The sequence below is a fragment of the Brevibacillus fortis genome (genome assembly GCF_003013395.1).
GTDB lineage: Bacteria > Bacillota > Bacilli > Brevibacillales > Brevibacillaceae > Brevibacillus > Brevibacillus fortis.
Genome location: NZ_PXZM01000036.1, coordinates 55,452 through 113,122, shown reverse-complemented (window position 1 = coordinate 113,122; position 57,671 = coordinate 55,452). Strand labels below are relative to the sequence as shown.

Genomic DNA, 57,671 nt, shown 5'->3' with positions numbered 1-57,671 from the left:
GTCATTCCTGTTGTAGCATATTTAGCCGAACATGAAAAGTCTGTCCGAATATCAGAACTACCCTTGACTGTTCGCTGCGATTCTTTCTACCTTTTGACGTGCGAATATAGTCGCTAAAGCAATAAGGATACCGGCAATTCCGAATTCGAGCCAGATTCCTCCCCATTCTAGCAGCAAAGCACCTACAACCGGACCTGCCGCCATCCCCGTATAGCGGATGAAATTGTACACACCAATGGCCGTTGCACGCTCAGCTTCAAATACTTCCGACAGCAAGATCGTGTGTGCAGACAGTCCTACTCCCAAGGTTAAGGCAAACAGCGTACTTGTCACCACCAGAAGGAGAAAAGAAGCATCAGCCGCAGCCATAAAAAGAAAAATCGCCAATGCATTTGAACCGGTCGTCACCAGTAATGTTGTACGTGCTCCCCATTGATTTTGCAAAAGAGCAGACAGCTTACTACTGATAATAAAGACAGCTGACACGAGCAAGAATACCAATCCGATTTTTTCAGCGGAGATTTGGTATTGGTTCGTCAATTGGACAGGGAGAAACAGCAAAAAACAATAATAGGCGTACATTTGGCTAAAGCCGATCAAAATGACGGATGCACCAACCGGGTGGAGCAAAATATTACGGAAAGACCCTAACGAAAAGCCGCCCGATGAGGCTGCTTGATTCCTCTTCGTTTCGGGTAACAGTGTTGCATTTATGACGACGAGAAAGACCGCGCAGATCGCTAAAAACAAAAAGACCGCAGAATGTCCGCCGAAACCGCCCATCCAGCCACCTAACAGTGGACCAATTGCCGGACTAAGCGCTAGTAGCATTTGATAGGTGCCCATCGCATTTGAACGATTATTCCCTGTAAATAAGTCTCCAATGATCGTTGCTGCTACAATCGGAATGGCAGCAAAGCCCGCCCCTTGCAATGCCCGGAAAAATAATAGCCCATAAATAGAATCGACCAGATAGCATCCAATCGAAGCGAACGCATATAAGATCAGGGCAGGTATCATCACACGTTTTCGACCCAATCGGTCGATAAATGGACCGTAAATTATTTGCATAATCGCGAGCATGATGGTAAAGATCGAAACGGTCCAGTTAATCATGGTTGCACTCGTCTGAAACTCTTGTTGCATGGCTGGTAAAATAGGCATGAACAAATTTTGAGAGAACATACCTAGCATAAGCGTTATTCCAAGCAGATACAGTACTTTTTTTGGACTCATGATTGCTCTCCTTTTTTATCTTGTTATTATTGTGTCCAAGGAAACTATTTTCGCAAAAAAAATGAAGGCAAGATGGTATGTTTCCCCTATTCCTCTGTTGCTTCTCTTATGACATCCTCCAAAAATGCCATTTCGGCAGGAGTATACCGATCCAAAAATCGGTACATGTCATTCTCTAGCTGTTGATGGTAACGTTCGTGAATCTCGTTTACCATTTCTCCTACTGATGTCAGCCGAAAAAAAACTTCCTTCTGATTGTCTTCGAGTTGGTAGCGCTCGAGTAATCCTTTTTTCATCAGCTTGACTGTTATTTTGGATATCGCACTTTTTGTTACCCCAATTTGCTGTGCAATCGTCGTAACGTTCACTCGATCTTTCTCCCCTACCTCTTGAAGGACGTGGAGTTCTGTTATGGATAACCTTCCAACTTTATCGTAATCAGACACACTGCTTCTGATCTCGCGCAATAGCAGTTCTTCACGTAGCTTGCTGCGCTCCTCCTGTTTATGTAGAAAGGTGATCCATCGATTCCAAATCTTCTTTTTAGGGTCCAATGCAGCATCAGCTCCTTGTCTATTTCAATTTAGTTTCCAAGGAAACAAAATAACTTTATCATGAGATTACATTTTGCGCAAGAAAAAACCGCAGCCCTGCATGCGCAAGCTGCGTTCCGAGTCCAGTCTCTATCCATTTAGATTGCCCAATTCCTTGTCCGCACTAAAATGAGCACGAGCAGCCTCAAACACTTCACTTTCCGATCCGGCCGAGATTTTGAAGCTCGATACCACTTTCTTGCCGCATCGTACTTGAACATTATACTGTGAATCACCATCATACGTTGACTCGAAATGGTAATCCTCACCATTGACCTGAATGGTTCGTTCCATGGTTACACCTCCCACCTTAGTGTGACCAAGCAACAGCGCAATCATCCAATATTTTATTGCAAAGAAATCGTCTTTAGCTAGCTGCTACCGTCCCCCCCAACAACCAGTTTCTGCGCACGATCCGGATTGGGGTCATACACAAGGAAAAGCTCGACATTTGGATGAAGATGATGGGGCACGACGCTGGTTCGTCAGCGCCGTGCCCCTTTTCTACAAATCAGCAATGCGATGTGCTTTTTTTCGAGCCAACCTCTTTTCACGAATCCCCTCAAAGGTCGCATATAGAACAGGAACCAAAACGAGAGTAACCAGGGTATGAAAAATCAAACCTGCAATCACCCCAGTAGCAAGCGGCGCCTCTAGCTCCGCTCCTTCTGCAACAGCGAGACCCATTGGCAACATACCGAGAATCGCTGTCAGCTTGGTCATAATCACCGGACGAACACGGTCTCGTGTTCCTTGTACAATTGCCTCTTCTAACCCCATCCCCCGAGAGCGGAGCAGATTGATTCTGTCAATTAACAGAATCGCATTGGAGACAACGATTCCGACCAGCATGATAAGCCCAATCATCGCCATCTCACCAAAGGTTCGCTGCGTGACCACGAATCCGAGAATGACTCCCACCAAGGCCATAGGTAACGACAGCATGATAATAAACGGCTGAGATAACCTCCCAAATTGTGCCACCATAATCACATAGATGAGGGAGACGACCGATACCAAGACGATGATTCCCTGGGTAAAGGTGTTACTCTGTTCCTTCAAATCACCAGCAATCTCGATCTTGTATCCAGCGGGCACTACCACAGTGCCCAGCTTCTCATTTATTTGTCTGCCCGCCGTTCCAATGTCTGTGCCCAACAGTTCTGCTGACACCGTGATGATTTGTTCTCCTTTTTCATGCTTGATTGTAATAGGAGATTTGCTGAAATGAAAATCAACCAGTTCATATAACGGCACCTGTGAGCCTGTTTCTGTTCGGATCATAATCTGTTGGAGTTGATCAGGATGCGTCGTCCATGTTTCTGGAAATCTGGCGACAATAGAAGTTTCAATACTATTTTGACTGATTGTGGAAAGTGGCTGCTCCCCAAGTAACATGCTGATTTGGCTGTACAATGAATCAGAGTCAACCTGCAATTGAGACATTGCCTCCTGATTCGGTGTCAGGGTTACCTTTTCCTTCCCTCTTTCAAAGTCATTCCGAATATTGATGACACCGGGGATGCTACCCAGCATTTCTTCTACTTTTGCGGAAACTGACCGGGACACCTCCAAATCTTCGCCCGCGACCTGCAACTCGATGGGCGCCGACTTACCTGAGAATCCAAATGTCATACTCGTCCGTTCCACTCCATCAATGGCATTCAAACGACCGTTTACTTCTTGCATAAATTCTTCTTTCTCTTGCGTTCGTTGCGACTTGGTGACCAACGTGATATTTAACTCCACTGTCTCTTTCTTTGCCGTAAAAAATACTTGATTCACATCGGACAACTCTCTTAACGCTTTTTCCGCTTCAACCGCCGCTGTTCGCGCCTGTTCCAAGCTGGTGCCGTCGGGCATCGTTAACGTCGCAAAAATTTGATTCTCATTGGCATTCAAGCCATTTCCTATTTTAATGAATGGAAAGAGACTCAGGGCCCCTACAAACACTGCAAGAGCCACCAACAAGGTGAGAATCCGATGACGAAGTGTAATCAGCAGCAGTCGCTGAAAGAGAGAAACAATTCGATTCTTCCCTTCTTTCTCGCCATGGGTCTGCAACTGCTTATCATGTTGGAGAAAACGCTCAGAGAAAATCGGAACAAACAGAAAAGCTGCAATCGTTGACGCAATAATGGTCGAGGTAACGGTAAATGCGATGGTATGAAGAATGGGCTTCAGCCACTGTTCAAAATCCGCTACTACAAGCGGTAAAAACACAATGATCAAGGTTAGTTGGGAAGCGAAAACAGGTGCAATCACTTCTTTTGAGCCCTGAACAATGGCCTGTTTCAATGGCATTCCCTTTTCTCTCAGATGATAAATACTCTCCAGAACAACGATCGCAGCATCCACAATCAATCCGATTGACAAGCTCAGTGAAATCAAAACCACCATGTCAATGTTATAGCCAGCAGCTTTCAGAGCAATGAAAGTCATCAGGATGGAGAGAGGCAGAGTCGTTGCAATGACCATTGTCACACGCCAATTTCGCAGGAATATCCAGAGAACGAGGATTGCCAGTATTCCGCCAATCACAACATCCCGACTCAAATTGGTGAGCGCTTTTTTAATAAAGGAGACGGATTCAAACATGACTCTCAGCTCGTAGTTTCCGCCCGCTTCATCATTGATTTGCCTCACAACTTCCTCGACTTTTTTCTGTGTGGTGATCAGATCACTTCCTGAAGCGCGTTTTACGCTTATTTGCACAAAGAGGTTTCCTTCGGTCATGGAAATAGCGTCCTTCACGCTTCCACGCAGATCACTCACCGTTGCCAGTTGTTCAAGAGCAACCTTGCCCTTGGGTGTTTTGATCAACACGTTGTTGAACTCTTCGATGCTTTTGAAGCTGTTATCCATCATCACAACGGTGTCGAACCCGGGATTCTCCAATATCCCCACTGCTTTTTTCCAGTTGGCACCATTCAGCTGACCAACAACCTCCGCTGCAGTCGTTCGATAGGCGGTTAGCCGCTCAGGACGAAATGTGATCGCAACCTTATTTTCAAAACCGTCCTCAGATACGACCACTTCCTTCACACCCGGGACGGATTCTATTCGATCCTTAATGGTCGTCTTCAGCAAGGTAAGCATGGTCTGTGTATCGGCACCCACCATTGCGTAGTCGATTAAGTCCTCATCACCTAGATTCGTTTGCGTGACTGTTACGGTATCCACTACTTTGGGAAATTCGTTGCGCAGCCGATTCACAATATTTTGTGTCTCTTGCTTGACCTTTTCACCTTCCCCATCCTCTGCAAGGATCGAGATGCCAGAAAATCCCGTCCCTGTTTTCGATGAGAAGTTTTTTACGCCAGCCACAGATTTCAATTCCTGCTCTATTTTTTTCGTAACCTTTTCCACCATCTCTTCAGGCGGCAGCGCTCCTCCTGAAATATTCACTTCAATCCAAGGCAAATTCGTTTTAGGTACGAGCTCCACGTGGAAGGAAAAGAGAGCACCGATTCCTGTAAGCACAATGAGGAATGTGCATAAATAGAGGATCACTTTTCGTTTCAGCAAAAAGAGAATGACCTTGTCCATCGGTTACTCCCCTTTCACCGTAACGACTTCTCCTTCGGCATAGTACGTTATGCCGGAGATTAAGATTTGATTGCCTGACTGAAGGCCTGATAGAATCTCGACCTTATTTCCAAAAATTTGCCCCACTTCCACGTCGCGTCTCTTGATTACACCATTCTCGACAACCATGACGAAGCGCTGTGTTTCCTTAATCCCAACGCTTTGGACGGGAACGAGCATTCCATTCACTTTGCGTGACATCTCTACAGTTGCGACCATCCCCTCTATCAACACGTTGTCTTTATTGGAAACAGCTATCTCTACAAGATACTTTCCCGTTTCCGCGTTAAGAACGGGGGAGACAAATGTAATGGTCCCTGTACTTTTGCCCTTTCCCTCCACTGCCATAGGCACCGTGTCCCCTTGCTTGTAGTTTTCCATCACATCCAATGGGACATCGACCTTCAGCTTCACTTCCGAGCTATCAACCAGGTGAATGATACTTTCACCTGGCTGGGCAAGACTTCCTGCCTTTTGGGTCACATCAATGACTGTACCGCTAAACGGTGCGACGAGTTGCGTTTCTTGAAGGGTTTTCTTTGCGAGCTCTACTTGACTGGCCGCTTGTTTCAAATCGGCATCTGCACTGGCAATCTCGTTGACTTCCGCACCCTTTAGCAACTTATCCAACGTAATTCGCGCCTCTTGTAGCGAAATCTCGATTTGCTCTTTTTCCGACTGCGCACTGTCCAGCTCACTCTGTGAAATAGCGCCGCCCTTAAACAGCTCCTGGGCTGTCTCCCATTTCCGTTGCGCATCCTTCAAACGCTTTTCCTGGCTGTCGACTGCCAAGCGTTGTTTGCTGATGAGATCGGTGCTTGCTCCTTGCAACGTTTTTGAACGCATAGCAGATGCACTTTGAACCTGGCTTTGTGCCGCTTCCAGCCCTTTTTGAAAATAGTTCGTATTTAATGAACTTAATACCTGGCCCTGTGTCACCTTTGCCCCTTTTGTTACGTTCATTCGTTCAATCGTACCAGAAGCCCCAAAGGCTAAATGGCTCTCCTGCTTATATTCAACGAAAGCAGTAAGTGGTATCGGCAGGGAATCTGTCTGTTTTACGGTGTGCACCTGCACGATCTTTTGCTTTGTTTGCTCCGCTTCCTGTTTCGTTTCCACTCCACATCCCGTGATAAACATCAGTACAACGGTCAAAACGACATAGTACATACTCTTCACGTAGAGTCCTCCAGCAGTTTTGTCATTGTCTTTTTGAGTGAAACTGACATCATATTCTCTCTCTAGTTATCGTGACCTTGCTCAAGCAGACTTGTCTGTTGCAACCGCCTGTTCTTCTTTTTTCTTAAAGTATTGACTCACTTGCTTGTTCAGATGAGCGATCAAGGCGATCACGAAAATGACGGCACCTGAGACCAACACGAGATACGGCCAATGAACGGCCTCCAGTAAAATACCGTACAACCAGATCCCCAACGGTACGGCCACTCCGGTAAACGTGCCGACCACGCCAAACATGCTAGCGCGCAAATGCTCAGGGGTGTTCAATTGAACAAACGTAAAGAGCGGAATGTTCCCCATGGAGTTGAGGATAGCTGTGACCAATAAAATCGCGACAAACACGCCAGTAATGATCCAAGATGCGTTACTCGTTTCCGGAACAAAAATCGGAAATACCCACGTTAGCAAGAGTAGCCCTTGCAATTGAATCAAAAGGAAGATTTTATTCTCGACGTATTTGCTCACCTTTTTCATAGAGACAATGGCCGCTCCTACAATAATCCCGATAAACCAGGAGGCCTGAATAAAGGAGAATTGCTCCATGGATACTTGTTCGACTCGATAGGCAATATGCAGCAACCCCACATACATGAGGGGAGGGAAAATAAAGTTGAGCACAAGGAAAATCAGGAACAAGTACTTGGTGACAACCTGTTCTCGGATATATTGGAATACTTCCTTGATTGTTTCTGTATAGCTTTGTGTTGTCTCCTGTACTGCCTCGGACTTGCGGAAACGGAGGAACATCTGCATGATCCCTGCTCCGATAAAAGAAAGACCATCAATCAGCAAAATCATTTCCATTCCCAGTGCCCGATAGGCAATTGCCCCTACTAATGGACCCGCTACATTGAGAATGGCACTAATTGCTTGGTAAATAGAGTTCATGCTTCCTACCCTGTCCTCGTCTACCAGTTCAGGAATGGACGCTTGCAAAGCGAGATACGTAAAAGCCTGAATCGTACTGATCGTGAAGCCGTATCCGACAAAAAGCCATAGATTTGTGGGGAACTGGAGGAAAAACAGTAAAAACAAAAGAACCAGCGCCCCGCTTAATATCTCTGTGACAACCATGATCGTCTTCTTGTTGTGTCTGTCAATATAGGCGCCTGCAAAAATATTAATCAGCACCCCTGGCAAATACGTAAAGCCCAACACAGTCGCAAATGCGGCAGAAGAACCCGTCACATCCGCAATGTACAGGGCAAGAGCAAATTTGTATACACCACTACCTAATTCTGTGATGAAGCGAGTAATAGAAAAAATAAATATATTTAATCGGTACGATTGGTTGCCCATCTTAACCTCCTGAATAGTAATCCTTCTAGGTGACGACTTATTTCGGCGGATGATCCCGCCATACCCCTAGGACAATTGGCCCCGGAATAGAGCGGAATCCATCTGCCGATTTCCAATACGATTCCTAGGCGATTCTTAGCGTATGACTAGAGGCGATCCTATCAATTTTTTCGCTTCCTCCTCTAGTATCACTCGCAGCTTCCTTTCATCCGCTCGATACGGCAAAGCCATAAAAATAGTCATTTTGCCCGTGGATGTATAAGAAGCCTCAAAGAGAACACGCTTCTTTCCTTTTATAAACAGATGATCGTATTCACTTGGTTGACTCTTGTTCTGTTCGCCCAGGAAGTTGCAAATCATAGGTGTCATCTGCAAGGATCGCATGAGCGTTTGATTGGAAAGAGGATATTTTTCTGTAACGTCAGGATTTTGCGCGATATTGGTAAAGTGTATATTCCTCTCTTTTGTGACATCTAGACGAGCCTTCACATACGTTTCCAACTGATCAAGACTCCAAGACGGATCAATATGAAGCGGAATATGATCAATGCACTCGCCAAGCACATCGAAGAAATGGTTCCCCATAAAGGATCTGCCAAAGTTCATGAGGAAGATCGGGGCCTTTTGGACCCCATAACTTCTTTTGCAAAATCTGGCTAATAGTGCAATCGGAATCCGCGCATTTTCTGTCTCCTGTGTGTTGTCCATATCCAGTTCGCAGGTAACAATCGTGTATCCGTCCATAGCGGATGACGATGGAAGCTGTGTTTCAATAGACAAAAGACTATTCTCAAATGCGTGAAGGTCAAATTCCTCCATGAGCTGCTGATCTTCGATTCCGACTGGACCTTTGGTAATTTGCCCGACGAAATCCCAATACGTATTCCGATCATTTTCCGAGAGGTCTGTGCCATTTTCCAGCGCTTCGTAATACAGGTTGATATCATTCTGCAGAACTTCACTGCTAATCAAATCAAAAATGAGATGAGATGCCGGGAAGATTAACGAGTACTCTTTCTCGCTCTCTTTCAGCAAGATCACTTTGTATGACAAAGAACCGATCGGATCATCCTGCTTGTAAAAATATTCGCTCAGTAAAAGCTGGCGCACCTCGTCTTTTCTGTCATCCGAATCGTTCGATACATCAACCACAGGGAGCACAATCTCACTAGGGCAAGGATATTCTTTCCAATATGGCTCTTCTTGCTCAAAAGCCAACGTGCATCGCAGTAAATGATGCCGCTCCAGAACGCCCAGAAAGGCCTTTTCCAGCAGCTTTGTTTCGATCATCTGCTCAAAGCGAATCACGGTTCCTGAAATGTCCTTTTCCTGTACATGATAGCGCTGTGAAGGTGACAGAGGCTGTTTGATAAAACTCTGCTGATTGACGATTGCCTCCGAATAACGAAGGAGCTTCTGATCGAGGTCGTTGACGAGGCGCTCCTGCCAAGGCAAAGATTCCTTCTCATCAAGCGTAGCCTCCGGGTACTGATGCTTCTCCTTTTCCCCTGCTTTTTGCAAGAGATCCCGATAATGAATCGCGTGCGGTTGAATCGTAGGATCGCAAGACATTCGCAAAAGGGACAGGATTTCTTGGTGTTTGTCCCGAGCATTTCCCTCCACGTACAGAACAGCCCGGTTCTTATTTCCAAAAGGCACCTCTACATAATTGCTCCGCACTTGAAAATGGGCATAGATCAATGTTTCCAGCTCTTTTTTATCTTTCGCTTTTGTGGTACGAATCCGGTTTACTGTATCCAAATATCCTGCTAGCCCTCTGACAGTATCGTATTGGAAGATGGTTTGAATCTTCACTTCTATTCCTTCCTTATGAAGCCGTGCTACCAGTTGTATCGCTTTAATAGAATGTCCGCCCAGATCATAAAAATGGTCATCCACACTGATTTCCTCTAGGTCGAGCACTTCTTTCCAGATTTCTGCAAGTATGATCTCCTTCTCTGTAACAGGGGGATTTAGTTGCTTACCTGCCTCCCTGATCATGACAGGCTCAGGTAATGCTTTTCGATCTATTTTGCCATTGGGTGTTATAGGCATTTTCTCAAGGATGTGGATATACGTTGGTACCATATAGGCAGGAAGAGTGGTCAAAAGCTCCTGACGCAAATCTCTGTTCCATTCAGGCTGCTCCCAGACCAGATAAGCAATCAGACTGGTATCTCCTCCCTGCACTTTTTTTGCCAACACGACAGCTTCCTTCACTCCTGCCTGGGATAGGATCACATTTTCAACCTCATCAAGTTCGATACGAAAACCACGTATCTTGACCTGGTTGTCCATTCGCCCCAAATATTCCAGACTACCATCTGCAAGCCATTTCACCATATCTCCCGTCTTGTAGAGCCTCGAACCTGCAATAAACGGATCTGCCACAAATTTCTCGCTCGTCAATTCCTCACGATTGATGTAGCCATCAGCGACACCAATGCCCGCGACAGCCAACTCACCAGGAATTCCCTGGGGTTGCAAATGGCCATGCACATCCAGCACGTACGCTTTTGTGTTGGCAATGGGCTTTCCGATTGGCACTTGCTGCGGCAGCCTCTCTTGCCCCTCATACGTCCAAGTCGTTGCACAAATAGTTGTTTCGGTTGGACCGTATGCGTTGATGTATCGACAATGAGCGCTCCATTTATGGACGAGCTCCCAGTTTGCTGCGGAACCTGCAGTAATTAACGTTTGCAACGTCGGAAAATTTTCTGGCTCCAAATACGTCACAAAGGTAGGCGGAAGCGTCGCGACTGTTACTTCATGCCGTTGCAGATACTGGCTAAAAGCCTCGGGATCAAGAACGACATCCTTTGAAACAATGACCAATCTCGCCCCAGTCAATACCCCCATCGTAAACTCCCAAACAGAGGCATCAAATGAGATACTGGCAAATTGCAACACTTTGTCCTTTTGTGTAATACCGAGATCGTTGATGAAAAACTGCTGGAGGTTGGCGATTCCGACGTGGTGCAGCCTGACCCCCTTTGGCTTCCCCGTTGACCCGGATGTATAAATGACGTAGGCCAGGTCATTGCAACGATGTAGGGTCTGTACATCAGAGGTAACGCCTTTGTATAAGCTCATATCATCAAGATTCATCAACGTTGATGCAGGGAGAATACGCTCTGCATACGCTACAGTTGGATTATGGACCAAAACAATGTTGGCTCCACTATCTTCGATCATATAGCTGATCCGTTCACTCGGATGGTCGGTGCTAATCGGGAGAAAGGCACCGCCCGCTTTTAAAACGGACAAGATCGCAAGGCTGTAAGCAGTAGAGCGCTCCACCATTACAGCAACAATGCTCCCTGGTTTTACCCCTTTTTCACGCAACACGTGGGCCAGCGCATCGGATTTGTCATCTAATTCCTGATACGTGTAGGTGCCTTCTTGATCGACCAAGGCAATTTGATGCGGTTCCTTTTTAACCTGTTCCTTAAATAGCTGGTCAATGGTTAGCGTTTGATCAACCAGCATATCCGTGTCATTCCATTGTTGCAAAATGAGAGCCTGCTCCTCGTCCGTGACCATTTGCATTTTGGCAATCGGCTGGTCGGGATTGTGGATGACACTTTGAATCAACTGATTCAAATGCGCTCGCACTTTTTGCAGATAAGCATCGCTATAAGCAAGTGCATTATAGATAAAGTGAATTTCTAATTCCTTTCCGGGAATGATGCATAAGTTGAAGTCGTAGCTGGTTTGCTCATATCCTTGGACATCAGTAATTCCGAATAAACCGCCTTTTCCATCTTCGTCGAATGTATCCTCCGTCAATGGATAGTTTTCAAAGACCATGAGATGCTGAATCAGGTTTTGTTTTAATGCGGTTTCGGACTGAATATCCGCTAGAGACAAGTATTGGTAGCTGCTTGTGGCTGTGAAAAACTGTTGTACCTGCCGAAGCAATTCTGAAAATGTCTGTTTGCTTTCACTTCGAATCCGCATCGGGATCGTATTGACGAACAATCCGACCATTTCTTCGACGCCAACGAGCTCAGAGGGGCGTCCCGAAACAACTGATCCGAAGACAACATCATTGGCATAATTGTATCGTTGCAGCAACAAGCCCCAGAGGGAATGAAAGACGATGCTAAGTGTCACATCATTTGATCTTGCTATCTGCTCCAAATTAGCAGTCGTTTCCCGATCAATGCGAAACACGATCGATTCTCGTTGGTACCCCTTACCGGTTGAAATATATTCAACCGGTAAAGGAGATTGCTGATCAAATCCATCCAGACTATCTCGCCAGAACGATAGTCCCTCTTGTTTGTTTTGCTTGCCAAGCCAGGTGACATAACTACTGAAGGAATACGGTGGAGCCAGTTCAGCCTTCTTATTTTGAAGATAAGAGTGATAGATATGGAAAAAGTCTTTTGCGACAATCCCCAGGCACCAGCCATCCATAATAATATGGTGGAAACTCCACACCATCTTGTATTTGGATTCACTCAATTTAATAACGGTAATGCGAAACAGCAGGTCTTTCTCCAGATCAAATCTCTTGCGCCGATCCTTTACAAGAAATTGCTCCAAAAATGCTGTTTGTTCATCCTGAGTCTGGTCAGAGATGTCCTCGATCTGAATAGCTGCTTCTCTTTGCTTCAATACGATTTGAAGGGGCTTTTTACTTTCTTTATAGTGAAAGACTGTTCGCAGGATATCGAATCTTTCGACGAGGTCACGAAAGCTCTGATCAAGGTGATCAAGCTGCAACGACTCCTCCATCGTAATCACCGTTTGCTCGAAGTGAACCTCTGATTCAGGATGAAGGATAAAGTGATACAGCATCCCTTCTTGCATAGGTGTCAAACGGTATATATTTTTTATCTGAACACCATTCAAACCTCATCACCATCTATCATTGAATTTTGTCACCCAGCAGTTGGGAAAGATGATCTAATTCCTCAATGGACAGCTCATCGTATGTGAAATCTGTTGGGCTTTGCTCGACTGACTCTTTCGATATGCAATGCGTAATGATTTCGACGATCTTTTCTCGGTAAGCATCCACGAGGCTCTGAATGGTTCCTTCTTCAAACTCTTCACGATGATACGTAAAAGTAAGGGTCAGCTTGTGATTCACCACCATTCCATTTACATCAAGCGCAAAGGATCGAATGGAGGTGGGACTGATTTCTCGGCCCGGAGAAAGGGAGGAAGTCGTCATGCTCCCTGATTCTAAATCTGTATCGAACTGTCCCAAGTAGTTGAAACTGATCTCGGGCTTTATCTGGAACGTTAACGGAACATCGGTTTGTCTCGCAGTCACATACTGTAAAATGCTGTATCCAACACCTTTGTTCGGTACACGTCGCAAGCTGTCTTTCACCATTTTGATCTGGTAGCCAAGCGATTCCGATCGGCTCATATCAAGTACGAATGGATACTGGGCTGTAAACCATCCGACCGTGCGTGAAATATCCACGCCCTTCACGATCTCTTCTCTGCCATGTCCCTCCAGATTGACAAGCACATGTTCTAACCCCGCCCACTCTTTTACCGTCAAGCCCAACGCCGTAAGCAACAAATCGTTCACTTCCGTGTTATAAGCTTGGTGGCTCTGCTTCAGCAGCTTTTCTGTGTTGGCTTCATCAAGTTCGATGGTGACATCGGTTGTATCTTGCATCAGCGGTGCTTCAATCGTCTCCGCCTTTACCAGAGGAGAGAACGGCGTTTCCTCTACCTGCTTCCAATATCCGATTTCCTGTTGAATCTCGCTTCCCTGCGCATATTTTTGCAATTCTTCTGACCATGTTTGATAGGAATCGGTTTTCATAGGCAAAGCAGGCTCTTCTTGCTGCAGCAAGGAGTCATACAACGTATGGAAATCTTCTAGAAGAATCCGCCATGAGACACCATCGACTACGAGATGATGAATCACGATTAACAAGTGATCTCCTGCTTCTGTTCGGAAAAGGCCGAGATTTACCAACGCAGTATCCGACAAATGGATTCCTTCCTGTATGAGCTGCGCAGCCTGCTCCATATCCTCTACGGATTGAGCCGGGAACTCTCTGATCGAAATGGGAACCAGGCACTCGTCCAATTCCCGATGATCTTGGACAATGTCGGACTCATTCATTTGGAATTTCATTCGTAAAACATCGTGATGCTCAATCAGCTTCCTAAATGCTTGTTGAACCAGCTCTGGATCGAAGCCAGCTTCTCTGAACAAGATGACAGATTGATTGTAATGATGTGGGTTCTGATGCTTTTGTTCAAAGAAGTTCATCTGAATGGGTGTCAACGCTACTGCTCCCACAACAGGCCCCTGTTCAATCTGTCTGGTCAGCGTCTGGAGATATCTTGCCGCACTACGAATGCGTGGGTTTTGGAACAAGTCTCTCAAACGAAGCTCGTACCCATGACTCCTCAATCTCGCTATCATCTGAAGAGCTTTAATGGAGTCTCCCCCAAGCTCAAAGAAGTTGTGTGTCACACTCACTTGCGCAAGCCCCAGCACATCCTTCCAGATGGAGACCATGATTTGCTCCTGTTCATCTGACGGCTCGACGATGTGTTCCTCCACCAAGTTAGAGCGATCAGGAAGGGGAAGATTTTTCCGATCCACTTTTCCAACAGCCGTAATCGGCATAGCCTCTAGTCGAACAAAGAAAGACGGGATCATGTAATCTGGCAAATCTTTGGCGAGCAGATCCCTCCACTCGTCAGCCGCAAGCTCATGCTCTGTCACAATATACGCGCATAAGTACTTGCTTCCATTTTCTTCTTCTCTAGCAATAACGGTTGCTTCTTTTACCTGTTCTAGCGAAAGTAGCTTGCTTTCAATTTCTCCTGGCTCGATTCGATAACCCCTGATTTTGATCTGGAAGTCCTTTCTGCCCAGGAAGTGGATGTTTCCATCCGGTAAATAGACAGCCAAATCTCCTGTCTTATACATTTTTTCATAGCCGGGTTCCGCGTATGGATTATCGACAAAGCTCTGCCTCGTTAGCTGCTCGTTATGCAAATAACCTAATCCAAGCGGCATGCCTGAGATGAAGATTTCTCCAGGTACACCTATCGGCACTCGTTTTCCGTACGCATCGAGAAGAAGAATTCTCGTGTTGAAAATCGGTTTTCCAATCGGGATGCGATCTTCTTCTCCCGTAATTTGATAGGCAATGCATCCGATACTTGCTTCTGTCGGTCCATACAAATTCGTCGGGGATACATACTGGAATATTTTCAGGAATTTGGAAACTGCAGACGGAACGATTTCCTCCCCGCCGATAATGATCTTTTTGAGCGATTGTAATTTCCCCTGCAGTTCGAGATTTTCAGCTAACTGATTTACGATCACGTTAAAGACAGATGGCACGAAATCAGTTAAGGTAATCTGTTCGTCTTCAATGATTCCAGCCATGTAATCAGCCGAGACAGTCATCCCTGTAGTAGGCAAGACCGTTTTTCCACCATTGGTCAGAGGCCAGAAGAATTGCCAAATCGCACTATCATATACATGGTTGGTGGTCTGAAGCACAGATTGCGCTGCGTCTTGTCCAAAGTAATCATCCATCCAGAGAAAGCGGTTTACGATCCCTCTATGCGGTACAACGACTCCTTTTGGTTTGCCTGTTGAGCCAGAAGTAAAAATGACATAGATGGGGTCTTCCGACGATACGGACAGATTTGGATTTTCCACTTCCATTGTCAGCTGCCCCAGATCAATCGCGACCAATTTCGCTCCCAAATCCGTTTCCGTAAAGGAATTTCCGGATTCTACGAATACGAACTCGCTACCCAGCTCGGCAATAACAGACTGGAGTCGATCGACAGGCCACTGAATGTCCAGTGGTGAAAACGCTGCTCCTGTCTTCATTACACCCAATAACGATATGACCAATTCCAGACTTCTTTCCATAAGAACAGGTACATACTTGCCTTTTCCTATACCGCGTTTCAGCAGATCAGAAGCGACTGCGTTGGCTTTCTCGTTTAATTCTTGGTAAGTGATTGTCGAGCCTTGATAGGAAACAGCAGTTCGATTTGGATAAAGTCTGGCTGATTCCTCAATGGCAACATGTATCGGCTGTACTACAGGATACTCTCGCTTCGTATCATTGCTGAGCATCTCCAAAAACTGCACTTCTTCAGGAGACATGAGGTCAATCTCGCCCACAAGCATATCCATGTCAACAGATACCTGCCGAAGGACGTTGGTAAAATGCTTGATAAAACGCTCCATTGTCTCAGAATTAAAGAGACTGGTGCTATATTCGCACTCTACAAAAAAGCTTTCATTTCTCGTCTCGACATTCATCACGATGTCTAGCTTGGATATTTTCGTTTGGAATGGATAAAGACTTACCTCTACCCTGTTCCAGTCAAAGGCCGTATCTGACACATTGTCATAGGCGAACATGGTGTCAAACAACGGATTCCGGCTTGGGTCACGTCGCAGCTGAAGCTTTTCTACCAGGTCTTCCAATGGATAATCCTGATGTTCAAACGCCAGTAGTGACTTCTCACTAAGCTCTTGGACAAACTCGCGGAACGTTTTGGTGCCTGCTGGATAGTTTCGCAGAGCCAACGTATTCACAAACATTCCCACTACATTTTGAACATCAGTGTGGTTTCGTCCTGCGACTGGGATCCCTACGACAATGTCCTCTTGCCCGGTATATTTGGACAGCAAAACGTTGTACGCAGCCAATAGAATCGAAAAGACCGTTACGTTTGCTTCTCTCGCCAAGTCGTGCAATTTGCGGGATACATCCTCCTCGATCTCGCTTTCGACCGTACCCCCTTCAAAACTTTGAAACTGCGGTCGCTGATAGTCTGTAGGCAAATTCATGACAGGTAGTTCCCCGCTGAATTCATCTAACCAGAACTTCTCCTGCTTATGCGACTGTCCCGTCGTCTTGATCTGTTTCAACCAAGTAGCATAATCCTTGAACTGAATGTTGAGTGGTTCTGGATTTCGCCCGTTATACAATTGGTTTAACTCATCAATGACAATGCTCACCGATGTTCCATCTGCTATGATGTGGTGCATGTCAATCAGGAGTAAATGCTTGTCCTCCACCAGTTTTACCAGCTTGACGCGCAATAACGGAGCCTGGCTCAGTTCGAATGGTTGAATGAACGTCCGTATGAGATTTTCTATACTTTCCGGACTGTCCTCTACTTTCGCATGATCGATGGCAAAACGGACAGAGTCATGGACAAATTGTTTAGGCTCACCATTTACGTAGCCGAAGGACGTACGAAACGCCTCATGCCTTTGGATAAGGGACTGGAATGCTTTTTCCAATGCCGCAGAATCTAGCTGCCCGGAAAGAATCAGAGCGCCTGCCATGTTATAGGCGACACTCGTTTCATCGAGTGATTGAACAGTAAAAATCCTTTTTTGCGAAGGAGACAGCTCATAATGCTCTTGTTTTCCAACCGCCTGAATCAAAGGCTTTTCGGCCTGTGTCGCATCAGAAATGACGTGGGCAAAGCTTCTGACGGTAGGATTTTGGAAAACGGCTCGCAGCGGAATTTCTACCTGCCATTCCTTGTTCACTTTGGCAAGAAGAATCGCAGCATGCAGAGAATGTCCACCGATTTCAAAGAATCGATCCAAAACGCCGACTCGTTCGATACGCAAGACATCTTGCCATATTCCTGCAAGTTTTCTTTCATTTTCTGTCGCAGGCGCTACGTATTCCTCGGATACCAGCTTAGACAGATCAGGTTCAGGCAGAGTATTCCGATCGATTTTGCCGTTTGGCGTCACAGGCAACTCTGCCAATTGAATGATAAAGGTTGGAACCATGAATTCAGGCAGAGAATCGGCTAGAAACGCCTTGATTTCGGTTGCACTTACTTCCTCATCCGTTGTGTAATAAGCGCACAATACAACGGAGTCATCTCCTTTTGTCTTCGGGAGCACAATGGCATTGCGAACCTTCTCATGTCGTAACAGTTGATTTTCTACTTCGCCCAGCTCTACACGGTATCCACGAATCTTCAATTGGTAGTCTGAACGACCAACAAACTCCATATTTCCATCTGCCATCCAGCGAACAATATCGCCGGTCTTATACATGGTCTCACCAGGACGGAAAGGGTTTTGGATGAAGCGCTCACGGGTTAATTCCTCTCGGTTCAGATACCCCCGAGCAACACCTGCTCCCCCGATATATAGTTCACCGTACACGCCCACCGGCAGTGGCCGCAATTGGGAATCCAACACATAAAATTCTGTGTTTTGCAGCGGTTTTCCGATCGGAACATTTCCGGTTGTCATTTCGGTATCGCCAGCTATTTCGAAGTAGCTGGAATCAATAGCAGCCTCAGTGACTCCATAGCTATTGATGATTTTAATCTGCCCGAAACGCTCGACCAAGCGGACAAACGCTTCGCTTTGGCATGTATCCGAACCAAGAATCAGCAGTTTCAGATGATGGAGCGGCAATCCATTTTGATAAATGTACTCCATAAAAGGAAGAACAAGAGCAGGTGTCGATTCAAACAAAGAAATTTCATACCGGGTCAACCACTGATAAAGGGCCGGAAGATCAATCCTTACATCACTCGGGCATATCACCAAATGTCCACCATGCAGCAAGGACCTGCATAAATCACCTGCAAACACGTCAAAGGAGAAACTTGCCATCTGCAAGAGATTGACATTGATATGTTCAAGGTCGTACTCATACCGCCATGTATTCGCTACACTCACCAGATTGCGATGCTCGATCATGACTCCCTTGGGTTTGCCAGTTGTGCCCGATGTATAAATGATATAAGCAAGATCTGTCGGTCCGGACACGGCTACGAGTTTGGACGAATCCTCGCTGTAACTGGTATCTGCATCCAGATCGATAATGGAGCCGCTGAAGTCTATGCCGTCCTGGCCATTTTGATTGACCAGCATGACCTTTGCCTGACTGTCTTCCAGCATGAACGAAATGCGGTCCTTCGGATACTGGGGATCAATCGGTACATATGCTCCACCCGCCTTCATAACTGCCAGAACAGCCACGACCATGTTAATCGAGCGTTCTGCCAAAATGGCAACCGCGCTGTTTGGTATTACACCCTGATCACGAAGAACCCGGGCCAGACGGTTTGCTTTCGCATTGAGTTCCTGATAGCTGATCTGCTCTTCCCCGTATGAGACTGCGACTTGCTCTGCATGGCGGTTTGCTTCTGCTTCAAACCATTCAGAGAACGTTGGATAGAGAGGAGCTGGTATTTGCTTCCGCGCTTGATTAAAGTCGGCGACAACCTGCTTGACGTCTTCGCTGGACAGGTACTCCAAATCAGCCAGGCACATCTCATTCGATTGAAGAATGGAGTGAAGAATCATGGTAAAGTGATTTGCCATCCGCTCAACAGTATCGCGTTTAAACAGATGAGTGCTGTAATCAAATTGGCAAGTGAGCGTCGTCCCGTCATCATGCACATCAAGACTGAGATCAAATAGGGACACACCTTTTGGATATTCATACGTAGTGACTTTGAAATCATCTGAGGCCACATCGTCAAAGGATTCATAATGGTAATCAAACATGGTATCGAATATAGGATTCCGGCTTAAATCTTTGTTGAGCTGAAGAGAATCAACCAGTTTTTCAAACGGGTACTCCTGGTTCTCAAATGCAAGGATGGCTTGATTTTTCACTTCTTTCAAGAAATCCTTAAAGGTCTTGCTCCCTGTTGGATAGTTACGGATAGCCAATGTATTTACAAACATGCCGACCATTCGTTCCAAATCAGGGTGTTGTCTTCCCGCCACAGCAGAACCGACAATCAGCTCCTCCTGCCCCGTGTATCGGTAAAGAAGTACATTGTAGGCAGCAAGCAATACCATGTACAAGGTCGTGTCAGTTTCCCTGGCAATTTGGAGTAACTGCTTCCTGACTTCCTCTCCGATCCCCATCGTCAAGCGGTCACCTTCAAAGGATTGAACCGGTGGTCTTTGATAATCAATGGGAAGCTTCAATACCAGAAGTTCACCTTGACCAAATTGCGTGAGCCAGTACTCCTTTTGAGCGAGAAGCTGTTCTGACTGCTCCCTCTCTTGCTCCCATGCCACAAAGTCTTTATACGTCACGCCGAGCTCTGGCAGTGATTCTCCTCTATACGCATGAAGCAGCTCCCGGATAAACAAAGAGACCGAATAGCCGTCCGAAATAATGTGATGCATATCCACAGCCACAATGAAGCGCTTGGCTGAGACTTGGAAAATTTTCGCCCGAATAAGCGGTGCTTTGCTGAGATCAAACGGCTGGATAAAGGTGCGAATCGCCTCATTTACATCCTCTTCGGCCAGTTGCTCGACCTCAATATCCAATGGCAGATCGTCATGTAATACTTGCACGACTTCATTATCCCTGATGACAAAGTTGGTCCTGAAAGACTCGTGCCTTTGTACAACCTGTTGCAAAGCTTGAATCAGACGATCAAGTTCCAGTTCCCCATCCAATTGTAAGTAACCAGACAGGTTATAGGCGGTTCCTCCATCCAAACCTTGGAGGATATACATTCTTTTCTGCGCGGAAGAAGACATATAGTATGGCTGCATCTCGCATGTGCGAATGGGAGCAAAAGCTTCATGTTTTGACGAGTCTACATATTTGGCTAATTCACGTATCGTCTGCGATTGAAAAATTTGATGCAAAGGAATTTGTACATGGCATTCCTTGTAGATTCGGCTGAGCATGACAGTCGCTTGTAAGGAGTTCCCGCCTTGTTCGAAAAAATTGTCATCCAGATACATCGGGGAGCTTCCCAAAACTTCCTGCCAAATGACTCTGATTCGCTCTTCAGTCGCCGTTCCAGCCGGCTCTACTTCTCTTACTCCTTTGCTTGATTGCCCTGCAAGCTGATCAGATGAATGGATGATATGGATTTCCCCTTTTCCTAGGGGAACAGCAGATTTCGTTGTTCGCTGCCAATGAGACGGGACTGCATGTTCGAATCCCCCATCATCCAGATACACCTGTCCGATCGCACCCATAGGGGCCACTTGCTGATACTGATCCAATACATAGAGGGAAGCTCGTCCTACTCGATCATCTGGGACATCCTGCAATAGTTCTTTCCATTCCTCTGCATATTTGCCCAGGTTGCCAATGGATTCGCGAATCATTCTTTCACTTTCATCGGGCTGCAAAAGGGACAGTGCACTGATTGTTTCCTGATCGTCTTCTGCAATGCGATGCACAAGATTGGCAAAGTACACACCCCACTGGCGAAGAATCTCCGAGGTTACTACCCCGCTTCGTGCATCCACATCAACAACAAGCTCTCCGCCCACTTCTGTAACGTTTATAAAGAGATCGTACTTGCTGTAAATGATCCGATTCGGCAGCAGCGCAGCTTTCATTTGAGCGAAAGTCAGGTTGTGAAGCGGCCGATCCATATTGAACAACACAGAAAGCTCCGGCAAGTTCTGATGCGGCAGATTCTCAGCTAATGCTGCAAATGAGTAGGCTTGATGCTTTTCCATCTCAGCAACCGCCTGTTTCACCCGGGACAAATAATCCGCTGCCGTATCATTGCCGTCAATCTCGGTGCAAACAGGCAACAGATTGACGCAGTTTCCGATCAAAGACATTTTGCCGATATGGGATTGGCCCGCAGTAGGAATCGCAACAACCATTTTTCTATTTCCGAGAAGGCGGTGAAGAAACAGATTAAAAGAAGCCAGTAAGGTAATAAACAGACTGTTCTTGTTTTGAATGCTTCTTTTTCTTGCCTTCCTCGTGATGCTGCTGTCGATCTTGAAGGTAATTCGCTCGCCTGTAAAAGATGGTTTTCCCGTTTCTCGCTTTTCTAAAGGAAAAACGAGCTTGGGTATTGGATCTGAGAATTTTTCGTTCCAGTACGTGAGCGCTTCTTGAAACTCTGGTTTCTGCACCTGTGCTTCTTGCCAGGTTTGGTAGGCAGAAAATGGTGTAGAAGGCTCTAGCGACACTGGTCGTTTCTGTGTAAGGGCTGTGTAGATATCATCCAGCTCTTTTATGAAAACAGCCATGGACCAACCATCTGCAATCATGTGATGGAAGGTATAGGAGGTTAGGAATTTGGCGGAAGCCAGCTTGATGACACTTACCCGATACAGCGGTTCCTCAGAAGACAGCTCAAATGGTGTGCCTGTTTGTTCATCCAATAGCTGATTCCTTTTTTCTTCCTGTTCCTCGAATGAAAGGTGGCTCAAATCCACGACTCGAACTCGTATGTCCCGCTTGGGCAATACCTCCTGATACTCTCCGTTTGAGTCAATGATGGTTCGCAATGCTTCATGACGATCCACCATGATTTGGACAGCCTGCTCAAACACAGGGATATCAAGCTCACCCTCCACCTGAAGGGAGATGTTCTCGTTAAAAGCTGCGGATGCTTCCACGCGAGATTTGACTGCAAACCACATCTGTTTCTGTTCAGGGCTAAGGGGAAGCCTCAGTTGTTCCCCCACACTTCCCACCAGGTTTGGCTCGTGCTTTTGCCCATCCTGTCTCGTAAAGTTTGTCATTTCAATAACCTGATTTTGTTTCCGTCTTCCATTCGGAGAAGTAGGGGGTGGCTCCGGCAAAAAACCTCCACGTCTCAGATCATCGATGCTTTCCTTCACCGCAAGGATTATTCTCTCCATATCCTCGTTGGAATGAGCCGTAGAAAGGAAGCAATTTCTGCCCTCCCATATATAAATGCCCTTGCTAATCAGGTGATAGAAGAACAATTCTATATCAGTAAACGATACGAAGCGGAACAAGGAACCGCAATTGATCATCTGGATTGGAATCTGCTCGTCCTTAAAATACGCGTTAAGCGTTTCTACCAAGTAGAGGGTCTTTTGAGTCAACGCTTCCTGAAGCTTCGGCCCCTGTTCCTTCAAATATTCCAGAGTAGTGATCGCAGCATGCATCGTCAGTGGGTGTGTGCAAAACGTTCCGCCCACAAACGTCTTTTTCTCGGAATGTAACGGATAGGAATCATCTCCAAAATTCCAGGTTCCCCCATCCACCGCATCCATGAATGCAGCTTTACCAGCAACAACACCGATTGGCATGCCACCACCCGGAACTTTCCCATACGTAACGAGGTCTGCTTCTATTCCATACCACGCCTGTGCGCCACCAAGATGTATACGGAATCCTGTAATGATTTCGTCAAAGATAAGGGCAGTGCCTGATTGGCTTGTAATCTCTCTGACTTCCTTCAAGAATTCCACTGGTTGCAGATCTGGACGTCGGCTTTGAACAGGCTCGACCAGCACTGCGGCCAGTTCATGTGCATGTTTTTTGATCAGCTCGATTGATTTTGGATGGTTGTAGTTTAAGACAAGGACGTCATCCACCGTATGCTGGGTAATACCTGGAGCCATCGGTATGGCCTTCCCGTCCTGGGACTCAGGATCAGCGACAGTCAGAATCCCGTCAAAGGTACCGTGATAGGAGCCGGAAAATAATGCGATCTTCGTACGGCCTGTGACAGCTCTAGCCAGGCGCAGCGCCACCATAACTGCCTCTGTCCCCGAATTGTAAAAGGCAACACGCTCCACTCCGGTTAGCTCGCTGATTAATTCTGCTACTCTTCCAGCTGCATCTGACATAGGTCCGAGCGGAGGCAGATCAGATTGAACCTTCTCCTCTAGCTTTTTCATGATAAATGCGGGATTATGACCGAGCAGGTTTACACCGAAACCCATCGTCAGATCGATATATTCATTCCCATCCATATCCCACATTTTCGAACCAGCTGAAGATTGCGTAATGATCGGATAAACCATTTCCTTCCAATAAGAACGGAATCCAGACACATTGCGATTGTTCGCATGAACCAATCGGTGCTCTTGCGTATACTTCTTGGAGCGTTTTGTCTTTTCCGTATAGCTTTGAATGAATCTGTTTAGATACTCTCTTTGTGCAGGTGTAAAATTGCCTGATTCACCGATCATTAGTGGTTGATAAGGTATAAATGGCTTCTGGCGTTCCTCTTCATTCACCTTGACGGGTGGTTTTGCTTCGGGTTTCCGGCTCTCGGGAGCAACAGACACAGATGCAGCGTGTTGTTCAGGTACATAGCTTTGTTCAGGTACATCGTTCTGTTCTTGATTCAACAGTTCTAATTGCTTTTGTAACAGCGTGGCCATTTGATTTTGGTGTTCAGCTAAGAGCGAAATCTGCTTTTCAATAATGTTTTCAACCGCCCCTGCACTTCTCGGGATTGGCATTTTTGTTGTATGTTCTCTCGATTCTGATTGTTGAACATTCTGAACAACCTTATGTTCTACAACTACGTTTTCTCTCGGTTGCTCGGTTGCCATCCATTCCATTTGCGTGGCAGAAGCTACAGCTGGGCTACTGGATAGTTCCAGAGCGATGTGGGCCGCTAGCTTATCAATGCTGGTAATGGTTTCGAACAACTCTTGGGTCGGAATAACCACTCCAAACTTTTCCTGAATTTCACGATTGATTTGTACGAGCATAATAGAATCCAAGCCAAGCTCCAGAAAATGAAGGGATGGATCAATTTCTTCTACACCAAAACCTGAAGCATGATGAACCAACTCTTTCAGAACTTTTGTGATTGGCGCAGTCCCTATCTCTGACACAGTAGCACCTCTATTTCCGCGTGTAGTATTCATTTGTTCTGGAATGATGCTGCTCACATCATCTGTAATCCAAGAGCGATGCTGATCGAAAGGATAGACCGGCAATGGCATTTTTCTTCTCTTTTTGCCATCTCTGTAGAACTCATCCCACTCAACCGTAGCTCCCTGTACATACAAATCGCATAATGTCTTTGCATACGAATACTTCAACTCTGTACTCGCCTTGTGGTACTTTTCCTGCACATCCTGAGCGGAATGACTCAACAGATGAACTGTTTCTTCTGGAACGCGTTTCTTACCAGCTGCGTAGACGAAAACATCTCGATCATTTTCAAGCCGGACCGCCAATCGATCGAGCTTTTGTTCAAAATCATTGCGACTATGCAAAACGAGCGCAATACGATAGGGAAGCGATTCTCTCCCGGTATTTGCCGTATAGCACAAATCTGACAGAGAAATCGGTCCGCTCGAAGAAAGAAACTCACGGTACTTATGAATCAGTTGTTGAAGGGCCGATTCGGACATGGCCGACAAGGTAAACACTTGCACCTCGTCTGAGACTGTCATCTCTGTTTCATTAACCGACTCATACTCTTCCAAGATAACGTGGCTATTGGTCCCGCTAAACCCAAACGAGCTGACCCCGCATCTCCTCGGATGACCCTCTGCTTCCCATTTTTCCAGTCTGTTTTGCACATATACTGGCGACTTTTCAAATGCAAAATTTCGATTGGGCTTCTGGAAATGGACGAGGGCAGGCAGTTCTTTGTGCTTTAACTGCAAAGCAGCCTTTATCAAGCCAGCGATTCCCGCTGATTCATATAAATGTCCAATATTCGCTTTGACAGTGCCGATTCCACAAAACTGTTTCTTCTGTGTATATTGGCGAAAGGCTCTCTGAATTCCATCCAACTCAACAGGGTCCCCCAGTTTTGTTCCCGTTCCATGCGCCTCTATATAGCTAATTGTTTCAGGATCGACTTGCGCATCCTCCCAAGCGTCTACAATCAATTCTGCCTGCGCTTGTGAGTTCGGTGCGGTAATCCCGACTGTAACGCCGTCTTGGTTAACAGCGCTTCCCTTGATCACGGCATAGATGTGATCTCCGTCCCCGATGGCTTTTTCCAATGGTTTTAACAGAACAGAAGCTACGCCTTCGCCCCAACCCGTTCCATCAGATTGATCGTCAAACGCCCTTGAACGGTTGTCAGAGGATTCCATTCCGATTCCAGCTTTTTGTGCCAGCAGGATGGTTTTGACTCCACCAGCCAATGCCATCTCACAATCACCGTTTTGGATAGCCTTGCACGCCATATGAACCGCAACTAAGGAAGAAGAGCATGCTGTATCCACCGTGATCGCAGGGCCGCGCAAATCAAGCAAGTGCGAGATGCGGCTCGCAATAATAGAAGGAAGGTTACCTACTGCATAAGAGGGCAAATCCTTGGGACTTACTACAGACAAAAGGCGTTCGTAATCGTATCCCAACTTGGAGAAGCCGACATACACCCCTACTTTTTTCCCGGAAAGCTTGTTCCCGCCATAGCCTGCATCCTCTAGCGTATTCCAAGCATTTTGAAGAAACAGCCTTTGGTTGGGGTCCATCAGCTTCGCTTCTTTTGGGGCGATCGAGAAGAACGAATAGTCAAACTTGTCTATCTCATCTAAATATCCACCCTCTACGAGTGTAGGATTGCCCTGTTCTCCTCTTACCAGCGAGACATATTGTTCTGTGTCCTTTCGTCTCTGGCCATGAAGTTCATGAATACAATCCTTTCCTTCTCGGATGTTTTGCCAAAATTGATCGACATCCTGAGCCTGCGGGAACTTACAAGAAATTCCGATAATAGCGATATCTTTTTGTTTCTGTTGGCTAGCATCAGTCTGTTTTATGCGATCAGTCACTTGTTCGTCGTGGAAGAGACTGCGAGATAGCCTGGAGATCGTCGGATAGGCAAACAAATCGGTTACCGCCAACGTGATGCCCATCTCCTCTTCTATCCGCCCTGCTAACTGGGTCAGCTGCATAGAGGACGCGCCTACGTCAAAATAACTGTCGTTTGGTCCCAAGCTGTCCGACTGAAGCACCTCGCGGCAAATGGCAAGCATTTGTTTTTCTATTTCTTCGCGCATCTGAGGTGATTTATCGGTTCTTTCCTCGTTTACCTCTTCGTTGTTTCGTCGTTTCATTTCCTCGGAAACATCGTGAAATACTCCAGACTGATACTCCCTAGCCACCCTATATCGTTCCACTTTTCCACTCGTTGTTTTGGGGATGCGCTGAATCGGCAAGACCTCGCTTATTCTCCATCCTGTTCGCTCGTTCAAATGCTTTTTCACTTTCTTAGAAAGCGCAGCGAACTCGTCTACACTTTTCCGATGAAGGATAAACACAAGAATATCCTCTTCTTTGCTATCCTCGTTGAATACCCCGCAGGCAACGACCTTCCCAAGCTCGACTCCTTCAACTTCTTCAGCAATCCGCTCAATATCATGCGGATAAACGTTTTGACCATTCACGAAAATGATGTCCTTCGCACGCCCCGTAATGACAAGACGTTCCTTTCTCATAAAACCCAGATCCCCTGTTCTGAGCCATCCATCAGCCGTCATTACATTTGCAGTGGCAGTAGGGTTGTTGTAGTACCCACTAGTTACATTCTTCCCTCTAATGTGGATATGGCCAACAACACCCTCTGGCAGCTCTTGATCCTCGTCATCACATATTCTTACCTCGCAAAAATCAATTGGGTAACCCACTTCTACCAGTGAGAGAGCTTCTGGATTTGTTTGATCTGTCATCTTGATTGGCTTGCCTACCTGGATAAACCTTCGATCAAGAGAAATCGTTGTAAAATACTGGTTCTGATCAGGTATGGATACTCCCACAGAGGCTTCAGCCAATCCATAGCACGGGAGCATGCTCGTTTTCTTCAATCCATAAGGGCTCATCTGATCCAAAAACTGATGGATCAATTCGGAAGCAATTGGTTCTGCTCCATTTAATATCGTGCGAAGCGTAGACAAATCCCACTCTTCAGCCACTTCCGGTTTAAACCTAGCCAACACATATTTATATCCAAAGTTCGGAGAAGACGTAATCGTCGCCTTATGCTCACTTACTTTCTTCAGCCATAGCGTAGGCCGCCTGATGAACAGTGACGTATGAATAAAATAATGATGAACCCCTGCATACAGCGGTGATAAATGGAACCCGATCATCCCCATGTCATGCGTTAAGGGCATCCAGCTTAGGAATGAGTCAGACTCACCCGTTCCAAGTCTGTTATTAATCGCACGCACATTATGGACAAGGTTTTCGTGTGTCAGGGTAACGCCTTTCGGATCCCCTGTAGACCCAGATGAAAATTGAATAAAGGCCACATGATCAACAGAAGGATAATAAATGGTGCCCTTCTCTACATTTTTCCCGGTCTCATCAAGCAGGAAAGACCTCGATTTCAATGATTCCATTTCCGTCAGGTAGTTGTGTTTACCAAAGAAATCCTCCAGTCGTTTCCAGACGCTGTCCGTCGTAATCAGATACGGATTGATTAACGTCTTCCAAACCTTTAGCAGCTTAAGACGATGTTCTTCGTTATCCCCTACAGAGATAGGGACAGCGATAATTCCGCCAAGCAAGCATCCCCAAAAAAGGCAGACAAAAGTTCGGAGATTACTATCCTCAATTTGAAAAACGACTTCATCACCAGGCTTTATTCCATTTTTTTGGAGGACAAATAAATAACCGAGGGCTTCTTCATATAATTCCTTATAGGAAACAAACATCTCATTCTGGTCTCCCAAAATGAAGGTAACGCCTTTTTGGTCCTCGTTCTTCCACAATTCCAGCGCTTCTACTAATGTCTGAACAATATGCAAAGCGTTGTTCCTCCCTTGTTCCGTGTTTGATAGTTTTTAGCTCTTGCCTGGTGAGATACTCACCCCACGTGTATACAAGAGAAGTTATTTTCCCCAAGCCATGGACCCGTTGTACGAAGCGCCAGTCTCCCTATTCTTTTCCGGGCAGGACATAGGCTGGTACTCGGAATGACAAAACAGACTTTTCGCATTCTGAATATTAGGAACCTTTTCCCAGAAACTATATAGCCACTCCCGCGGAAGAAAAAGCACAGCCCATTCTTTTTCTTTCAGCAGATTGGAATGAAACGATCAGTTATAAGAGCTTTACTTTTATTACCTTCTGTTATAAATTTTTCAAGTAACGAGCAATAAAAAGCCATCACCTTTTTGAGATGGGTGTTTCTTTTCCTTTTTCCAGAATGATCGTATCGATCAATGATTTTTTGGGAAATGGCTGTTTCTTTTGTCTTTTCTAGGAGTGGAATAAGAGTGACGATTAGAGTAACGGTCACATTGCAGCGAGCATGGCAGGGGAAAATGGTCCTTGATTAGCAAATATTCACGTGGGCTAATATGATGATAAGTAATAAAAATATAGGTGAGTTGGGAATATTTTACTATCCCAAATATTAGAAGACAAGACTTTAATTATTAATTTTTGCAATTTATTTAAATAAATTTCATTACAATATTACTCTTTACTTATCTTGACACATAACAAAAAGGCTTTCACCCGCTCTTTGAAAAGAGAGGTGAAAAGCCTTTCATTCATATTCTATCACTCTACGGAGTACACCTTTCGGCTCGGCAGCTCCAAGCAATGCAGACGGCCGCCGTATACGGCACCTCCGTCAATGCCGATGATTTTATTATCACCGTAAAAGACATCGTGTTTGCCGTGCAAATAACTCGTTGGCGTGTGACCAAAAACAACGGTCTTCTCACCCTTATAGCCTTTATGGAACTCGTCACGTATCCACATCAGCATGTACGGGTCAGTCTCTGCAACCGGAGTCTCGGGATGTACACCCCCGTGAACAAAAATATAATCATTGGTTTCATAATAGCAGTCCAAGCCAGCCAAAAATTCCAGATGCTCTTTGACCGAAGAGGTGATTTCCAAGGTCTCAGGTGCACCAGACTCCGTATCTGCTGCGACATGACCATAGCTAGCCAACGTCTTTTGTGCGCCGTTTCGAAACCATCGCTCGATAAAGACAGGGTCTTGTTCGAACGATTTGACCATCATATGATCATGGTTGCCCATCAACACGATTGCTCCTTCTGCATGGAGCTGTTTCACCTTGTCGACGACCCCCTTCGACTCTGGTCCACGGTCTACATAATCGCCTAGCAGGATCAATTGATCGTTTTGTGGATCGTACTGAACTTGCTCCATCAACGATTCCAATTTCTCTAATTCCCCATGAATATCGCTGATTGCCAACAATCTTTTCATCCTACACCCTTCTTTCGCTCGTCTGCGGCTTCTCTTTCGTTACTGTTGTGTCTTCCTATTGTACGCCCCATTTCACCTGATTGCCAGCATGTCTGTCCCTCGAAAGCTTGCAAACGTAAAAAAAGCCCTGACCCCAAAATCATGGAAGGCCAAGACTATATTATGTCTCCGTGCTTATTTACTCGGCATCTCATTCCAGAACGTAATCTCTTCTACATCCAGGCGAGTAGTCGGATGACCGGGCTGTGCCGCTTTGCCGATTGCAATCAACATGACCGTTTCATATTGATCTGGGATTTGGAAAGCTTCCTTAAATTTCTCGCTGTTATAGCCTCCCATCGGCACCGTGTCGTACCCTCTTGCCTTGGCAACGAGCATCAATTGCATCGCGACGAGACCTCCGTCTACCAAAGCAATTTCCTTGATGATTGACCGATCCCGATTCTCATAACGTTTGTTGATGTTGTCGATGAACGCGGCTTTTACTTCCTCTGTCATGTAACCTGCTTCGACCGCTTTTTTGTAAATGCTCCCGGCTTGCTTGTAGCCCTCATAATCAGCCAAGACTGCAATAACCGCCGCAGCCTCTACCACCTGCTTTTGGTTAAATGCGATGGGGAGCAGTTTCTCTTTCAATGGCTGTTCATCAATAATCAAAAACCGCCACGGCTGGAGGTTGGAGCTGGAAGGTGCCAAGGTCGCTTCCTGCAACATTTCCTTCCATTCATCCCGCGAGATTTTTGCTGTTGGATCGTAATGACGTACGGAACGACGCTCGCGAATGACGTCCATAAAAGCCTTTTGATTGATGACTTTTTCCATGATTCCATCCTCCATAGGTAAGGTTGCTATCTCAGTAAGTTACTAACTTTATTACAAATCACTCGTGTTCAAACTGTATCACAAACTCCAATTCGCTGGCAATCTTTTCGTATGCAAAAAAACGCTTCGGCTAAACGGCTCACATCCTATCATGGATGCAAGCTCGTCACCAAAGCGTTACTCTGTTAAACCGGAGAAAAAGCGGATAGAACGGCTGGCTGTCTTACGGTGTCTCCATTCGGAAGCTCGACAACGAGGTAGCCACTTCCTTCGTCCTCACCTGCTTCCCATCTCAATGAAAAAGCTTTGCGGCTAAATGCTTCCTCTTCGTCCAAACACCCAAGCATCGTCTTCAATGTGTCTGACGTAATCGGCACAGGCACACTTGCGCCTTGCTCTTGTGGAAGCGAGAGCAGCTTCGGCGCCTCTTCGAAATATTGCACAGTATCAAGAAGCAGAGAAACTTGCTGCCAGCTTAGCGGTGAAACAAAGTCTTCAAACGCCATCTATTCATCATTCCTTTTTTTCTCGATGAACTCCATCGAACAGGCTAGCCTGGACATTAGACGTTTTCTGTTGTCCTGCTGTGCCAGCTCCGTCTCCTCAGCCTTTTGAAGTCGCATCGTCCTTCGGTTCATCTGTCGGCAAAATGGTTTCAAAAGCGACTGCTTTTACCCCACCCTCCACCAGTTGTCGGCCGATACCACCTTGCTCGTTGACGATCACTTGCTCTGTCTCGACAAGGGTCCATTCGTTCTGCGACGTCCAGGCATAGACGGTTTCCTCGATGAACATCGCGACAAGCTCATGCGGATTATTTTTACGTTTACGAATCAACTGTACGCCTTTGCCTGCGCGTGCCTGGAGTGGGATCGCAGCAATGGCCGTGCGTTTTACAACCCCTTCAGCCGTCAACAAGCTAAAGGCACGAGAGTCGTCTTCCTCAATCGGAAGCAGCGTGATCACATCGTCGTCTGGAGCAAGTGCGATTGCTTTTACCCCGCTCGACGCTCTACCCGTTGCGCTGACTTCACTGCGCTGGAATCGAATGCCCATGCCATCCTTGGTCGCACCGAGTATCGCCCCAGCTTCGTCTGCAACAAACACATTCACAAATTCGTCATCGTCGGCTTTCAGCTTCGCAGCTACCAACGCACTGGAACGATTCGTTTCGTATTCGGACAACGCGGTCTTTTTCATCAAACCATTTTTACTTACATGGTAGACATACAGCGGTTGTTTGAAGTTCTCTACGATCGTAAAGCCAACGATTCGCTGATTTTTCTCCAATGGGATGATGTTGACGAGGGCAGAACCGATATCCTTCCACTTATCGTCCGGGAAGGCGTTGACCAGAGTAGCGAAGTATTTACCGTCCTGAGTAAAGAAGAGAGCAGTGTGGGACGTATTCGTCTCCATGAAATAACGGACACGGTCTCCCTCTTTTACACCACATGTCTCCAGCGTTCCCCCTACTGATTTGAAGGAACGCGGGCTCGTCCGCTTGATATATCCTTCGTTTGTGAGGGTTACGATGCAATCCTCTGCATTGATTTGCATGGCGATATCGATTTTGATTTCCTCGATCTCGCCCTGAATTTCTGTCAGGCGCTCTTCTGCATATTTTTTCTTGATCTCGTTCAGTTCGCCTGTAATGACTTGAATCAGCTTTTTCTCACTTGCCAAAATCGACTTAAGTTCCTCGATTTCTTTTGCCAGCGTTGCCAATTCTTTTTCCAGCTTAACGATATCCAGACGTGTCAAGGAAGCGAGCTGAATGCTCAAAATCGCATCCGCTTGGTTTTCGGTGAAGCCGTATTTCTCCATGATGTTATTCTTGGCATCTGCACGGTCTTCCGAATCCATAATCGTATCGACGATCTCACGCAAAATGGACTTGGCGCGAATCAAGCCTTCCACGATATGCTCGCGGCTTTGCTTTCGATTCAGATCATATTGGCAGCGATTCGTGACGACTTCTTTTTGGTGGTCGATGTACGCCCCCAACAAAGCCTTGAGTCCCATCTGGCGGATGGTCCCCTCATGAATCACGTTCATGTTGTAGTTGTAATAGATTTGCAGATCCGTATTTTTGTACAGGTAGTTGAGAATCGCCTGTTCATCTGCTTCCTTGCGAATATCCACTACGATACGGACTTTTTTCTGCTCGGCCTCTTTGCGACCGGTTTCATCGCGAACCGCCAGTGCCCCCTCGATTTTGCGCTCCATCACGAGCTCATCGATTTGGCCGACGAGCTTTGACTTGACCACTTCGTAAGGGATTTCGGAAATGACGATTTTTTTGATTTTGCCGCCTTTTGGCTCCTCGACATGGGTCTTCCCGCGAATGATGAATTGGCCACGGCCTGTCTCAAACGCCTTACGAATTCCGGACAGCCCTTGAACAATGCCGCCTGTTGGAAAATCTGGCCCCTTGACGTGCTGCATCAGCTCATCCAGCGAGATATTCGGGTTCTTCATTTGTGCAACAGCCGCATCGATGACTTCACCCAGATTGTGAGTCGGGATGTCTGTTGCAAAACCAACCGCGATCCCAGCAGCGCCATTCACGAGAAGATTCGGAAACCGTGAAGGCAATACTGCCGGTTGTTGAGCAGAGTTGTCGTAGTTCGGGATAAATGTAACCGTATCCTTTTCAATGTCGCGTAATAGCTCGTTGGCCAATGCCGACAGTCTGGATTCGGTATAACGCATAGCGGCTGGCGGGTCTGCGTCCAAGCTACCGAAGTTTCCGTGTCCTTGAATAAGCACCTGACGCATTTTCCACCATTGTGCCATCCGTACCATCGTTTCGTAAATCGCCGAGTCACCGTGCGGATGATAGGTACCCATCACGTATCCGACCGTTTTCGCTGATTTACGGTATGGTTTATCGTTCGTGTTGCCTTCTTGGTACATGGCATACAAAATACGGCGCTGTACCGGTTTTAGTCCATCGCGAGCATCTGGGATCGCGCGTGAGAGAATAACCAGGTTGGCATAGTCCCCAAAGCGCTTTCCCATAATCTCCGCGAAGCTCTGATTAATCACTTGATTGGACAGCATGCTTATTCATCCTCCCCCACTTCAAAGGTGACGTGGTTCTCGATCCACTCACGCCGTGGTGGGACTTTGTCACCCATCAAAACAGTTACCAGCTTCTCACAGTGAGCGAGGTCTTCCAGTTCAACCTTGATGAGCTTGCGCGTCTCAGGATCCATCGTTGTTTCCCAGAGCTGATCGGCGTTCATCTCACCCAAACCTTTGTAGCGTTGCACTTCAGCACCGCGTCCAGCCTTTTTCAACGCCTGTTCCAGCTCGTAATCACTCCAACAGTAGATCCCCTCTGTTTGCTTGCCCTTGCTCTGCTTTTTCACCTGATACAAAGGTGGTTGGGCAATATACAAGTGACCAGCTGCAATCATCGGGCGCATGTAGCGGAAGAAGAAGGTCAGTAAGAGCGTTTGAATGTGCGAGCCGTCAACGTCCGCGTCAGACATGATGATCACTTTATCGAACGCACAGTTTTCGATGGAAAACTCTTCGCCAATATCGGTTTCAAGCACCTCTAGGATCGTGCGGAACTCTTCATTCGCCAATACCTCTGATAGCTTTGCTTTTTCCGTGTTCAACGGCTTCCCGCGCAGGCTGAACAAGGCTTGGAACTCTGAATTACGTGCCTGTTTTGCAGAGCCACCCGCGGAATCCCCCTCGACGAGGAAGAGCTCATTGCGCTTGGAGTCTCTGTATTGCGGCGGAGTAAACTTTTCCGAAATCGATTTGCGCTTTTTCGCGGTTTTGCCTTTCTTGTCGCCGCGTAGTGCTTCGCGTTGTTTGCGCAGCTCTTCGCGAATCTCAGCAGAACGCAACGCCTTGTCAATTAGCAGCTTGCCTATTTCCGGATTTTCCTCGAGGAAGAAGCCTAGCTTTTCGGAAACAATCTGTTCTACAATTGCCCGTGCTTCTTCGTTCCCCAGCTTGTCTTTTGTTTGGGACTCAAACTGGACGTCAGCCATTTGCAATGACAATACACCGAGGAAACCTTCCCGCAAATCGTTTCCAGTCAAGTTCGGGTCTTTTTCTTTCAAGTACCCTTTTTTCCGGGCAAATTCATTAAAAATCCGGGTCGTACCGTTGCGGAAGCCCGTGACATGTGTTCCGCCGTCCGTTGTTACAATCGAGTTGACATAGGATACCAGTGTTTCCGCATAGCCGTCATTGTACTGAAAGGCCAGCTCAACGTAGATATTGTCCTTTTCTCCTTCGAAGTAAACAATCGGATGAAGGGTGTTTTTCCCCTCGTTTAAATAGGAAACGTATGATTTCAAGCCATCTTCGAAGTAAAACTCTTCCCGTTTCTTTTCCGGTCCGCGCTCATCAATCAAAACCATGCGCAGCTTTTTCAGAAGGAATGCCGTCTCACGAAAACGATCACGAATCGTCTCATAGTCAAAGCGAGCATTGCCAAACACCGCGTCATCCGGCAGAAAACGTACGGTTGTGCCTGTGCGTTTGGTGTTCCCTGTGATTTCAAGACCTGTAACAGGCTTACCGACATGCTCGATTCCATTTGCATCCACAACATATTCAAAGCGCTGCTTATGAATTTTGCCTTCGCGATGGATTTCGACCTCAAGCCATTTGGACAAGGCGACAACGACACTAGAGCCTACCCCGTGCAAGCCACCACTTTTTTTATATCCGCCGCCGCCGAATTTACCGCCGGCATGGAGCGTCGTAAAAATAACTTCTGGTACAGGTCGACCAGTCTTGTGCATACCGGTTGGAATTCCGCGTCCATGGTCTTCTACACTGACACTGCCATCCTTGTTCAAAGTGACGATGATGCTATCGTTAACACCGGCAAGCGACTCATCTTTGGCGTTATCTACAATTTCCCACAGCAGATGATGCAGGCCACGCGAGCCCGTGGAACCTATGTACATTCCAGGCCGCTTTCGAACGGCAATCAAGCCTTCTAAGACCTGAATGTCTTCTTCTGTATACGTTAGTGTTTGCTGTGTTTCTGTTTCCTTCAATCGCGCTCTCCCCTCTACTCTTCGGACACGTACCAAAACTTTTCATGCCTTTTTTACTGATGGCTAGCGTCGTTTTCACCTTTTTTGAAAAACGCCGAGATGTTTCAATCACCATGAGAGGTACGTTTTCCTAATAAAAGCGAACACTTAATCGCTATTGTACCGTATGGTTCCCATAGTATTCAACGCCAGTAGCAAAATGGGGCAAAAAAGCCACCTCGCCCCTAGCGAGATGGCCGATTATCCTCAGTATTCCTCGTTTCACATTCGTTCTGTACATGACAAGCATATTCCATTAATTAGTGTAGCACTAATGGTGAAGATTGGTCAAAACGAAAAACCAAAACATTTGTTTCCCTTTCTCTATTTCTTCCTCCATCATCGTAATCCTGCTACTATCAAGGAAAATATGCCAATTGTTCTTTTGTACCGTTCACTGCTTTGCCTCAGGTATTTCCATTCATCCGCGTTTTGGCTTTGGGCATCCTAGTAAGGCATCGATTCCTGAGGCGAAAAAGGGGGGAATAATATTGATCAGTGCTACCAAGCCGTTCGTCAAATTCCACAAGTATGATGCTGAGCTTGCTTCTGACGTTCACGCGTTAACTGCTGCCGGATACAACAGTGATGACATCTGGGTTTTGAAATGGAATCCTGATAAAAATCACTCAAATCAACGAAACAATTTTTATAAATACAGTACCCACTTTGAAAGTGCCGTCGGTCACATTGACAGCATGGCGCATTTCTTTGACAATGGCGGTAAAGAACTCCGTACGCGACTCGAAAAGCTCGGTCTTACGAAAGACGAGTGCTCTGCGCTGGTTCGCGAGCTACAGGAAACAGACTACACCTGCCTTCTCGTTGTACGAGACCTCAAGGATAACATTATTAAAATGAATGACTGATCGACTGCAAGAAAAAGCCACTGCTTGGGTTCTGACGCCAGCAGTGGCTTTTTTCGTTCATACCGGGATTACTTGTCTTCTTTAATGAGTTCGATGCCTTCCAGCACTTCGTTCAGCTTCGCGTAAACAGTGCTCTCCTCGTCCTCTTCCAATGGTACCATTTCGCCGCCGTCCACTTGGAATACGAAGATATCCACTTCTTCATCTTCTTCGCTTTCTTCGTCTTCCACCGCTTCAGCCAAGGCAATATATTCTTTACCGTTCAGGTCGAACATAGCCAATACTTCGAAATCCCCCAACGGTTCACCGTTTTCATCGTCCAATGTAATGATATCGCCCAACTCGAGGTCTTTGTTCTCTTCTGTCAATGTGTTCACGTCCTTATGCTGATATTCGTACTCTATTCCATCATACCGTTTTTTTCCGGGAGAAGCAAACAGGCGAATAACTCTCTGCCTTCCTTTGTCCATGAAAAACAACCTACCACTTTAGGCAGGTTGTTAGCTGATTACTCACTATACTCTTGAAGAACACCCTTTTCAAGCAAAAATGCTTCTTCTGCCTGAAGAATGGTCACGATCGCTTCGCGTTTGACATACAAGCCTGCAGATGCCAGACGGCTCTCAATCGCACGGAGCAGTTCTTCAAAATCAATGATCTGCACTTCTTGATCGCTCACAAAAAAACCTCCCTTTTCCCATGCACCTTTTTCATTGTACACGAACAGGTCGTTTCTTCCAACTCCACCATTTTCGGCGAATTGGTTTTAACAAATAAGCGCTCCATATGACAAGCACAAAGGAAAGAACCACGTACACACATGAGAAAAACAGCCACGGTGCAAAACTAATATCATCGGACTGATCGAATGATTCGCCTAAAATATCGAACAACACGATGATCGGGTTCATCCCTGCCAACATCTGCAACTCATACATGCTCCAAACATCCGAATTGACGTATCGTTCCGGATACGTCTGTTGCAAGGACTCACCGATGAAAAAGAACAGCAAGCCAGTACCTACCACAAAAAAGAAGGCAATCCCGTACGTGGTGACCGTCGAGATCGACGTTCGTTTAATCCAGGTAGAGCAGAACAACCCCAACGACCCTAGAAAAAACATATTCACCGCGAGAAAGAGAACGAGCTGAGCCATTTGTTCCGGGGATACGCTCCCGTACAGCATTACAATACTGTATAGAGGCATCGATGCAACCAAGAGCAGTGTGGAGAACGCTAAGGATGTGATGAGCTTGCTCAAAATAATCGTGCGCGTCGACAACTGTGTTGTCAGCAAAATATGCAAGGTCTGACGTTCTCTCTCTCCACTGATCGCTCCAGCAGTCAAAGCAGGTGCCACAAAGCAAACCATCGCGTAGTGTATACCCGCGGAAAGCAGGAACAGATCCCGACTATCCCCTAACGATTCGGCCTTAAGGGGGTCCATGAGCAAAAAGCCCATTGGTATTCCCCCCATGACAAACAAATACACGACTAAAATGAGCATGGTCTTTCTCGAGCGGAATCTGTCCCGCATTTCTTTTACCAAAAGAGGATTGAACAAGAAGTCGCTCACTCCATACCGACTCCTTCCGTAATCGCTAAGAAGACGTCTTCTAAATCTTTCTTGGAATCGCCATAGTAGACGACTGCGACCTGCTCATCCAGCAGTTCTTGAAGCAAATCAGCTTTTTGTTGCTCCGTCCCTTGAAAGTAGAAGCGAAAGCCTCCCATATATTCCGTCAATTGATGTACATACGGAGAGCTCGCTAACAGTAGTCCCGCTTTGTCCAAGTTCCGCAAGGCTCTTAGTTGCATACGGCTTTGTCCTGTGTCCCGATTGCTGACCTCATGTACAGAACCATACGCAATTAATCTGCCTTTTTCAATGACACCAATATCATCACACAACTCGGCTAGCTCCGGCAAAACATGGGAGCTGATAATAATCGTCTTGCCCATTGCACGTAGTTGCTTCATAATCTCACGTAATTCGATACGAGCTCGCGGGTCCAGTCCTGATGCGGGTTCATCCAAAATCAGCACAGCTGGATCATGTACCAGACAACGGGCTAGCCCCAGGCGCTGCTGCATACCTCGAGACAAAGAATCGACGAAAGCGTCTGCTTTGTGAGACAGATTCACCAGTTCCAAAAGATCAGTGACGAGCGCCCGTCTTTTGGAGGCAGGAATTTTGTAAGCTCCCGCATAAAACTCCAAATACTCTACAGCTGTCAAATTGTCGTACACGCCAAAAAAATCGGGCATGTAGCCAACAGACTGACGCACACTTGCAGGATCTTTCCGCACATTGTAGCCACAGACAAATGCTTCCCCTTCACTCTGTTCAAGAAGGGTAGACAAGATAAGCATCGTAGTTGATTTTCCGGCGCCATTCGGACCAATGAAACCGAACACCTTACCCGGCTCGATCGAGAGGTTCAAATCTGTCAATGCTTGCAAATTGCCGTATCTTTTTCCTAAATGAACGGTTTCGATTACCATTTTCGCACCCCCTCTACCTGGAAAATTGGCTCTGGTAGAGCTAATCTCGATGTTCCATTGTGGGAAAAGCGAAGCAATAATGTTTGATTTGGCGTCAATACTTGCTGGATATCATTATCGAGGACAAGTCTCTTCCCGCGCTCAACAGGTATCCACCTACCGCTCTTTTGATGGAAGTATTCTATCCGGAAAGGCTTGAATGAGCTGTGATTCAATGGTACCGTTATTCGCTTCATATTGATCGCCGCTTTGTCTGTACGCAACTCAAACGTAATGTTGCCCTTTCCCAGCTGCCAAATGTATCCGGTACTGTCGAAGTCCCCTGTCACTTCATACATATCAGCATCAAGCATGCCATAAGGAAACGTCACTAGACCTTGTTCATTCGGCTGGAATTGAATAGGCTGCTGTATGACATTCCAGTAATTCGCTTGATGAGGCACCTGCATTGTCATCAGAGGAAGAGGCTCTGTCGTTGTGCCTATGATACTTACCTGATTCCCCTCTTCATATTCAACCACTCTTTCCTGCATTTCTTTGATTCGTTCTTCAATCGTTTGCAATTCTTTTGTTGCCTGTGGTTTTCTTGGCATAAATAAGGGCTCAAGCACACTGTCAATCTGCTTTTCTTCTCCCTTTTTCAATGGCCCAAGCGGAATTCGCTGAAAACCAATTTCAATATAAGTCTGATCGTAGGCAAACTCCGTATTGTTTTTCACGTGCCCTTGCAGACGATTCTCATTGATTCGCAAGGAAGTATCGAAAGCACCCATGTCGTGCTTTACCCCGATACCGATCGCCTGTTTCGGTGTCAAATAGGGAAGATTGCGGAAAGAGAGAACCTCATCGCCATCCATGAGTCCCTCTGGTCGATAATCATTTCGCCCCACTGTCAAGGGCAGCGCAACGATCGACGGTTCAAGCTGAACATCGTATTCGTTTTGATCCACCCCCAAAAACGTTGCTGCTGAGCGAACATGAGCCAGAGACTCATCTAATATGTCGATCTTGGTTACTGCGTAGCTGGTACTCGTTTTCACAACAGCAGGCTTTCCTACCGCGAATATAGCGACGGTCAAGAAAATTCCTCCTGCCGGGATGACTCCCCACGCCCATTCAGGTTTTCTCATTCTTTTCAAAACGAAGTATGTCAATGGTGCGAGTACAATGACATATCCGCCCCACAACGCCACCATCCAGATCGGCAGAGGAGTCTGTACTTCAGGGATCTTTTTGCTCAAGTCAAGAAAAGGTCGGGTCATTTGATCCATATAAAGCTTCTCTTCAAATATCTTCTTGGCGCCATGCTGGATCATTGCATTTTGCCACAGTTGTGGATTGAACTGCCAGGATGCCAACGGCTCTACTGTCACATCATAGTTGACAAATAGCAGCAATCCTCTGCCGTACGATTTTGACACAAATAAGGGCAAGTCACGGTTGTATACACCTATCCTGCCATTTGGCGCAACTTTCGCAATGTCATACTCGCTTAATGCTTGCTGTAGCTCAATAGTACTAGCTTTTCCGGCTTCCACAGGGAGGATATCAGCAAACCGCTGGATCATTCCATCTTGATTGGGACCTGCGGAAACAACTACGATCCCTCCGAGCTGGATCCACTCCTTGATCGCTGCCATCTGTTGATCATTAATTGTGGAGCCGCTATTGCCTGCCAACGCTAACATGTCCATGTTTTCGTAAATCCACGATTGGTCAGGCAACATTTGTTCCGTGAGATTTTGTACGGACAAGGGGCGGTTCATTTTGGATTGTGATTGATTGACAGCAAGAAAATGAAACGCATTGCCTTCTTCGCTGATCACCCCAATCGTACGGCCATCTGTTGGGTAAGGAATACGCAACTTTTCGCTTTTGATAACTTGACCGTTTTGCGTCACCTGGACGTACCAATCATCGAGCAAGATTTGGGAAGGCATATCAAAGTACACGGTTGTACTTTTTCCTTGCTCGAGCTTTATTGGACGCCGCAGCTTAAATTCATTATTTTTTTTGACTTGTCGTTGAGATAACTCCACAGCCCCTGTGAAATTCTGTTCCTGGCTGGTTACCTTTACGCCTAGTCTCATCCATGATTCATATTTGACGATACCACCTAAAGGTATCTCGAATTGTATGTCTACGTTGTTCTCTGCCATAGCTGGGCGTATCGAAAAGCTAAGCCATGTGATGACAAAGATTAACACCCATTTCCATCTCATGCTTGTTCCTCCGCTCATTTTCGTGACGCCAAAGAGATAACCAGTTGTTGAAGTTGATCATGGCGTGAGATAAGCAGTAAGTTCTTACCCTTGTTTGCCCAGTTGCCTTTGATCAGCGCTTCAGATGACTGGTTTCGCAATGGTAGCTCGCGTGTCACAAAAGGCTCTTCACCCACGTTTACTTCCATCAGCGTTCCATTTGGGTGTGTATAGGTCAATTTCGTATCGGAGCTCCACGATGCCCACTGTCCCATTGCAAGCGAGGTAACTTTCCCTGTCCGTACTTCCATCAGCTGTACTTCACCAGCTTTATTGAAGGCAAGCAAGCTTCCATTTGGTGACCATGCAGGCTGAGAGCCTTCTACAAGCTTCCACTCTTGGAACGATACTGTACTGCTGACCCAAATTTCTTCGACGCCATTCTTGGAGCGGGTAAAGGCAAGCGAATCATCATGTTCAGACCAGCTTGGAGTAGAGTACAATACCCCTTCTTCTTCTTTCAGCAATCGGCTGCTGCCCATGCTGTAAGTCGTCGGCATCTCCACAATCCATATCCGCGATAATTTTTTATCCTGCTCGACAACAGCAATTTGGTTCCCAGAATTAGACCACGCTACTCCCGTGTATTTGCCTTCGGTTGGCGGCAGCTTGATCGTGACTGGCTTTATTTCCTCATCGATTGGCATGGTTTTCAGCTCTGCATTGTTATTGATATAAGTAAGCTGAGTCGCTTTCCGATCAATATCAACAAGCTCCGCGGTCGCTTGTGCTGGCAGCTTAAGTACTTCATTCTCTCGAACGGCAAGAGAGGTATTGTTCCACCACACAAATCCTCCTATGGCAATCGCAAGTGCAGCAGCCGCGATTCCGGTCCAAACCTGCCTTCCCCATTTTTGGGGTGCAGTACTTGGAGCTTTTGCCTGTTTCGCTTCGAGTTCTCTCATTTTCTGGAGCAATTGTTTTTTGAGGTCTGATTTTAACTGATAATTGACAGGAACCGACCCGCGCATCTGCTTCAAATGGGCTAGGAGTTGGGTTACAGTCTGATCATCGGATTGATGATCCTGGGGGCGCTTCTCCTCTTCTCTCATTCGGAGTCCCCCCTCTCATACATCTTTTGAAGTTTTTGTAATCCGCGATAAGAAATCATTTTGATACTGGATTCAGTTTTGCCGAGCACCTCAGCTACCTGACTGATTTTGAGGTCAGCAAAGTAACGGAGCATCAACACGTCTCGTTGATCCTGAGACAACAAGTCCAGACGATCACGAAGCTGACGAATCTCTTCATTCGTCAGCGCTTGTCGTTCTGGCTGCCATGTGTCGTCTGGTTCTGCTCCTAAAAAATCTTCTTGGTCAACCGGAAACTCCCTGTTTTTCCGCATAAAATCGACATATGTATTGTGCGCAATACGAAAGATCCATGATGCGAAAGGACTTGTTCTGCTATATTGCTCGAATTTTTCTAGCGCTTTTAAAAAGACCACGGTGGTCAAATCATCGGCATCCCACGTACTTTGAACTCGGCATCGTAAATACCGGTTGACGCGATCAAAATACTCGTCATACAGTTCCGTAAATGGACGAGATTCATAATAATCTCCGGATGATGGCCCCGACGGTTGCTTCATAGCCATTCCCATTTGCGTTTTCCTCGGTTTCTTCCAGACTGAAGCATGCCCTCAGAATGGACTTTCTCCACTGCATTCTGAGACTACTCTAACTAAGTAATACGTATTTCTTAGGAAGAAAGTTTCATAATGTGGCAAAGTTTTTTGAATTATTTCCCTAATGCGGCATCTAATTCTAACAGAATGTCTTGAACAGCCTCGATTCCGACCGATAACCGTACCAGTCCCATCGTAATTCCAGTCTCCCTGCGCTGCTCTTCAGAAAAAGCACGGTGGGATGTCGTAACGGGATGAGAGACACTCGTCTCCACTCCTGCAAGGGACGGAGCTAATTTGATCCAGTCAAGTGCCCGGTAAAAGTCGTAAATCTTCGTCTCGTCTGCCAGTACAAATGATACCATTGCCCCCTGTTTTTGCCGTGAAAAAAAGAAGGTATCGGTAGGACTTGGGTAATATACTTGTCCAACTGCAGGATGATCACGAAGAAACGCAGCGATCTGGCTGGCATTATCGCATTGACGCTCCATTCTCACTGCCAATGTTTTCAAACCGCGAGATGTCAACCAGGCCTCAAAAGGACTGAGCGATGCACCGTAGTTGGCTACAATCTCCGTGGCACGCTTGACTTTCGCATGGGATCCAACCAGGACACCCGACGTCACATCACTATGTCCACCAATGTATTTGGTTCCACTATGTACCACGAGATCTGCTCCGAACGAAATTGGTTGTACCAAATACGGAGTTGCAAACGTATTATCCACCATGACGGTTAAGCCAAGATGCTTTGCTTCCTTGATCCAGTAAGGCAGTTCCACAACTGTCAATAGCGGATTTGTGATGGTCTCCAAGAAAAACATCCGCGTAGATGGGCGAACATGATCGGCAAGATTTGTCATTTGGCCAAGCTGGATGCACTCAAGCTCGATCCCAAACCGAGAAAGCTCCTTGTGCAGTAGAGCATAGGTACCGCCATAAATTTCATGGGAAGCCAGCACGTGATCACCAGGGGAAAGAACGGCAAGTAAACCCGCCATGATCGCTCCCATACCGGAGGCAGCACTGACGCCTGCTTCTGCTCCTTCTAAAACAGCGATTGCACGAGCCAGCTCTGCTTGGTTGGGGTTGCCATTTCGGGTATACAAGTATTCTCCTTCGCCGACGTAGTACTGTTCTACTTCTTCCAAGCCTTCGAAGGCAAATACGGAGGTTTGATAAATCGGTGTAGATTTGCTCTTTACTCGCCGCAAAGGGTCATGTCCAATATGTACCGTTTTGGTCTCAAATCGCTCTGCCACATTGATCACCCTTTTCTCCCAATCATACCACGCGAGATTGGAAAGGAAACTAGCGGATTGGCAAAAGCTAAACTACTTGTGTTATAATTCGAAACCGAACCACCCAACAGTACGAAACAAAGGAAGGTGCATAAGATGAGAAAAATGATTACAACTCTGTTCACATGTCTGACGGCAATCGCCTTGGTTACGGGTTGTTCTACAGGAAGCAATGAAGCCGCTCCTAATCAGCCGACTACGCCAGCAGAGAAACCAGCAGAGAAACCAGCATCCAAAGAGCCTGCTAACCCACCGGGCCCAACCGGAGAGAAGAAATACGAGAAGGCTCCGGCAATGCAGATCGACAAAGCAAAGGACTATCAAGCGAAAATCTCTACTTCCATGGGAGACATTACGATCGATCTGTTTGAAAAAGAAGCCCCGATTGCAGTAAATAACTTTGTTTTCCTCGCAAAGGACAAGTACTATGATGGCATCACGTTCCACCGCATCATCAAAGACTTCATGATTCAAACAGGCGATCCATTGGGATCTGGAATGGGTGGTCCAGGTTACACGTTTGAAGACGAATTGAAAAATGGTCATAAATATGAACCAGGCGTGGTTGCTATGGCGAATTCTGGTAAAAACACGAATGGTAGCCAATTCTTCATTGGTTCTGGACCTGACGTGACCGGCTTGGACAACTCTCCGAATTACACGATTTTCGGAAAAGTTACGGGTGGCATGGATATCGTTCAAAAAATTGCAGGAACTAAAGTAAAGAAAAACCCACAAACTGGTGAATCAAGTATTCCGGAGCAAACGATTACCATTAAATCCATTACGATTACGGAAAAATAAGAGCAGCTTCCAGTTGCACACGAAAGCCACTTTCTCATCGGGAAAGTGGCTTTTTTTATAGGGGAATTCGTCCATTCATGAAAACACTTTCACGATTAAAGTCAATTTGTAAATAGTCCTATGGAACCAATTACCTCTTGAACCATTCCGACAAGACCGATAGACTTGCAAAAGACCTGATTCGCTTCCGCAATCAAAACGCAAAAAGCGAAAAGGAGTGGTTCACACCATGTTGACACGAGAAGCGCCAACGCGCTTTTTCTTCTTTTTGAACAGTTTTGGCTTGATGCTATTATGCTTATTTGTCACACCGACAAGTGCAATGGCACCACAACCAGTACAAATACTCCCTGTTCTCGGTAGTGCACAGGCGCCATCGGAACAAGTATCGAAGAAGGAAAAGAAACCAACCACATCTGCTACAGCCGTAAATCGCGAGTCTGTGCAGGTCAGTCGTGATAGTCGCCCAAAAGTGGTTCGCAATGGAAAAGTGAAGATTTCTACGAGGGATATGGAACTGCTCGCCCGGTTAGTGTATGCGGAAGGCCGGGGAGAACCGTATGAAGGACAGGTAGCGATTGCTGCCGTTGTATTGAATCGGGTTGCTTCAGATGAATTTCCAAATACGGTACGGGAGGTTATTTATGCTCCCAATGCGTTTTCGCCTGTCCATGACGGCAATCTGACACATCAATCAAATGAGAGTACGAGAAAAGCGGTCCAGGACGCGGTGAATGGAAAAGATCCGAGCAATGGTTCCCTTTACTTCTTCAATCCTGATACAGCTACATCCAAGTGGATTTGGTCACGTCCTGTAACGGTTGAGATCGGTAACCATCGTTTCGCTCGTTAACGCGCTACTTACAGAAAAAGATTTAATAATACTTTATTTTTATTTTATTGATGTTTTACTTTTGCTTGCTATGTTGTAGATGTAAGCACTTTTTCAACGCATTGAGAAAAAGTTCGATTATCTTCTTTGGATGACTTTTTAACGTAAGCATGTTTAGATCGATCGTTCAATCTGAGTATGCCTACGCTAATAGCTTTGATTGATTGACTGTTTTGGGTGAGAGCAAACCAGTCATAGAACAATCAGTCGTTCTTTTTCTCAATCGCCCCCAATAATTAGGCATTCCCAACTGGGAATGCCCCTTTTTTTATTTTAAAACCCGTATATGGACATGCGAGACTACCGCGACCTCCGCCCCCGCTTCTGCGATACCCAATGCAAGTGCCTTCCCAATTCCTCTTCCAGCACCTGTTATGATTGCTTTTTTTCCATGCAATTCAAAACGTGTCATTTTCGAAACGCCTCCCCTTTCGTTCCCTTAGAGGATTCTGCATCCATCGCCTTTTCCCTTGTCTTTTGCTACAATATACCTGTATGGAAAGGGGGCAGTCCGTTGCGTTTGTACAGTCAAATGACACTCGCCGAGCTGCAGGAGGAAATGGAGCGCCTGCACGTCGAAGCGAACGAGAAAAAGAAGCTTGGTGATCACTCACAGCTCGCTATCATTACACAAAAGTACTTCATGGCGAAATCGTACTATTTAGGAACAGATGAGTTCCGAATCGGCAGCAAATACAGTGTGCCTGATTACGATCAGCCGTTTACCATCGATTATTTCAACGGCGTCTTCGCTTGGGGACGTTTCCCTGATTCGGACGAACAGACAGGTTTTCCAGTAGGAATGCTGGAACTGTGGTTCGACTAGAAAAAAGAGATCGGCACTCGCACTCTTGTGCAATGCCGATCTCTTTTTTCTTGCCCGGGCACATGTGGTAGCAGCATGGATATACTAAGAAAAACGAAAGTGAGCCAACCTGCACATGGACTGGATTTCTCTCATCCTCTTGGTACTACTGGCGCTCGGTGTCGTCGGTAACAACGCAACCGTATCCATTGCAGTTGCGGTCCTTCTCTTAATGAGGCTTTTATCATTGGACCGTTTTTTCCCGCTGCTCGAGCAGCATGGACTACAACTCGGGATCATTATCCTGACGATCGGCATCATGACTCCGCTTGCAAGCGGTAAAATCAATCCTTCGTCAATTTTGGAGATTTTTATGAACTGGCAATCGATACTTGCCGTCGGTGTTGGTATATTTGTTGCCTACCTGGCCGGAAAAGGAACCATATTGATGTCGCAAAACCCGTTGATCGTTACAGGCTTACTGATCGGTACGATCGCTGGTGTCACTTTTTTCCGCGGTGTTGCAGTCGGTCCTTTAATTGCAGCAGGTATTCTCGCCTTTATTTTACAATTTTTCCCGAAGTGATTAGCTCCAGCGCTCTTTTAGCTGAAGGCCATACGCCAAAATTTGCTGTGGCGTAACCATGCGAAAGCCTTGCTGCGCACGATAATCAATGGTAAGCATATCAGACCCAATATAGGCAATGGTTTCGCGATCTATCAGAAACGCCAAAGAATCGACCTGGTAGACTTCATCTTCTGGACCTTGGGTATCCCACCACAACGCATACTCTACATTCATCCCGCAACCACCGACTAGTTCACCGTTGATACGAATGGGCTTGTCTGTACTTTCCATGCGTTCTACTGCTTCTTTTGTGACTTTTACTATCATGTTTGGTGCCACCCTTCTCATGATTTCCCAGATTGCTGGATGCATCATCTCTTACATGATAGCATACAATGCTTGAAAGGCAGCAGAAAGGACGATCATCAATGAACATCTACGAACAAGATGGGATTTTTGTCGCGGAAACTGAGTTCCAATCGGAGCAAGTTGTTATTTTTGCGAATACGTGGGAGGAAGCCAAGGAAAAACTACTCGTTCGGCTTCTCGTACTAGAAATGATTGGTTGAGGAAAAAGCGGGTCACCCAGTGGACCTGCTTTTTTCCATGTAAAAGAGAAGGAGCTACCGATGACATACCTGACAGCTACGACTATCGACGAGCAGCACCTGGTTGCTCAAATCAGACAAGCAACAACCAAAGCCAATCGCAACAATGTCACCCGCACACAAGCATACCTCGCCTTTTATCTCGAGCACCAAGAGGTTCACTGGGCGTTATTGGCCCATATGGTCTCACGAAATGGCGGGTGGAGCATGACCGATTTAAAAGGGGAATGGCTACCGCTGATCATGGATGCACAAGCGATCGAGCCCTTCTTTTGGTTTTTGGAGAGATGTAACTGGCTAATTTTTCACGATGCCTATCCGCAATTACTTCTCTATGCGGAGATGAAACGAACAGGGACAGATTTAACAAAGCTTTTGGCGCCACTCGGTGTTTCAGTCTTTATGCAATCGTATTGGCAGGAGTTCCTCGCTTCCAAAGACAGCGCGCGCATTTCACATGCACTCATCGTCAATGAACAGCAGTATATCGAACAACGTGTCGTACAGAAGCCATTTACACTGAATCGTATCTTCGCTTCGTTTGCTTTCGTCGCCCAATCGGCTCTCTCGATGAACCAAGTGCTCATTCCTTATAAAGCACATCCCACTGACCGTAGACTCAGCCTAATCGGGTTGAACGTCCACCATTTTCCCGCCGTCAACAGCCGCATTCAGATTGGAAAGTCGTTGTACCAGCAAATATTTGGGGATCGTTTTCGTTTTGAGAAAATCGTCTCCTACTGCTCTCGTATTCCTCATACAGGCTCACGAGCGGATTATTGGCCGCATTTGTTCACCTCTCATCATACTCAGCCGATCACAGAAGTTGAGTACCAATTGCGATTGGATGGACATGAGCTGCTACAGGGAACTCCGAAAATATACAGTCCGCGCCTACAAGATGCATGGACTGATTATGGACACGATCCAGCAGATGGGGTAGATTGGTTTCGAGATGAAAAATGGCACAAGGTAGTGAAAGAACCTGCTTCACTGCCTTCTATCGACAGTGATTCATATGTGCGTTCCTTGCAATGGATCGAATATGGAGTCAAACTTGTCTCAGTAATCACGTAGCTTGGAGAGGAGATCAGTCTCATGGAAAAATGGATGCAAAAAATGGCGTTGAATCAAACAAGTTTTTTGCTATCCTGCCAATTGCCGAGCGGTACCTTTCGACTTGGCCCCAAACGTGATCAAATCAATCCGTACTTCACCAACCTTGGACTGATTTCCCTCATTCGCATGAAGCAGGTAGAGGCTGTTCGCGGTCATCTCGATTGGTATTTGCAAAACCTGAATTCGGACGGCTATATGAATGATTTTCGTCTTGAACAAGGCAAAGAAATTGATACTGGCACAAATGATAGCGAAGATAGCTACCACACCACTTATTTCAGCTTGCTTGCGGAATGGATTCGAGCAACGGGGCGTATGGACTGGCTGCTTGCCAACCATGCCAAACTGATGACCCTTCTCCAAGCAGTTGCCCGCCTTCAACAGAAGGACGGCCTGACCTGGGCGAAGCATTCGTATCGGGTCAAATATTTGATGGACAATTGCGAGGTGGCCAAGGGGCTGGCAGATGCTTCGTTTTTATTTTCGTTGATCGGAAATGTGGAGGCTGCCGAGGAAGCGGCTGCACGCGCCAAAGCCTGCGAGCTCGGCATCAGTGGCATGTACAGTCGGATTCGCAAGTCTTATGCAATGTATGATCGTACGTACCCCGGCTGGCGAAAATGGTATCCGGACGTCACTTCCCAAGCGTTTCCTATTGTCTACAGCTTGACTGATGCCAATACCGCCTCGCTGCTCTATCAGAGGATCACAGACGCGTTCCCGCATTTTGATACATTTCAAACTGGTGATTTATACCCTTGGATGACGATGGGTGTATGCGCGCAGAAAATGGGTGATACAAACCGAGTGAAGACGATGCTCGTCACAGCCACCGATTTGTACATACACGGTCCCAGATTTCCGTACTGGCTGATTCAAGATGCAGGGCGCTATGTTGAATTACTATTGGAAGTAGGTTCATGAGGTTCAGATAAGAGTTGCTTCACCCAACGATAGCAACGCTCAAGTTGTTCGTCTGTTACTTGGTCGGAACGATGCTCGAACATGATCTTTACGTGCGGGTTTTCTTTCCTGATGATTGTTAGGTAGGACTCGATTGGAGCCCATCCTTCTTCCGGTATACATTCGGGAAGAACGGGATAGTGAACGAATTCAACGGTATCAGCAGTCACCTTCATACTCTTCAAATGAATGCTCCATGCATATTTTGCATATGTTTGGATGACGTGACGCGCATCGAAAAACGGGTCAATTTTTTCTTGAAGAAACAAGCGGCCCGTGTCGAGGCAGAGCTTGATCGTAGGATATTTTAATAGCAATCGTTCTAAAAATACAGACTCATACACATAGCGATTAAGGGCGTCGAGCTCCAAGACGGGCGTGAAGCGAAGCTCCTTGCCTTTCTCAGCCAACCACGCAAACAGCTGCTCACTACGGTATTGAAACTCCGCTTCTGTCAAGACATGCTCCCATACATACTCTCGCGAATCATAAAAGCGCCATGTACGCCAATCCACGCGATCATCCAAAATAACCGGCTTCGGGTAATGAAATAAGACGTAGGTTGGCTGTAGGGATGCCATAAACGCCAATTCCCTCTCCATCCATTCATATGCCTCTGCTCTCGTCTGATCATCAGCATCCATAAAAAGGGCATCTCGTAGCACGGATTGACCTGCACGAAGCGGAAAATGAACGCCAATCGAAAACCCTCTTGCTCTCGACTCCCGCTGCAATATCAGAATGTCCTCATCAGAATCAAACAGGCAAGCTTCTATTCCATAGAAGCCCTCCTTAAAATCTCTGACGTACTTTGCTTGATCAAATTTTCCGTATTGACCAATCATGAAATTTTTCATTTACAGGCCCTGCCCTTCTTCACGAAACGAACCATTCAACAACATCATGATACCATGAACGGAAAAAAGAAAAACGCGGGAAACAGCCCCCGCGCTTGATCTATTTTCTTTCAATTTTCGTACCCGAGTCGTGCGTCACCACGAGAAATGGGGTCAATTCCCCTTCCTCCCAGTAAAAAGGCAAGACAGAAATCGGCACTTGCCCTTTCGATGCAAAATCATAGGTGAGACGCGCTAACAGGTGCGCTCCGGCCTCTCCTGCCATGTCCGCCACAATCAACACATCCTGATGCGGAATCGCGACACCGAGCGAGTCTCCTTGCTTCTTTTGATCCATCTCCGCTAGAAATGAATCAAGCAAAATTCGGCTTGCCGCGTATCCATCTGTCGGACTAATAAAATGGATGCGCTGACCTCCTACCTCTTGTGACTTCACTGAAAAGGGGAGCTTTCGCAAGTTTTCCATCGCATATGCATGAAGCTGCTCGCTTGTCCAGCCTGCTTCTTGCAACATCCGCTTCTCAATCAATGCGTAGCCTTCGCCTTGATCAAGGGCGTACAGTACGTACGTATCTGCCGTATGCTCCTTCACCACCCACCGCTCCGGGTACTTGTTGACCATGGAGGCATGACGCAAAACCGGATAGATGTTATGCTCTTGGCCGCTTACTCTTAGTTGTCGATCCAACTCCATCACTCCCTTCTCTTCGTACATTACCAAGGTGGATTATCATCGTCCTCTGTAGGCGTGCTCACCGGGGTATAGGCAACGTTCTGGCTTCTCTCTTCGATTTCTTTCACGATGTCCGCCAATGCCTTTGGCTTTAAAAACTCAACAGGGGACATGCCACGCTCAAACTGTAGCTGCTCGCCCTCTAAGAGCACCAAGTAACGCCCGTTCACTTTGGCGATATGCAGGCTGGTACCGTAATCCGCCAATAATGTGCGGATCTGCATATGATCCAGCTTGAACTTCAGTTCGACCTCTGGTTGGCGATCCGTAATGATTTGCATCGCTTCCATTACAGTCTCATGCTCCCATTTTTCAGCGAGCTCCCGCTTAGGACTTGCAGCAATGAGTTCAATCGCTTCTTCTTCCCGTACCCGCTCATCGGACTCTTCGGGATACGTATATTCGATGTGCTGTCTCGCCAATGAAATGACTTCTTCGGAGACGATCTGCGTCATCGTTTGCGGATACTCAATAAAACGCAGAAATTCCTCGAAATAACGCGCATGAGAGAACTGGTGAATTTTTACGTGATACGGGTCATTCATCCCCGACTCGATCATGTACGGATACATTAGCGATTTCATGTTTTTGGCATTGATCGCCATGCGTACATTCGATATCAGGCTCTTCTCATCTGTGATGACCGCTGTTTTTTGTTCGAAATCGCATTTTAAAATAAAGACATAGCGCTCGTCAATCAGCTCTAGCCTCGTCCGCACCACAATCATGACGCCGCCTCTCACTTGAGAGGTTCGCAAATACGACTGAATCAGCTCCTGACAGGGCTCTTTGCTCTCCCCCGACGTTTCCGCTGCCAACAATCGATTCAAGAGGGCATAGTTGGGGTTTGAGTCCAAGGGATGTCCAGGCTCCAGCACAAATTGACCTAGTTTTGTCGGCGTGCCTTCTGTCTTCGGATTCATCTCGACTTTTCTTTTGGCAATCCGGGCGAATTCTCCATCGAGAAAATCTTTCAGCTCACTTCTCTGATATTCATCATGGCTCAAATAGCGCGTCATCCGCACTTGTTTAATGCCATCCTCTTCTTCAAGCTGTTCCATTAGATAAAAGGATAACCAGTCAATTGTAAAATTCATACCCTTCGCTCCTGTCTGCATGTAACGAACTGATTATAGCAAACCTATTGAAAAAAAGGTCAGCTTTTTCAAAACATGATAAGATGAAGGGAGGAGGGGAGAATCAAACAATGTGGAATCGTATGAAGTCATGGTGGAACGAAACGATACACGATAAGCCTTATCGGCCCGGCCACATGGCAGGACAGTATGAAATTACAAAAGTATTAGGTATGGGAAGCTACGGGATCGCTTATCTCGCTACGCACAACCTTACAGGTAATCAGGTCGTACTCAAACAAGTGAAACCAAGCCTGCGTCACACGCCAAAAGGCGAAGCCATGCAAGCGTATGAAAAAAAGGTGCTGATGTCCCTCTCGCATCCGCAAATCCCCCGCTGTCTGGATTCCTTCACGTATCGGCAAGACTCTTTTATGGTCATGACTTATATAGCAGGCCCGACACTCGAAGACATGTTGTTTGATCAAAACATCGTGGTTGATGAGCAAAAATGCGCCGAATGGATTCGCCAAATCGGGGAACTCGTGGCCTATCTCCATGAGCAAAATCTGATTCACCGTGACGTGCGCATCCCCAACGTCATCTGGAAAGAGGACAAGCCCTACTTGATTGATTTTGGCCTCGCTCGGTTCGTTGGTGATCGCCCTACTTACACGGCTGATGCCCTCTCTGCCTATCCATCTGAAAAACAATTGAAGCGAGAAGTTGCTCCTTCCAGTGATTTGTACGCTTTGGGACATTTCTTTTTATTCTTGCTCTATTCCGGGTACGAATCTGAACCGGACGCACCTGAAAAAAGTTGGGAAGAAGAGCTATCTTTATCTCCTCCTATTCGCATTATGATTCGGCGCTTGTTACAAATGGACGCCCCTTATGAAAGCGTACATGATTGGCTAAGAGAACTGGACCGATATTTGATCCAATACCAAGAAAAAAGAGCAGGGCATCCGTAGCCTTCACGGATTCTCCCTGCTCTTCTTCGTTTTCATTCTGCAATCGGCTCTTGTTTCGCCTGTTCCATCTTTTCCTTCAGTTCCCCAGCTTCCTCGCGCAGCACTTGTCGTTCGTGTTTCGTCAGAACTTCTCCACCAACTGTGCCATTTACCAGCAAATCCTCTTCATATAACCGATCTTTGCGCATGGAAACCTCCTGCAGACAAGTTGTGTACTTCTTGTCCTACTTTGTTCCAAAGCTGCCCTTCTTATGTGCGCGATTTTGATTCCGCTTTGCAGGACTCGCATTTTTGGTTGGAGCACCTGACTTTTGTGCTGGCGCAGGCTTCCGTACAGGACGTGGATCTTCCAGTGCTCCATGCGTCATGAATTTTTCAGCAATAGGCAGGCCTGTTTGCTTGGAAAATTTTTGGACAATGAATCGTTCCTGTGTCGTAATGATCGAAAATACCAGTCCGGCACGCCCCATGCGCCCAGTCCGACCACTGCGATGAATGTACGTGTCAGCATCGGATGCAGGATCGTAATGAACAATACATTCCACACCTGGAATATCAATGCCACGTGCCGATACATCTGTGGTAATCAACACAGGGAATGCTCCATCCCGGAATTGTTGCAGGGTACGAGCCCGCTCTTCTTTCGTAGCATCGCGGTGCAGAAGTCTGCACGGCAAATGGTGGTAGTTGAGCTTCGAGACAATCTCGTCCACTTTTTCGATTTGATTGACAAAAACAATCGAGGAGCGTACATTCACAAGCCGCAGAAGACGACGGAGCGTGTCCACCTTTTTGCGTGGGTCCGTGACCAAATACATGTGTGCTACTCCCGCGGCGCCTTCTGGTGCTGCTGCGCGAATGACAACGGCATCTTTTGTAAAAATCTCAGCCGTATGTACAACTTCCTCTGCGATTGTCGCTGAGAATAATAGACGTTGTGTGTCACGCAGTGTCTTTTTCATGACCTCTTGAACTGGCTTGCCAAAACCCGCATCCAGCATCCGGTCTGCCTCGTCTACAACGACTGTCTTCACTTCATGGACCTTTAGCTTGCGCTGCTCGATCAGCTCCAGCAGTCTTCCTGGCGTTGCTACGATCAATACAGGCTTCTTTTTCAGTTTCTCGACTTGGCGTTTCACATCAACTCCGCCAATAATGGACATCACGGCCGTGTCTTTCCCTGGCAAAAGGCTTTCTGCTTCCCTCGCAATCTGAACAACGAGCTCATGCGTCGGTGCGAGTACAATGGCCTGGACATCTTTTTGCTCCAAATTGATTTTCGATAAAATCGGCAATAGATAAGCAAACGTCTTGCCTGTCCCTGTCGGTGATTCAATCAAGGCGTCCCGACCAGCCATAATCAACGGGATGGCTTCACTTTGTACAGGTGTCGGTGTTTCCATTTTTCGCTCTCGCAATATAGTCAACAGCGGTGCGCTAATTTGTAATTCTGCAAACGTGGTGCTCACAAAAACCCTCCTGGCATAAATTCGTGCATTGGGTAAGCTTACCACACTTTGCAGGTAGAAAACAGAGGTAAGGCCCATAGCAGATAGATAAAAACAGGCGAAATCCGCGATGGACTTCGCCTGACCTTCCTACTACCCGTTGTTGGAATCGATACGGGTTTCCTGCTTCTCACCCTGGTCTTGACGGTCCCGGCTGGTGGTTTGGTTACGTGTCCCTTTTGGACTTTCCATGTACTCCTCTACTTCCTTTTGAAACGCCTCATCATAGTCACGCACACCTATCACCTCCTACCCTTTATTTTGACCAGTGTGATCACATATTATTTTCCTGAAACCTTTTACCCGGTCATGCGTCTTTTCCTATAGGAACGATAACCCTAGAACAATTTGTTAGATGGATGTGAATATGAAATGGAGACGTTATCGCGCACTCACACTCGCAAACGAGTCAAGCGCAAAAGACCATGGCGTTGGGTTAAGAAATGGATGCTCGGCACTGCCTTAACCTGTACGTCCGTAGCTTTACTGGGAATTATTTTTTTATTTGGAACGAAAAACGGAGTAGAATTACGAGAGTGGGCGGCAGGCACTTTGTTGACAACACAGCATGATTACTGGGCCCCCTATACGTTTTTACCTGATGAAAAACTGAAAGAACTGAAGCAGCAAATTACACATCCAACCGTTATCAATTCCGAAGGCACAGTCACGGTAGGACCTCCTGTTCCGACGAAATCGAATCTGGTAACAGTCACACTTCCACAGAAACCAAAGGAGCTAATCGAGATCGAGGAGCTTGACGTCTCGAAAGGCAGTTATTACTTTAAAGGAAAAATCATGTACATTAGCGACCCGAGCAGAGTACGGCTCGTCGTTACGAATCGGAAGGACCGTGGAGATCTGCTCGATGAGTTTGTGAAGAAAACAGAAGCCATCGGGATTGTCAATGCGAGCGGATTCGCTGACCCAGACGGCTACGGCAAAGGAGCGCGTGCCTACGGAGTCGTCATCCACGACGGGAAGATTTTGCAGGGCTACAATCCGAGAAGCGGAGAAACCGCATTAGGGCTTACGTTTGACGGTAAACTGATTACAGGCAGCTACTCGGCTGAACAGCTCGTAAAGATGGGTGTGCGTGACGCTGTGAGCTTCCGTCCCCAGTTAATTGTAAACGGGAAAAATATGTTTGAAGGTAAGCCTGCCAAAAGCTGGGGGATTCAACCCCGTACCGCGATTGGACAAAAAGAAGACGGGACAATCGTATTTGCTGTCATTGACGGACGCCAGCCTGGCCACTCCATCGGTGCAAGCATGAACGATATGGCGGAAGTATTGGCCGAGCGCGGTGTGGTTACGGCAATGGCCATGGACGGTGGTTCCAGCTCCATGATGCTGCACAACGGCGAAGCCATCACGAAGACGTCTTCTCCGTATCATCGAGGCCGCTATTTGCCAAATGCGTGGGCTGTTTTTTAAGAAAGTGTTGAGGGTTAGAGGAGGTCACTGGATACATGCGAAGACTCTTTCATTATAGTGAAGACCCGACCATTACGATTTTTCAGCCTCGCGCACATCCCTCCCACCCCACACTTGCTCCGGCTGTATGGGCGATTGATGAAGCACGAGCGCCGATGTATTATTTACCGCGAGATTGCCCGAGGATTTGCTTTTACAAAAAAGCAGATTCCGAGGCGGCAGACTTTGAGCGCTTTCTTGGCTTGACGAGTGCCAAAATGGTCATCGCGATCGAAAGCAAATGGTATCCGGTTCTTACAAAAACAAAACTATATGAATATACCTTCTCTCCAGAATCTTTTTATTGCTGGGACGAAGGTGCGGGCTACTTTTTGTCAAAGGAAGCCGTTACACCACTAGACGTAAAGCCATTAGGAGATCTCGTGCACTGCCTTAGCCAAGCGGATATTGAATTGCGAATAACGCCTTCACTTTTGCCGCTTCGAGATTCATTGCTACAAAGCAGTTTGCACTTTTCCATGATCCGTATGCGAAATGCGTCGCTCACATAAAAAAACAGGCAGTCTCACCCAATGGTGACTGCCTGTTTTTTCCTTTTACAATTGAATCGGTGTTTTTGCCTGTTCCAAGCTCCATTTCTCAACATCCCACGTCTGTGTGACCCAATCCTCATAAAATTCAGGTTCGTGGCAGACGAGAAGAACGGTCCCTTTGAACTCCTTCAAGGAGCGTTTGAGTTCTTCCTTGGCGACGACATCCAAGTGGTTTGTCGGCTCGTCAAATACCAGCCAGTTGCTTTCGCGCTGCAATAATTTACAGAGACGAACTTTTGCTTGCTCGCCCCCGGACAAAGCATTCAAATTGCGATTGATGTGCTCATTTTTCAAGCCACAACGTGCCAACGCTCCGCGAACCTCATGGTTATTCATGGAAGGGAATTCATTCCATACATCATCGAGTGCTGTAATTGGCTTCGCCTTAACTTCTTGCTCAAAGTAAGCAGGATGGAGGA

General features: G+C 46.6%; 40 protein-coding genes and 1 pseudogene (1 of these 41 only partly in view). 11 read left to right on the top strand and 30 right to left on the bottom strand.

All coding sequences use genetic code 11. The features are described from left to right. Positions 1-57 precede the first annotated feature (57 nt). The 13 genes from C7R93_RS21195 to C7R93_RS21135 all read right to left on the bottom strand — a co-directional run bounded on the left by C7R93_RS21195 (position 58) and on the right by C7R93_RS21135 (position 35,712). Positions 58-1,236: an MFS transporter gene (locus C7R93_RS21195; RefSeq protein WP_106840676.1), complete on the bottom strand. Its 1,179-nt coding sequence runs from the start codon at positions 1,234-1,236 to the stop codon at positions 58-60. 86 nt (positions 1,237-1,322) lie between these two features. Further along, entirely contained in the window at positions 1,323-1,790 is a 468-nt protein-coding gene (locus C7R93_RS21190) for a MarR family transcriptional regulator (protein WP_106840675.1), read from the bottom strand. A gap of 129 nt (positions 1,791-1,919) precedes the next feature. Continuing rightward, the gene (locus C7R93_RS21185) at positions 1,920-2,123 is read right to left on the bottom strand and encodes a hypothetical protein (RefSeq protein WP_026043127.1); all 204 of its coding nucleotides are present in this window, start codon (positions 2,121-2,123) and stop codon (positions 1,920-1,922) included. A 210-nt stretch (positions 2,124-2,333) separates the two neighbouring features. Continuing rightward, positions 2,334-5,378 carry an efflux RND transporter permease subunit gene (locus C7R93_RS21180; protein ID WP_106840673.1) on the bottom strand — a complete coding sequence of 1,015 codons (3,045 nt, stop codon included), beginning with the start codon at positions 5,376-5,378 and terminating at the stop codon, positions 2,334-2,336. Between the two features lie 3 nt (positions 5,379-5,381). Next, entirely contained in the window at positions 5,382-6,587 is a 1,206-nt protein-coding gene (locus C7R93_RS21175; RefSeq protein ID WP_244191623.1) for an efflux RND transporter periplasmic adaptor subunit, read from the bottom strand. A 90-nt stretch (positions 6,588-6,677) separates the two neighbouring features. After that, the gene (locus C7R93_RS21170) at positions 6,678-7,955 is read right to left on the bottom strand and encodes an MFS transporter (RefSeq protein ID WP_106840671.1); all 1,278 of its coding nucleotides are present in this window, start codon (positions 7,953-7,955) and stop codon (positions 6,678-6,680) included. Between the two features lie 135 nt (positions 7,956-8,090). After that, positions 8,091-12,815: a non-ribosomal peptide synthetase gene (locus C7R93_RS21165; protein ID WP_106840670.1), complete on the bottom strand. Its 4,725-nt coding sequence runs from the start codon at positions 12,813-12,815 to the stop codon at positions 8,091-8,093. Positions 12,816-12,831: 16 nt separating this feature from the next. Next, positions 12,832-28,410: a non-ribosomal peptide synthetase gene (locus C7R93_RS21160; protein WP_106840669.1), complete on the bottom strand. Its 15,579-nt coding sequence runs from the start codon at positions 28,408-28,410 to the stop codon at positions 12,832-12,834. A gap of 760 nt (positions 28,411-29,170) precedes the next feature. Beyond that, complete coding sequence (locus tag C7R93_RS21155; RefSeq protein WP_106840668.1) at positions 29,171-29,851, bottom strand: metallophosphoesterase family protein; 681 nt, start codon at positions 29,849-29,851, stop codon at positions 29,171-29,173. 174 nt (positions 29,852-30,025) lie between these two features. After that, positions 30,026-30,673 (bottom strand): nitroreductase family protein, encoded by a 648-nt coding sequence (locus tag C7R93_RS21150; protein ID WP_106840667.1) that lies wholly within the window; start codon positions 30,671-30,673, stop codon positions 30,026-30,028. Between the two features lie 185 nt (positions 30,674-30,858). Further along, on the bottom strand, positions 30,859-31,179 hold the full coding sequence (locus C7R93_RS21145) for a hypothetical protein (RefSeq protein WP_106840666.1): 321 nt from the start codon (positions 31,177-31,179) through the stop codon (positions 30,859-30,861). A 97-nt stretch (positions 31,180-31,276) separates the two neighbouring features. Then, entirely contained in the window at positions 31,277-33,739 is a 2,463-nt protein-coding gene (parC, locus tag C7R93_RS21140) for a DNA topoisomerase IV subunit A (RefSeq protein ID WP_412679456.1), read from the bottom strand. Positions 33,740-33,741: 2 nt separating this feature from the next. Beyond that, entirely contained in the window at positions 33,742-35,712 is a 1,971-nt protein-coding gene (locus tag C7R93_RS21135; protein ID WP_106840665.1) for a DNA gyrase/topoisomerase IV subunit B, read from the bottom strand. Positions 35,713-36,242: 530 nt separating this feature from the next. Between C7R93_RS21135 and C7R93_RS21130 the strand changes: the two genes are divergently transcribed. Further along, on the top strand, positions 36,243-36,620 hold the full coding sequence (locus C7R93_RS21130) for a YflT domain-containing protein (RefSeq protein WP_106840664.1): 378 nt from the start codon (positions 36,243-36,245) through the stop codon (positions 36,618-36,620). Positions 36,621-36,688: 68 nt separating this feature from the next. Here C7R93_RS21130 and C7R93_RS21125 read toward each other — a convergent pair whose 3' ends face one another. The 8 genes from C7R93_RS21125 to C7R93_RS21090 form a co-directional block, all read right to left on the bottom strand. Beyond that, positions 36,689-37,090 (bottom strand): DUF1292 domain-containing protein, encoded by a 402-nt coding sequence (locus tag C7R93_RS21125; RefSeq protein WP_244191606.1) that lies wholly within the window; start codon positions 37,088-37,090, stop codon positions 36,689-36,691. Positions 37,091-37,128: 38 nt separating this feature from the next. Beyond that, positions 37,129-37,341, bottom strand: a complete 213-nt coding sequence (locus tag C7R93_RS21120; protein WP_106840663.1) for a hypothetical protein — start codon at positions 37,339-37,341, stop codon at positions 37,129-37,131. Beyond that, positions 37,331-38,197: an ABC transporter permease gene (locus tag C7R93_RS21115; RefSeq protein WP_106840662.1), complete on the bottom strand. Its 867-nt coding sequence runs from the start codon at positions 38,195-38,197 to the stop codon at positions 37,331-37,333. Before C7R93_RS21115 ends, C7R93_RS21120 begins: the two co-directional genes overlap by 11 nt. After that, positions 38,194-39,126, bottom strand: coding sequence for an ABC transporter ATP-binding protein (locus tag C7R93_RS21110; RefSeq protein ID WP_106840661.1), 933 nt, complete (start codon positions 39,124-39,126; stop codon positions 38,194-38,196). Before C7R93_RS21110 ends, C7R93_RS21115 begins: the two co-directional genes overlap by 4 nt. After that, entirely contained in the window at positions 39,120-41,348 is a 2,229-nt protein-coding gene (locus C7R93_RS21105) for a hypothetical protein (protein WP_106840660.1), read from the bottom strand. Before C7R93_RS21105 ends, C7R93_RS21110 begins: the two co-directional genes overlap by 7 nt. A 14-nt stretch (positions 41,349-41,362) precedes the next feature. Beyond that, positions 41,363-42,439: a TolB family protein gene (locus C7R93_RS21100; protein WP_106840659.1), complete on the bottom strand. Its 1,077-nt coding sequence runs from the start codon at positions 42,437-42,439 to the stop codon at positions 41,363-41,365. Continuing rightward, the gene (locus tag C7R93_RS21095; protein WP_106840658.1) at positions 42,436-42,990 is read right to left on the bottom strand and encodes an RNA polymerase sigma factor; all 555 of its coding nucleotides are present in this window, start codon (positions 42,988-42,990) and stop codon (positions 42,436-42,438) included. Before C7R93_RS21095 ends, C7R93_RS21100 begins: the two co-directional genes overlap by 4 nt. Before the next feature lie 137 nt (positions 42,991-43,127). Further along, entirely contained in the window at positions 43,128-44,285 is a 1,158-nt protein-coding gene (locus C7R93_RS21090) for a trans-sulfuration enzyme family protein (protein WP_106840657.1), read from the bottom strand. A 126-nt stretch (positions 44,286-44,411) separates the two neighbouring features. Here C7R93_RS21090 and C7R93_RS21085 point away from each other — a divergent pair, with 126 nt between their 5' ends. Together C7R93_RS21085 and C7R93_RS21080 are read left to right on the top strand one after the other, a co-directional pair. Beyond that, positions 44,412-45,119: a peptidylprolyl isomerase gene (locus tag C7R93_RS21085; protein ID WP_106840656.1), complete on the top strand. Its 708-nt coding sequence runs from the start codon at positions 44,412-44,414 to the stop codon at positions 45,117-45,119. Positions 45,120-45,348: 229 nt separating this feature from the next. Then, positions 45,349-45,972, top strand: a complete 624-nt coding sequence (locus C7R93_RS21080) for a cell wall hydrolase (protein ID WP_106840655.1) — start codon at positions 45,349-45,351, stop codon at positions 45,970-45,972. A gap of 334 nt (positions 45,973-46,306) precedes the next feature. On the opposite strand, the pseudogene C7R93_RS21075 reads toward C7R93_RS21080, so the two are convergent. Further along, positions 46,307-46,423: pseudogene (locus tag C7R93_RS21075) on the bottom strand (SDR family NAD(P)-dependent oxidoreductase); the annotation flags it as partial. A gap of 102 nt (positions 46,424-46,525) precedes the next feature. On the opposite strand from C7R93_RS21075, the gene C7R93_RS21070 reads away from it, so the two are divergent. Together C7R93_RS21070 and C7R93_RS21065 are read left to right on the top strand one after the other, a co-directional pair. Next, positions 46,526-46,837 carry a YfhH family protein gene (locus C7R93_RS21070; protein ID WP_106840654.1) on the top strand — a complete coding sequence of 104 codons (312 nt, stop codon included), beginning with the start codon at positions 46,526-46,528 and terminating at the stop codon, positions 46,835-46,837. Between the two features lie 115 nt (positions 46,838-46,952). Beyond that, positions 46,953-47,402 (top strand): DUF441 domain-containing protein, encoded by a 450-nt coding sequence (locus C7R93_RS21065; RefSeq protein WP_106840653.1) that lies wholly within the window; start codon positions 46,953-46,955, stop codon positions 47,400-47,402. On the opposite strand, the gene C7R93_RS21060 is transcribed toward C7R93_RS21065, so the two are convergent. Further along, complete coding sequence (locus C7R93_RS21060) at positions 47,403-47,711, bottom strand: iron-sulfur cluster biosynthesis family protein (protein WP_106840652.1); 309 nt, start codon at positions 47,709-47,711, stop codon at positions 47,403-47,405. A 101-nt stretch (positions 47,712-47,812) separates the two neighbouring features. Here C7R93_RS21060 and C7R93_RS30385 point away from each other — a divergent pair, with 101 nt between their 5' ends. From C7R93_RS30385 to C7R93_RS21050, 3 genes are read left to right on the top strand one after another with little or no spacing between them, the layout of a single operon-like run. Next, positions 47,813-47,953 carry a hypothetical protein gene (locus C7R93_RS30385; protein WP_167402490.1) on the top strand — a complete coding sequence of 47 codons (141 nt, stop codon included), beginning with the start codon at positions 47,813-47,815 and terminating at the stop codon, positions 47,951-47,953. Between the two features lie 60 nt (positions 47,954-48,013). Then, positions 48,014-49,069: a DUF2515 family protein gene (locus C7R93_RS21055; protein WP_106840651.1), complete on the top strand. Its 1,056-nt coding sequence runs from the start codon at positions 48,014-48,016 to the stop codon at positions 49,067-49,069. 21 nt (positions 49,070-49,090) lie between these two features. Continuing rightward, positions 49,091-50,035: a prenyltransferase/squalene oxidase repeat-containing protein gene (locus C7R93_RS21050; protein WP_106840650.1), complete on the top strand. Its 945-nt coding sequence runs from the start codon at positions 49,091-49,093 to the stop codon at positions 50,033-50,035. Here C7R93_RS21050 and C7R93_RS21045 read toward each other — a convergent pair. From C7R93_RS21045 to C7R93_RS21035, 3 genes are all read right to left on the bottom strand, one after another. After that, positions 50,002-50,931, bottom strand: a complete 930-nt coding sequence (locus C7R93_RS21045) for a sugar phosphate isomerase/epimerase family protein (protein ID WP_106840649.1) — start codon at positions 50,929-50,931, stop codon at positions 50,002-50,004. The genes C7R93_RS21050 and C7R93_RS21045 overlap by 34 nt on opposite strands. A gap of 100 nt (positions 50,932-51,031) precedes the next feature. Then, entirely contained in the window at positions 51,032-51,625 is a 594-nt protein-coding gene (locus tag C7R93_RS21040; RefSeq protein WP_244191605.1) for a DUF1444 family protein, read from the bottom strand. A gap of 20 nt (positions 51,626-51,645) precedes the next feature. Beyond that, positions 51,646-52,761, bottom strand: a complete 1,116-nt coding sequence (locus tag C7R93_RS21035) for a DUF3900 domain-containing protein (RefSeq protein WP_106840647.1) — start codon at positions 52,759-52,761, stop codon at positions 51,646-51,648. Between the two features lie 110 nt (positions 52,762-52,871). Here C7R93_RS21035 and C7R93_RS21030 point away from each other — a divergent pair, with 110 nt between their 5' ends. Beyond that, positions 52,872-53,714, top strand: a complete 843-nt coding sequence (locus C7R93_RS21030) for a serine/threonine protein kinase (protein ID WP_106840646.1) — start codon at positions 52,872-52,874, stop codon at positions 53,712-53,714. Between the two features lie 32 nt (positions 53,715-53,746). Here C7R93_RS21030 and C7R93_RS30380 read toward each other — a convergent pair whose 3' ends face one another. The 3 genes from C7R93_RS30380 to C7R93_RS30375 all read right to left on the bottom strand — a co-directional run bounded on the left by C7R93_RS30380 (position 53,747) and on the right by C7R93_RS30375 (position 55,459). After that, entirely contained in the window at positions 53,747-53,902 is a 156-nt protein-coding gene (locus C7R93_RS30380) for a hypothetical protein (protein ID WP_167402489.1), read from the bottom strand. Positions 53,903-53,938: 36 nt separating this feature from the next. Continuing rightward, on the bottom strand, positions 53,939-55,183 hold the full coding sequence (locus C7R93_RS21025; protein ID WP_106840645.1) for a DEAD/DEAH box helicase: 1,245 nt from the start codon (positions 55,181-55,183) through the stop codon (positions 53,939-53,941). A gap of 132 nt (positions 55,184-55,315) precedes the next feature. After that, positions 55,316-55,459 (bottom strand): hypothetical protein, encoded by a 144-nt coding sequence (locus tag C7R93_RS30375; protein ID WP_007718864.1) that lies wholly within the window; start codon positions 55,457-55,459, stop codon positions 55,316-55,318. A gap of 135 nt (positions 55,460-55,594) precedes the next feature. Here C7R93_RS30375 and C7R93_RS21020 point away from each other — a divergent pair, with 135 nt between their 5' ends. Both C7R93_RS21020 and C7R93_RS21015 read left to right on the top strand, forming a co-directional pair. Further along, positions 55,595-56,659 carry a phosphodiester glycosidase family protein gene (locus C7R93_RS21020; RefSeq protein WP_106840644.1) on the top strand — a complete coding sequence of 355 codons (1,065 nt, stop codon included), beginning with the start codon at positions 55,595-55,597 and terminating at the stop codon, positions 56,657-56,659. Positions 56,660-56,694: 35 nt separating this feature from the next. Continuing rightward, positions 56,695-57,210 (top strand): DUF6886 family protein, encoded by a 516-nt coding sequence (locus tag C7R93_RS21015; protein WP_106840643.1) that lies wholly within the window; start codon positions 56,695-56,697, stop codon positions 57,208-57,210. A 45-nt stretch (positions 57,211-57,255) separates the two neighbouring features. Here C7R93_RS21015 and C7R93_RS21010 read toward each other — a convergent pair whose 3' ends face one another. After that, a protein-coding gene (locus tag C7R93_RS21010) for an ABC-F family ATP-binding cassette domain-containing protein (protein WP_106840642.1) crosses the window boundary here: on the bottom strand, positions 57,256-57,671 show its end. 1,156 nt of this gene lie beyond the right edge of the window; the window shows 416 of its 1,572 coding nt (coding positions 1,157-1,572); its start codon lies off the right edge, out of view; it ends in the stop codon at positions 57,256-57,258.

Bases quoted from the DNA above. Each gene is read 5' to 3' on its own strand.
- C7R93_RS30385 (WP_167402490.1), top strand. From the start codon at position 47,813: ATGAACATCTACGAACAAGATGGGATTTTTGTCGCGGAAACTGAGTTC.
- C7R93_RS21110 (WP_106840661.1), bottom strand. From the start codon at position 39,126: ATGGTAATCGAAACCGTTCATTTAGGAAAAAGATACGGCAATTTGCAA.
- C7R93_RS30380 (WP_167402489.1), bottom strand. From the start codon at position 53,902: ATGCGCAAAGATCGGTTATATGAAGAGGATTTGCTGGTAAATGGCACA.
- C7R93_RS21150 (WP_106840667.1), bottom strand. From the start codon at position 30,673: ATGGAAAAAGTCATCAATCAAAAGGCTTTTATGGACGTCATTCGCGAG.
- C7R93_RS21100 (WP_106840659.1), bottom strand. From the start codon at position 42,439: ATGAGAGAAGAGGAGAAGCGCCCCCAGGATCATCAATCCGATGATCAG.
- C7R93_RS21030 (WP_106840646.1), top strand. From the start codon at position 52,872: ATGTGGAATCGTATGAAGTCATGGTGGAACGAAACGATACACGATAAG.
- C7R93_RS21055 (WP_106840651.1), top strand. From the start codon at position 48,014: ATGACATACCTGACAGCTACGACTATCGACGAGCAGCACCTGGTTGCT.
- C7R93_RS21080 (WP_106840655.1), top strand. From the start codon at position 45,349: ATGTTGACACGAGAAGCGCCAACGCGCTTTTTCTTCTTTTTGAACAGT.
- C7R93_RS21105 (WP_106840660.1), bottom strand. From the start codon at position 41,348: ATGAGATGGAAATGGGTGTTAATCTTTGTCATCACATGGCTTAGCTTT.
- C7R93_RS21145 (WP_106840666.1), bottom strand. From the start codon at position 31,179: ATGGCGTTTGAAGACTTTGTTTCACCGCTAAGCTGGCAGCAAGTTTCT.
- C7R93_RS21185 (WP_026043127.1), bottom strand. From the start codon at position 2,123: ATGGAACGAACCATTCAGGTCAATGGTGAGGATTACCATTTCGAGTCA.
- C7R93_RS21155 (WP_106840668.1), bottom strand. From the start codon at position 29,851: ATGAAAAGATTGTTGGCAATCAGCGATATTCATGGGGAATTAGAGAAA.
- C7R93_RS21060 (WP_106840652.1), bottom strand. From the start codon at position 47,711: ATGATAGTAAAAGTCACAAAAGAAGCAGTAGAACGCATGGAAAGTACA.
- C7R93_RS21170 (WP_106840671.1), bottom strand. From the start codon at position 7,955: ATGGGCAACCAATCGTACCGATTAAATATATTTATTTTTTCTATTACT.
- C7R93_RS21045 (WP_106840649.1), bottom strand. From the start codon at position 50,931: ATGAAAAATTTCATGATTGGTCAATACGGAAAATTTGATCAAGCAAAG.
- C7R93_RS21180 (WP_106840673.1), bottom strand. From the start codon at position 5,378: ATGGACAAGGTCATTCTCTTTTTGCTGAAACGAAAAGTGATCCTCTAT.
- C7R93_RS21195 (WP_106840676.1), bottom strand. From the start codon at position 1,236: ATGAGTCCAAAAAAAGTACTGTATCTGCTTGGAATAACGCTTATGCTA.
- C7R93_RS21085 (WP_106840656.1), top strand. From the start codon at position 44,412: ATGAGAAAAATGATTACAACTCTGTTCACATGTCTGACGGCAATCGCC.
- C7R93_RS21095 (WP_106840658.1), bottom strand. From the start codon at position 42,990: ATGGGAATGGCTATGAAGCAACCGTCGGGGCCATCATCCGGAGATTAT.
- C7R93_RS21125 (WP_244191606.1), bottom strand. From the start codon at position 37,090: ATGGACAAAGGAAGGCAGAGAGTTATTCGCCTGTTTGCTTCTCCCGGA.
- C7R93_RS21040 (WP_244191605.1), bottom strand. From the start codon at position 51,625: ATGGAGTTGGATCGACAACTAAGAGTAAGCGGCCAAGAGCATAACATC.
- parC (WP_412679456.1), bottom strand. From the start codon at position 33,739: ATGCTGTCCAATCAAGTGATTAATCAGAGCTTCGCGGAGATTATGGGA.
- C7R93_RS21050 (WP_106840650.1), top strand. From the start codon at position 49,091: ATGGAAAAATGGATGCAAAAAATGGCGTTGAATCAAACAAGTTTTTTG.
- C7R93_RS21020 (WP_106840644.1), top strand. From the start codon at position 55,595: ATGGAGACGTTATCGCGCACTCACACTCGCAAACGAGTCAAGCGCAAA.
- C7R93_RS21065 (WP_106840653.1), top strand. From the start codon at position 46,953: ATGGACTGGATTTCTCTCATCCTCTTGGTACTACTGGCGCTCGGTGTC.
- C7R93_RS21015 (WP_106840643.1), top strand. From the start codon at position 56,695: ATGCGAAGACTCTTTCATTATAGTGAAGACCCGACCATTACGATTTTT.
- C7R93_RS21175 (WP_244191623.1), bottom strand. From the start codon at position 6,587: ATGTACTATGTCGTTTTGACCGTTGTACTGATGTTTATCACGGGATGT.
- C7R93_RS21035 (WP_106840647.1), bottom strand. From the start codon at position 52,761: ATGAATTTTACAATTGACTGGTTATCCTTTTATCTAATGGAACAGCTT.